General features: G+C 42.4%; 50 protein-coding genes (1 of these 50 running past the window's edge). 29 read left to right on the top strand and 21 right to left on the bottom strand.

What is annotated here, in order from left to right:
• The 3 genes in view from Q0993_RS06040 to Q0993_RS06030 are tightly spaced (at most 47 nt apart) and all read left to right on the top strand, a layout consistent with a single transcriptional unit that may run on beyond the window.
• A protein-coding gene (locus Q0993_RS06040) for a M23 family metallopeptidase (protein ID WP_299530756.1) crosses the window boundary here: on the top strand, nucleotides 1–763 show its 3' end. It extends 929 nt beyond the left edge of the window; only the last 763 of its 1,692 coding nucleotides appear in the window; its start codon lies off the left edge, out of view; it ends in the stop codon at nucleotides 761–763.
• 38 nt (nucleotides 764–801) lie between these two features.
• On the top strand, nucleotides 802–3,237 hold the full coding sequence (locus tag Q0993_RS06035; protein ID WP_299530790.1) for a TonB-dependent receptor: 2,436 nt from the start codon (nucleotides 802–804) through the stop codon (nucleotides 3,235–3,237).
• A gap of 47 nt (nucleotides 3,238–3,284) precedes the next feature.
• The gene (locus tag Q0993_RS06030; protein WP_299530754.1) at nucleotides 3,285–3,944 is read left to right on the top strand and encodes a hypothetical protein; all 660 of its coding nucleotides are present in this window, start codon (nucleotides 3,285–3,287) and stop codon (nucleotides 3,942–3,944) included.
• On the opposite strand, the gene Q0993_RS06025 is transcribed toward Q0993_RS06030, so the two are convergent.
• Nucleotides 3,941–5,089: a cysteine desulfurase family protein gene (locus Q0993_RS06025; RefSeq protein WP_299530752.1), complete on the bottom strand. Its 1,149-nt coding sequence runs from the start codon at nucleotides 5,087–5,089 to the stop codon at nucleotides 3,941–3,943. The two genes, Q0993_RS06030 and Q0993_RS06025, sit on opposite strands and share 4 nt — an antisense overlap.
• 101 nt (nucleotides 5,090–5,190) lie before the next feature.
• Between Q0993_RS06025 and Q0993_RS06020 the strand changes: the two genes are divergently transcribed.
• On the top strand, nucleotides 5,191–5,688 hold the full coding sequence (locus tag Q0993_RS06020) for a hypothetical protein (protein WP_299530749.1): 498 nt from the start codon (nucleotides 5,191–5,193) through the stop codon (nucleotides 5,686–5,688).
• A 14-nt stretch (nucleotides 5,689–5,702) separates the two neighbouring features.
• On the opposite strand, the gene Q0993_RS06015 is transcribed toward Q0993_RS06020, so the two are convergent.
• The gene (locus Q0993_RS06015) at nucleotides 5,703–6,245 is read right to left on the bottom strand and encodes a Smr/MutS family protein (RefSeq protein ID WP_299530746.1); all 543 of its coding nucleotides are present in this window, start codon (nucleotides 6,243–6,245) and stop codon (nucleotides 5,703–5,705) included.
• Between the two features lie 61 nt (nucleotides 6,246–6,306).
• Here Q0993_RS06015 and Q0993_RS06010 point away from each other — a divergent pair, with 61 nt between their 5' ends.
• From Q0993_RS06010 to Q0993_RS06000, 3 genes are read left to right on the top strand one after another with little or no spacing between them, the layout of a single operon-like run.
• The gene (locus Q0993_RS06010) at nucleotides 6,307–6,612 is read left to right on the top strand and encodes a DUF2752 domain-containing protein (protein ID WP_299530744.1); all 306 of its coding nucleotides are present in this window, start codon (nucleotides 6,307–6,309) and stop codon (nucleotides 6,610–6,612) included.
• 16 nt (nucleotides 6,613–6,628) lie between these two features.
• Nucleotides 6,629–6,964 carry a CCC motif membrane protein gene (locus Q0993_RS06005; protein WP_299530741.1) on the top strand — a complete coding sequence of 112 codons (336 nt, stop codon included), beginning with the start codon at nucleotides 6,629–6,631 and terminating at the stop codon, nucleotides 6,962–6,964.
• 1 nt (nucleotide 6,965) lies between these two features.
• Entirely contained in the window at nucleotides 6,966–7,277 is a 312-nt protein-coding gene (locus Q0993_RS06000) for a CCC motif membrane protein (RefSeq protein WP_299530738.1), read from the top strand.
• Between the two features lie 150 nt (nucleotides 7,278–7,427).
• Here the strand turns inward: Q0993_RS06000 and rocD are convergent, their stop codons facing one another.
• From rocD to Q0993_RS05985, 3 genes are all read right to left on the bottom strand, one after another.
• Nucleotides 7,428–8,705 (bottom strand): ornithine--oxo-acid transaminase, encoded by a 1,278-nt coding sequence (gene rocD, locus Q0993_RS05995; protein ID WP_299530735.1) that lies wholly within the window; start codon nucleotides 8,703–8,705, stop codon nucleotides 7,428–7,430.
• Nucleotides 8,706–8,809: 104 nt separating this feature from the next.
• Nucleotides 8,810–9,196, bottom strand: a complete 387-nt coding sequence (locus Q0993_RS05990; RefSeq protein ID WP_299530732.1) for a DUF6768 family protein — start codon at nucleotides 9,194–9,196, stop codon at nucleotides 8,810–8,812.
• Nucleotides 9,197–9,200: 4 nt separating this feature from the next.
• Nucleotides 9,201–9,734, bottom strand: a complete 534-nt coding sequence (locus Q0993_RS05985; RefSeq protein WP_299530730.1) for an RNA polymerase sigma factor — start codon at nucleotides 9,732–9,734, stop codon at nucleotides 9,201–9,203.
• A 123-nt stretch (nucleotides 9,735–9,857) separates the two neighbouring features.
• On the opposite strand from Q0993_RS05985, the gene rlmD reads away from it, so the two are divergent.
• From rlmD to Q0993_RS05970, 3 genes are read left to right on the top strand one after another with little or no spacing between them, the layout of a single operon-like run.
• On the top strand, nucleotides 9,858–11,273 hold the full coding sequence (rlmD, locus tag Q0993_RS05980) for a 23S rRNA (uracil(1939)-C(5))-methyltransferase RlmD (RefSeq protein WP_299530728.1): 1,416 nt from the start codon (nucleotides 9,858–9,860) through the stop codon (nucleotides 11,271–11,273).
• Complete coding sequence (locus tag Q0993_RS05975; protein ID WP_299530726.1) at nucleotides 11,270–11,767, top strand: DUF6452 family protein; 498 nt, start codon at nucleotides 11,270–11,272, stop codon at nucleotides 11,765–11,767. The genes rlmD and Q0993_RS05975 overlap by 4 nt, the downstream gene beginning before the upstream one ends.
• Nucleotides 11,748–12,536, top strand: a complete 789-nt coding sequence (locus tag Q0993_RS05970) for a DUF6048 family protein (protein ID WP_299530723.1) — start codon at nucleotides 11,748–11,750, stop codon at nucleotides 12,534–12,536. Before Q0993_RS05975 ends, Q0993_RS05970 begins: the two co-directional genes overlap by 20 nt.
• Nucleotide 12,537: 1 nt before the next feature.
• Here the strand turns inward: Q0993_RS05970 and Q0993_RS05965 are convergent, their stop codons facing one another.
• Together Q0993_RS05965 and Q0993_RS05960 are read right to left on the bottom strand one after the other, a co-directional pair.
• A complete protein-coding gene (locus Q0993_RS05965; protein ID WP_299530721.1) occupies nucleotides 12,538–12,768 on the bottom strand; it encodes a hypothetical protein in 231 nt (76 codons plus the stop codon).
• A gap of 22 nt (nucleotides 12,769–12,790) precedes the next feature.
• On the bottom strand, nucleotides 12,791–13,951 hold the full coding sequence (locus Q0993_RS05960; RefSeq protein ID WP_299530719.1) for a THUMP domain-containing protein: 1,161 nt from the start codon (nucleotides 13,949–13,951) through the stop codon (nucleotides 12,791–12,793).
• A gap of 94 nt (nucleotides 13,952–14,045) precedes the next feature.
• Between Q0993_RS05960 and Q0993_RS05955 the strand changes: the two genes are divergently transcribed.
• The 5 genes from Q0993_RS05955 to Q0993_RS05935 all read left to right on the top strand — a co-directional run bounded on the left by Q0993_RS05955 (nucleotide 14,046) and on the right by Q0993_RS05935 (nucleotide 19,560).
• A complete protein-coding gene (locus tag Q0993_RS05955; RefSeq protein WP_299530716.1) occupies nucleotides 14,046–14,717 on the top strand; it encodes a ZIP family metal transporter in 672 nt (223 codons plus the stop codon).
• 295 nt (nucleotides 14,718–15,012) lie between these two features.
• Nucleotides 15,013–15,351: a PadR family transcriptional regulator gene (locus Q0993_RS05950; protein WP_299530713.1), complete on the top strand. Its 339-nt coding sequence runs from the start codon at nucleotides 15,013–15,015 to the stop codon at nucleotides 15,349–15,351.
• Between the two features lie 54 nt (nucleotides 15,352–15,405).
• Nucleotides 15,406–18,138 (top strand): ABC transporter permease, encoded by a 2,733-nt coding sequence (locus tag Q0993_RS05945; protein ID WP_299530710.1) that lies wholly within the window; start codon nucleotides 15,406–15,408, stop codon nucleotides 18,136–18,138.
• Between the two features lie 151 nt (nucleotides 18,139–18,289).
• Entirely contained in the window at nucleotides 18,290–18,889 is a 600-nt protein-coding gene (locus Q0993_RS05940) for a TlpA disulfide reductase family protein (RefSeq protein ID WP_299530708.1), read from the top strand.
• Nucleotides 18,890–18,909: 20 nt separating this feature from the next.
• A complete protein-coding gene (locus Q0993_RS05935) occupies nucleotides 18,910–19,560 on the top strand; it encodes a thioredoxin family protein (RefSeq protein WP_299530706.1) in 651 nt (216 codons plus the stop codon).
• A 78-nt stretch (nucleotides 19,561–19,638) separates the two neighbouring features.
• Here the strand turns inward: Q0993_RS05935 and Q0993_RS05930 are convergent, their stop codons facing one another.
• Nucleotides 19,639–21,018, bottom strand: coding sequence for an APC family permease (locus Q0993_RS05930; RefSeq protein WP_299530704.1), 1,380 nt, complete (start codon nucleotides 21,016–21,018; stop codon nucleotides 19,639–19,641).
• A gap of 639 nt (nucleotides 21,019–21,657) precedes the next feature.
• Between Q0993_RS05930 and Q0993_RS05925 the strand changes: the two genes are divergently transcribed.
• The 10 genes from Q0993_RS05925 to Q0993_RS05880 all read left to right on the top strand — a co-directional run bounded on the left by Q0993_RS05925 (nucleotide 21,658) and on the right by Q0993_RS05880 (nucleotide 32,007).
• Complete coding sequence (locus tag Q0993_RS05925) at nucleotides 21,658–22,263, top strand: TetR/AcrR family transcriptional regulator (RefSeq protein ID WP_299530702.1); 606 nt, start codon at nucleotides 21,658–21,660, stop codon at nucleotides 22,261–22,263.
• Between the two features lie 97 nt (nucleotides 22,264–22,360).
• Nucleotides 22,361–23,635 (top strand): TolC family protein, encoded by a 1,275-nt coding sequence (locus tag Q0993_RS05920; RefSeq protein ID WP_299530700.1) that lies wholly within the window; start codon nucleotides 22,361–22,363, stop codon nucleotides 23,633–23,635.
• A 10-nt stretch (nucleotides 23,636–23,645) separates the two neighbouring features.
• Nucleotides 23,646–24,557 (top strand): HlyD family efflux transporter periplasmic adaptor subunit, encoded by a 912-nt coding sequence (locus Q0993_RS05915; RefSeq protein WP_299530698.1) that lies wholly within the window; start codon nucleotides 23,646–23,648, stop codon nucleotides 24,555–24,557.
• On the top strand, nucleotides 24,557–25,480 hold the full coding sequence (locus tag Q0993_RS05910; protein WP_299530696.1) for an ABC transporter ATP-binding protein: 924 nt from the start codon (nucleotides 24,557–24,559) through the stop codon (nucleotides 25,478–25,480). The genes Q0993_RS05915 and Q0993_RS05910 overlap by 1 nt, the downstream gene beginning before the upstream one ends.
• On the top strand, nucleotides 25,473–26,201 hold the full coding sequence (locus Q0993_RS05905; RefSeq protein WP_299530694.1) for an ABC transporter ATP-binding protein: 729 nt from the start codon (nucleotides 25,473–25,475) through the stop codon (nucleotides 26,199–26,201). Before Q0993_RS05910 ends, Q0993_RS05905 begins: the two co-directional genes overlap by 8 nt.
• Nucleotides 26,202–26,212: 11 nt before the next feature.
• Nucleotides 26,213–26,641: a DUF2141 domain-containing protein gene (locus Q0993_RS05900; RefSeq protein WP_299530692.1), complete on the top strand. Its 429-nt coding sequence runs from the start codon at nucleotides 26,213–26,215 to the stop codon at nucleotides 26,639–26,641.
• A 5-nt stretch (nucleotides 26,642–26,646) separates the two neighbouring features.
• A complete protein-coding gene (locus Q0993_RS05895; protein WP_299530690.1) occupies nucleotides 26,647–27,756 on the top strand; it encodes an ABC transporter permease in 1,110 nt (369 codons plus the stop codon).
• Nucleotides 27,757–27,787: 31 nt separating this feature from the next.
• Entirely contained in the window at nucleotides 27,788–28,903 is a 1,116-nt protein-coding gene (locus tag Q0993_RS05890) for an ABC transporter permease (RefSeq protein ID WP_299530688.1), read from the top strand.
• A 15-nt stretch (nucleotides 28,904–28,918) separates the two neighbouring features.
• Nucleotides 28,919–30,001, top strand: coding sequence for an adenylate/guanylate cyclase domain-containing protein (locus tag Q0993_RS05885; protein WP_299530686.1), 1,083 nt, complete (start codon nucleotides 28,919–28,921; stop codon nucleotides 29,999–30,001).
• Between the two features lie 53 nt (nucleotides 30,002–30,054).
• Nucleotides 30,055–32,007 (top strand): glycoside hydrolase family 3 N-terminal domain-containing protein, encoded by a 1,953-nt coding sequence (locus Q0993_RS05880; RefSeq protein WP_299530684.1) that lies wholly within the window; start codon nucleotides 30,055–30,057, stop codon nucleotides 32,005–32,007.
• Nucleotides 32,008–32,028: 21 nt separating this feature from the next.
• Here Q0993_RS05880 and Q0993_RS05875 read toward each other — a convergent pair whose 3' ends face one another.
• The 8 genes from Q0993_RS05875 to Q0993_RS05840 all read right to left on the bottom strand — a co-directional run bounded on the left by Q0993_RS05875 (nucleotide 32,029) and on the right by Q0993_RS05840 (nucleotide 44,136).
• Nucleotides 32,029–33,339, bottom strand: a complete 1,311-nt coding sequence (locus Q0993_RS05875) for a TRAP transporter large permease (protein ID WP_299530682.1) — start codon at nucleotides 33,337–33,339, stop codon at nucleotides 32,029–32,031.
• On the bottom strand, nucleotides 33,329–33,820 hold the full coding sequence (locus Q0993_RS05870) for a TRAP transporter small permease (protein WP_299530680.1): 492 nt from the start codon (nucleotides 33,818–33,820) through the stop codon (nucleotides 33,329–33,331). Before Q0993_RS05870 ends, Q0993_RS05875 begins: the two co-directional genes overlap by 11 nt.
• Nucleotides 33,817–34,809, bottom strand: coding sequence for a TRAP transporter substrate-binding protein (locus Q0993_RS05865; RefSeq protein ID WP_299530678.1), 993 nt, complete (start codon nucleotides 34,807–34,809; stop codon nucleotides 33,817–33,819). Before Q0993_RS05865 ends, Q0993_RS05870 begins: the two co-directional genes overlap by 4 nt.
• A gap of 80 nt (nucleotides 34,810–34,889) precedes the next feature.
• Nucleotides 34,890–36,266 (bottom strand): putative oxidoreductase C-terminal domain-containing protein, encoded by a 1,377-nt coding sequence (locus Q0993_RS05860; protein ID WP_299530676.1) that lies wholly within the window; start codon nucleotides 36,264–36,266, stop codon nucleotides 34,890–34,892.
• A gap of 91 nt (nucleotides 36,267–36,357) precedes the next feature.
• A complete protein-coding gene (locus Q0993_RS05855) occupies nucleotides 36,358–37,734 on the bottom strand; it encodes a Gfo/Idh/MocA family oxidoreductase (protein ID WP_299530674.1) in 1,377 nt (458 codons plus the stop codon).
• Nucleotides 37,735–37,751: 17 nt separating this feature from the next.
• Nucleotides 37,752–38,975 (bottom strand): PmoA family protein, encoded by a 1,224-nt coding sequence (locus Q0993_RS05850; RefSeq protein ID WP_299530672.1) that lies wholly within the window; start codon nucleotides 38,973–38,975, stop codon nucleotides 37,752–37,754.
• Between the two features lie 64 nt (nucleotides 38,976–39,039).
• Nucleotides 39,040–40,899, bottom strand: a complete 1,860-nt coding sequence (locus Q0993_RS05845) for a RagB/SusD family nutrient uptake outer membrane protein (RefSeq protein WP_299530670.1) — start codon at nucleotides 40,897–40,899, stop codon at nucleotides 39,040–39,042.
• A gap of 21 nt (nucleotides 40,900–40,920) precedes the next feature.
• The gene (locus Q0993_RS05840) at nucleotides 40,921–44,136 is read right to left on the bottom strand and encodes a SusC/RagA family TonB-linked outer membrane protein (RefSeq protein WP_299530668.1); all 3,216 of its coding nucleotides are present in this window, start codon (nucleotides 44,134–44,136) and stop codon (nucleotides 40,921–40,923) included.
• A gap of 231 nt (nucleotides 44,137–44,367) precedes the next feature.
• Between Q0993_RS05840 and Q0993_RS05835 the strand changes: the two genes are divergently transcribed.
• Together Q0993_RS05835 and Q0993_RS05830 are read left to right on the top strand one after the other, a co-directional pair.
• The gene (locus tag Q0993_RS05835) at nucleotides 44,368–45,384 is read left to right on the top strand and encodes a LacI family DNA-binding transcriptional regulator (protein WP_299530666.1); all 1,017 of its coding nucleotides are present in this window, start codon (nucleotides 44,368–44,370) and stop codon (nucleotides 45,382–45,384) included.
• A gap of 10 nt (nucleotides 45,385–45,394) precedes the next feature.
• Entirely contained in the window at nucleotides 45,395–46,318 is a 924-nt protein-coding gene (locus tag Q0993_RS05830) for a ThuA domain-containing protein (RefSeq protein WP_299530664.1), read from the top strand.
• A gap of 16 nt (nucleotides 46,319–46,334) precedes the next feature.
• On the opposite strand, the gene Q0993_RS05825 is transcribed toward Q0993_RS05830, so the two are convergent.
• The 3 genes from Q0993_RS05825 to Q0993_RS05815 are packed head-to-tail and all read right to left on the bottom strand — an operon-like array spanning nucleotide 46,335 to nucleotide 52,137.
• Nucleotides 46,335–47,399, bottom strand: coding sequence for a 6-bladed beta-propeller (locus Q0993_RS05825; protein WP_299530661.1), 1,065 nt, complete (start codon nucleotides 47,397–47,399; stop codon nucleotides 46,335–46,337).
• Between the two features lie 11 nt (nucleotides 47,400–47,410).
• Nucleotides 47,411–48,889 (bottom strand): DUF1501 domain-containing protein, encoded by a 1,479-nt coding sequence (locus Q0993_RS05820; RefSeq protein ID WP_299530658.1) that lies wholly within the window; start codon nucleotides 48,887–48,889, stop codon nucleotides 47,411–47,413.
• Nucleotides 48,890–48,900: 11 nt separating this feature from the next.
• The gene (locus tag Q0993_RS05815) at nucleotides 48,901–52,137 is read right to left on the bottom strand and encodes a DUF1553 domain-containing protein (protein ID WP_299530655.1); all 3,237 of its coding nucleotides are present in this window, start codon (nucleotides 52,135–52,137) and stop codon (nucleotides 48,901–48,903) included.
• A gap of 117 nt (nucleotides 52,138–52,254) precedes the next feature.
• On the opposite strand from Q0993_RS05815, the gene Q0993_RS05810 reads away from it, so the two are divergent.
• Both Q0993_RS05810 and Q0993_RS05805 read left to right on the top strand, forming a co-directional pair.
• Nucleotides 52,255–53,463 (top strand): hypothetical protein, encoded by a 1,209-nt coding sequence (locus Q0993_RS05810; RefSeq protein WP_299530653.1) that lies wholly within the window; start codon nucleotides 52,255–52,257, stop codon nucleotides 53,461–53,463.
• Nucleotides 53,464–53,511: 48 nt separating this feature from the next.
• On the top strand, nucleotides 53,512–54,345 hold the full coding sequence (locus tag Q0993_RS05805) for a DUF6503 family protein (RefSeq protein WP_299530650.1): 834 nt from the start codon (nucleotides 53,512–53,514) through the stop codon (nucleotides 54,343–54,345).
• Between the two features lie 29 nt (nucleotides 54,346–54,374).
• Here Q0993_RS05805 and Q0993_RS05800 read toward each other — a convergent pair whose 3' ends face one another.
• Together Q0993_RS05800 and Q0993_RS05795 are read right to left on the bottom strand one after the other, a co-directional pair.
• Nucleotides 54,375–56,633, bottom strand: a complete 2,259-nt coding sequence (locus Q0993_RS05800) for a c-type cytochrome (protein ID WP_299530648.1) — start codon at nucleotides 56,631–56,633, stop codon at nucleotides 54,375–54,377.
• A gap of 32 nt (nucleotides 56,634–56,665) precedes the next feature.
• Nucleotides 56,666–57,298 (bottom strand): hemolysin III family protein, encoded by a 633-nt coding sequence (locus Q0993_RS05795; protein WP_299530646.1) that lies wholly within the window; start codon nucleotides 57,296–57,298, stop codon nucleotides 56,666–56,668.
• Nucleotides 57,299–57,671: the final 373 nt, after the last annotated feature.

The raw sequence follows: 57,671 nt of genomic DNA, 5'->3' as shown, positions 1-57,671 counted from the left end.
TTATAACGATGGGAAAATCGTGGTCCGAGAGGGTTTAAGTTATAACGTTGAGTTGTTGATCAAAGATTTTGAAGGTAACCAGGTTAAGTTACGCATCCCGATTGAGGGCAAGCGGGAGCCGGTCATCAAGGACAGGGAAGAAAAAAAGACCGATTATTTCGTTATCGCCAAAAAACCAAATAACTATGACTTGGGAGCGGCCAAAGTATATTTTCCGGCCAACACTTTTTATGAAGATTTTTACTTGGACTTGCAAAAAGGAAGGGATACGGTAAAAATTCATAGCAATACCGTTCCTGCACACCGCAATTTCACAATAACCTTTGACACTTCAAAGTACCAGGAAGATGAGCGCAAACAGTTATTTATAGCACGTCTGGATAAAAAACTTAGGCCCAATTATACCTCTACTTATAAAAGAGGGAATGTTTTTACCACTAGAACGCGAAATCTTGGCACCTACACGTTGGCCAAGGACACTTTAGCTCCAAAAATCCGTACAAAAAATTTCAAAGAAAAACAGTGGCTCAACAATTATCGTTATCTAAGCGTTTACATTGCAGACGACTTAAGTGGTATTGATTCGTATTCGGCCACTTTGAACGGCGAATGGATTTTAATGGAATATGAGCCTAAAAACCAAACCCTTACATATAACTTTGACGATGTTATTTTGGACAAAAAGCAATGCGAGCTTAAGGTTGTGGTAACTGATAATGTCGGAAATAGTAATACGCTATCCACAATATTTTATAGAAAATAAAAGGTTTGAAGTGCCTACAGGACATTTTCACCGTATTGATGTTTGGCCTGGTCGTTTTCACAAATGCCCAGACCGCGACCATTACGGGTGTAGTTTTGGACGAAAAGAAGGTACCGCTATCCAATGTTAACGTTTCTTCGGGAAAATCAGGTACATTTTCCGATACCAATGGGTTTTATGTGCTACAAATGGTGGCAGACGAAAAAACCACGATTACCTTTTCGCATTTAGGGCACAAAAGCGTTGTTCTTGAGAATTTAATCCTCATCACAAACGAGACCTTCGAATTTAACCCCATTATGAAGACGGATACTATCCAAATTGATGGGATTACCGTAACCCCGACGGGAATGAAAAGTGTTGAGGGCATTGCAATTTTAGCCCCACAGGAATTGCGTAAAATACCAGGAGCCAATGCAGGGGTTGAAAATATATTAAAGCTACTTCCTGGAGTTTCCTCCAATAATGAATTGAGCACGCAATATTCCGTTCGTGGAGGAAATTATGATGAGAATTTGGTGTACATCAACGAGATAGAAGTGTATCGTCCTTTCCTTATTCGATCCGCCCAACAAGAAGGACTAAGTTTCGTAAATAGTGATATGGCAAAAGATGTTAGGTTTTCGCCCGGGGGATTTCAAGCTAAATATGGCGACAAATTGTCTTCCGTATTGGATATCACCTACAAAAACCCGGTCACTTTTGGGGCGCAGTTGGATTTAAGTTTTCTAGGGGCAAGTGCAGTAGTGGAAACTATTTCCAAAGACAAAAATTTTACAAGTATTTCCGGTGTTCGCTATCGGAATAACGGCCTTTTGGTAAATAGCCAACAGACCAATGCCAATTTCAATCCAGTTTTTGTAGATGTGCAAAGCTACATGACCTATAGGTTTTCCAAAAAATTCCAACTGGGTTTCCTAGGGAACATTTCCCGAAACGATTATCAAAATGAACCCTTAAATAGACAGACTAATTTTGGAACCTTGAATGAGCCCAGGGCTTTGATTGTTTTCTATCAGGGTAGGGAAAACAATACGTATAATACGCAATTGGCCGCTTTGAAAGGCGATTACTTTCTGAACGATAAGATCATCTTAAAACTTACCTCATCCATTTATCATACTACCGAGGAAGAATATTCGGATGTAGTTGCACAATATGAATTGGGTGAAGTGGATACTAACCTAGGGAGCGAAACCTTGGGCGAAGTAACCAATTCCAGGGGTCTGGGTTCACAAATCAACAGGGCCCGTAACGACTTGGATGCCCTTATTCTAAATGTTTCGCATAAGGGAAAATACCTGCATAATGCGAAGGCATTGGAATGGGGCGTTACGTACACCCATGAAGATATCCGAGATCAATTAAGGGAGTCCGAGTTTATAGATTCGGCCGGGTTTTCCGTACGTCCTCCTTTTCAGCAGTTCAACAACAATGAACCTCAGGAGCCTTTCACGGCTCCCTTGGTTCCCTTTGAGGGTATCAACGCCAGAAACTTTGTAAAGACCAATCGATTCTCGGGTTTTGTTCAATTTAGCGACCGAAAAACTTGGAACGGCAATGAGATTTACTACAATATTGGAATACGCTCACAGCATTGGACGGTTAGTGGAGCCAACGTGGCCAAGGTGTCGCATACCATTTTTAGTCCAAGAGCGCAATTGGCGATAAAACCTAATTGGGAAAGGGATATGGTTTTTAGAATATCCGGTGGAATATATCAGCAGCCTCCTTTTTATAGGGAGCTAAGGGACAGTTTGGGTATTGTACGTCCGGAGGTCAAGGCGCAGAAATCACTTCATTTTGTTATGGGTAACGAATATAGCTTTGTCCTATGGAACCGGCCTTTTACTCTTGTCGGGGAAGCTTATTACAAAAAACTGGATAATGTAAATCCGTATACCTTGGAGGATGTTCGCATCCGATATAGGGCAAACAACAGCGCAAAGGCATATGTCTATGGTGGAGAACTACGAATGAGCGGTGCTTTTGTGCCGGGAACGGAATCTTGGGTAAGTATCGGCTATCTTAAAACGGAGGAAAACATAAATAATCGGGGCTATATTTCCAGACCTACCGACCAACGGCTAAAATTGGGAGTTCTGTTCCAAGATTACATCCCGGACATCCCTAACTTGAGAATGTATCTAAACTTGGTTTACAACACGGGAGTGCCCGGAGGTTCCCCGAGCTATGCCGATCCCTATATTTTTCAGAATAGATTAAGAGATTACAGAAGGGCAGATCTGGGAATTTCCCATATTTTTGTAAATCGGGACAGAAGGTATCCAAAAGACCATTGGTTACATAGTTTTAAGGAGTTAAGTATGGGGGTTGAGGTATTCAATCTATTTAACAATCAAAATTCTATTACTAATACTTGGGTCAGGGATGTGGATAGCAAACAACAGTTTGCCGTTCCAAATTTTATGACAGCACGGGTCTTGAACCTACGTCTTAGTATGAGCTTTTAAAAGTTCATACGGATAATTATATGATTACGTTACATTTTTTCTGATTCATGAGGAATATCCTTTTTTTTGCACTGCTTCTAACTGTTGGTTTCGTACATGCCCAAAAAAATATTTATGAGAGTGATAAATTCGATGCCCTAAGCGATGAACATCAAATCCTGGCTATTGTACCTTTTATTACCAAATTGGACCTTAAGGAGGAAATCTCCAGGGATGAGTTAAAGAAATTGGAGGAAAAGGAAGGTTATGCGGTGCAAAATGCCTTGGAAACCTATTTTTCCCAAAGAAAGAAAAAGAAAAAATTTTCTGTAGAGTTCCAAGACATAAAAAACACGAATGCCCTTTTGTCCCAAAACAACATCTCCTATGCCAACATTGATGTATATACCACAAAACAATTGAGTGAATTGCTAGGTGTGGATGGAATCATCAATGGGAATTTGGATTTGAACATTTTACTTTCCAAAGGGGTGCCTGAGGAGTTCAGTTTAATAGACTACTTTTTAGGTGACGCCAATTATGGAAGAATAGGCGTAAAGATAAGTGATGGTACAACGGGTAAATTGTTATGGAAATACGAAAAAAAGATTACCAAAAAATCGGGTAAAAATACCAATGACCTTATAGATAGGATGATGAAGCTTGCAGCACGAAAGTTCCCCTATGATCGTGAAAAGAGAAGGGATAGAAAAAAAGACAAAAGCTAATTGGCTATAAACTCCTTCAACACTTGAATGGTGTAATCCAACTCCTTTTCGGTATTGTATTTTGAAAACGAAAAACGGAGGGAAGGCTTTTTCAACTCCTCGTTCGGTAGTATTTCCGAGAGCACATGAGATCCCATATCGCTACCAGATTGGCAGGCACTGCCTTTGGAGCAAGCAATTCCTTTTATATCCAAATGAAATAGGAGAAGCATTGCTTTCTGGGAATCTAAGGGCAAACGCACATTGACCAATGTGTAGGTGCTTTTTTCCAAATCCGCCGAATGCCCGTTGAACTGGACTCCCGGAATTTCCTTCCGTATGTTTTCCACGAAATATTTTTTTAATCCGGTTACGTAAGCCTGTTCCTTTTCCAAGTTATCATACGCCGAAATAAAAGCTTCCTCCAATCCAACGATATTATGAAATGATTCCGTGCCCGCCCTAAATCCGCGTTCCTGGGCACCACCGGAAATCAATTGGCGTAAACCAGAGTTCTTACGGATAAATGCAAAACCGGTTCCCTTTGGGCCATGGAACTTATGTGCCGCAGCAGTAAGGAAATCAACCGGGATTTCCTTTACGTCCCAGGGATAGTGACCAATGGATTGTACCGTATCCGAATGAAAAAACGCGCCATAATCCTTGCATAATTTACAAATCTCGGCAATGGCTATCTTATTCCCAATTTCGTTGTTCACGTGCATAAGGCTTACCAATTTTAGGGAATCGCCCTCTTTCAACAGCTCCTCTAAATGCGACAGTATAGGATTGCCCCATTCATCCAAATGGACAAATCGGAGACTTATCCCTTCCTGCTCTTCCAAATCTTGTGCAGTATGCAGTACGGCATGGTGCTCTATTTTCGTAGTAATTAAGGTCTTAACCCCTAAATCGCGCACCGCACTCCGTAATATCATATTGTCCGCCTCGGTTCCTCCCGAGGTAAAAATGATTTCCGATGGGTGTGCCTTCATGTATTTGGCGATGGTTTTCCGGGCACTTTCTACTATTGTTTTGGCAGACCTTCCAAAACTATGCGTGGAAGAAGGGTTACCGTAAAACTGGGTGAGGGCCTCTTGCATTTTATGGATTACACTACTTCTTACCTGAGTAGTGGCCGCATTGTCCAGATACACCTTTTCCATCAAAATCTATTTGGATTGAACTTGCCAAAATTAACCGATTTAAAGTTAATTTCTAGTCAAAGTGGGATAAACTTATGACATATTTCAGTTACATTTGAGCCATGAAACAAGTCTTACTTTTAAGCATTTTGGCCATACTTTGTTCGTGCGATGATGGTAACTTATTCATAGAGACCATAGATTTTGATAGCGTGGATATTCAGACCTGCGAAAGCACGGTTACTACGGAAAGCACCATTTTTTTCAAGATAAATGATGATGAGGCCCTGATCCTGACCCTACAAAACGGGGTTTTAAGAAACGAGGTTTCCGAAGGTGAAATTGAGAGTACCATACCGGGACAATCGCAATTGGTATACCGAATTTTTTCCGACCAGGTCTCCAACAGTTACTTTTGTGATGCGGTTCCTCCCATAGATCCAATGGTGACAGAAGAAATAGAAGCCGAGAGCGGAAGCATCTTTGTTTCAACGGTTGCCTTGGATGCCGAGAGTTTTGAACATACCATTCGTCTGGACAATGTTTCATTTGTGACCGGTACGGACGAAAGAATTACAGACCTTAGAATCAACGAGTTTGGCACGGTCACCACAAATTAGTTGCTACTAGGCCATCAGTAGTTTTGCAGGATATACACTTCAGTGGCGCCTAAACCATACTTTTGATAATCCGCATCATAATACCTCACGTTTTCGTAGCGCCTAAATAGATAATTGAGCTCTTCCCGTAATACCCCCTCTCCCACCCCGTGAATAAAAACCACTTTTTGGATTCGTTTGCGTATGGCAAATTCCAATTGGCGTTTCGCAGTAGCTATTTGAAGGTTCAACATTTCATGATTGGCCATACCTTTTGAGGATTTCACCAACTGATCGATATGCAGATCCACCTCCATTTTCGGTGCACTCCTTTCCTTGGGCTTCGGGGTTTTCCTTGCCGTTTTGGTATTAGGCCCTTTTTGCGCCTTTACTTGGGCGACTTCATCATTGGTTACTGAAATCCTACCGGAAACCTTTATCAATTCTTTGGGAGCATATTCATAGGAAAAACCGTCTTGGTCCTCAATAGTAATTTCATTTGGGGCTATTCGAACGATAACCCCACGGATGGTATCATCAAGAGCCTCCACAACATCACCAACGGCCAAATCCTCCATGTTTTTATTTTATTATACCCAAAAATAATGGTATTTTTCATGTGAAAAATCAATTTAGAGCATGAATGTTCTATTAGCGAGATTGCCTTTACAAGCTGAAGATTACATGCTTCCCTGTTTTAGTAAGCAGATTTTGGGAGTGGATTGCCCGGGTTGCGGATTGCAGCGTTCCGTGGCTTTATTGTTTCAAGGCGATTTTATTGCCGCTTTCCAGATGTACCCTGCCATTTATACAATTATTCCCTTATTGGGCTTACTATTGGCGGACACCTTTTTTAAGATTCGTTATATCAACAAATGGGTTATTGCACTTATGATACTGAGTGTGGGCCTTATATTGGGTAATTATATCCTAAAATTTATCTAACTAAACCTTTATAATTATGGAACAACAAAAATTACCGAATGTCACCATAGCATTGGTATTGGGAATCGTATCCTTTCTCTGTTGCTTTTGCAGCTCGGGTATAGGTGGAATCATTATGTCCGGAATCGCATTTTTCCTAACCAGGAAAGACGAGAACACCTATAGGGAAAATCCCGGGAATTATTCTAATTTCAGTCAACTCAAAACGGCCAAGACCGTTGCCATTATTGGCTTGGTACTCGGCATTACTACTTTGATATACACTATTTATTCCATCTCCCAAATGGGCGGTATCGATGCCTATATGGAACAGGTAAGGGAAATGATGGAACAATACGGAATTGAGGAATAATATGAATCAAAACCCATTACCTGGAGCAAGCAATGCACTCACCATGGGAATCATATCCTTGGTGGGCGCATTCATATGCTGCGGCCCCTTCGCGATTATTTTCAGTATTATTGGCCTCAGTAGTGCCAAAAAAGCAGAAAAATTGTATATGGCCAATCCTGAGATGTATACCGGTTATGAAAATGTGAAGACGGGAAGGATTCTCTCTTATATTGGAATGGCCGTTGCCTTAATTTATTTAATTTTCATCATTCTGTATTTTGGGGCAATAATCGCTTTTATCGGAACCGATGGATTTGGCTCTGGACTTTAGAAGATGAAAATATTGAAAAACGTTTCTAAAAAGAGTATTAATAGAGGTCGTTCTGAGCTAAGCCAAGGTCTCCAATTTGGATGTTGCTGAGCATTGGGATAGTGTTCCTTGTGAGAGATGGTGCCATCTCTTCACTTTTTAGAAACGTTTTTATTTTTCAAATTCCAGTATGGTCTTGGAAATAATGGCTATACATTCCAGTAATTGTTCTTCGGTCATTACCAGAGGAGGGGCAAATCTAATGATATTTCCATGGGTGGGTTTGGCCAGAAGTCCATTTTCCTTCAAGGCCAAACAAATATTCCAGGCCGTGGAACTATCTTCGGTATCATTGATGACAATAGCGTTCAGAAGCCCCTTTCCCCGAACTAACCTTACAAGATCGGTGCGCTGTATCAGCTTTTCCATTTCTCTCCTGAAGATAGTACCTAAATAATCTGCATTTTCAGCTAAGCCTTCCTCCTTTACCACTTCCAAAGCGGCAATCGCCACGGCACAGGCCAATGGATTTCCCCCAAAGGTAGATCCGTGGTTGCCTGGACGTATTACATCCATGATCTCGGTGTTTGCTAATACGGCGGATACCGGGAATACCCCTCCCGACAATGCCTTGCCTAAAATCAAAATATCCGGTTTAACTTCGGGAGTACCATTGCACAATTTGGTGGAGCAGGAGCAATTACCGCAAGTAGCCAGCAACCTCCCAGTACGTGCGATACCGGTTTGGACTTCATCGGCTATAAAAAGTACATTGTTTTCCTTACATAAAGTGTGGGCCTCTTTAATGTAGGTTTCGTCCGGCACATAGACCCCGGCTTCTCCCTGTATGGGTTCTACCAAAAACCCGGCTACGTCCCCATCTTTCAAAACTTCTTGGAGTGCATTCAGGTCATTGTATCGAATAGAAACGATTCCCGGAGTATAGGGTCCAAAGTTTTCCGTAGCCACCGGATCGTTGGAGGCCGATATGATGGTTATGGTCCTTCCATGAAAATTATTTTGACAAACGATGATTTTTGCCCTATTTGCATGGATCCCTTTTTTTTCATAACCCCATTTACGCGCCAATTTAATGGCCGTTTCAACAGCCTCCGCCCCTGTATTCATGGGGAGCACCTTATCAAACCCAAAATACTCCGTAACATATTTCTCATACCTGCCTAGCATATCATTGTAAAATGCCCGTGAGGTAAGGGTCAAATTTTCGGCCTGCTCCTTTAGAGCATTTATGATTTTGGGATGGCAGTGCCCTTGGTTCACAGCAGAATAGGCAGAAAGGAAATCATAATATTTACGTCCCTCAATGTCCCAAACGTATACACCTTCTCCCCTGCTGAGCACTACGGGCAAGGGATGATAATTTTGTGCTCCATATTTTTGCTCCAATGCAATAGCGTCCTTGGAAGTAATACTGCTTATAACCGACATGATGATAAATACCTTTAAATGAGACTATAGCAATTCCTTCTTTGGGAGAGAAATCATCCTTTGTAGCGGCGTAAAATTAATAAATATTATGGACTATTTTCCAATTATTTGTCCAACCGATGTGATAATGCCGCTATCTGGAGCTCCAACCGCTTTAATTCCCGTAGCATATCGTTTTTATCCATCTGCATCCAAACAAAAAGTTTCAACATACCCATAACAATCATACAAAGGAACCCTCCCGACGACCATTTGATAAGCGAATTGGTATCCGTAGTATTGAAAAATTGGACAACGCAGTAAACGAACAAGGCAAAAACGATGAGGTGCACAATGTTCATAAGAATGGCCAACCACCCCAGTTTACTTTTATAGACCCCACCCATTTTTCCAAAAAGATCTTGCTCTTCCAATTGGTCGTAAAATTTAGCTTCTTCCCTATCTAGGGTTTCCTTGATCAGTTCATCAATTTTTTCCTTTTCTGTTTTCATCCGTCTATTTTTTAAGAATTGTTTTTAATTTTTCCCGGGCATGAAATAATCGTGATTTCACCGTTCCCGTGGATATTTCTAGAATGGCACTTATTTCCTTTAAGGAATATTCCTCGGTATAAAACAATCGCAGTACCACCTGTTGGGTATTTGGCAATTGTTTTATGGCTTTTTCAAGTTGGATCAAATCGGATTCTTTATCCTCCGCCGTATCCAAATCCTGCTGTGTCTTGTGGTAGAACCGTAATTTTTCCCTATCGCTTTTATTTCGGTTGAGAAAATCCAACGATTTCCGAGTAACGATTCGCATGGCCCAACTTCCAAAGGCATTGGGGTCCCTAATATTGGGTAACTTCGTAATGATGACGCTCCAACTATCTTGTACAATGTCCTTAGCCGCATCCAAATCATGGGTATACCAGTAAGAATGCCTACATAACTTACCATGGTATCGCTTTACCAATAGTCCAAGGGCCTTTTTGCTCCCTGATTGGGATTGCAATACCAGCAAAGCATCAAATATCTTGTTCGGGTTCATAGTATACCTTCTATACCATAGACCTAAAAAAGTCAAAAAGGTTCATTATTTTTTAACTTTTTTTAATAGTATTCCTTTTAAAGATACCCCTTATAAATACAATCCGATTAGTACTTTTGTCCAATGCGTAAAAAATCCGCCCGTCGTTTTTTTGAGAACATTGAAGTAATAGATGCAGGTGCCAAGGGCAAAGCCATAGGCAAGGCGCCCGATGGCCGGGTAATTTTTTTAACCAATGCCGTACCCGGGGATATTGTGGATGTACAGACCCTCAAAAAAAGAAAATCATTCTTTGAAGGAGTGGCCATCAATTTTCATTCCCTTTCGGACAAACGAACGGAACCGGTGTGTCAACATTTCGGTGTATGTGGTGGTTGTAAATGGCAGCATATGGATTATGCCCACCAGTTGTACTACAAACAGCGGGAAGTGGAAAACAACCTCAGGCGCATCGGACATTTGGAACTCCCTGAAATATCCCCCATAATAGGTTCGAATAATACGTATTTCTATCGTAACAAAATGGAATTTTCTTTTTCGGATAGCCGTTGGTTGACTTTGGAGGAAATTCAATCCGATGAGGAGATTACCAACAAAAATGCCTTAGGATTTCATATTCCAGGTATGTGGGACAAAATTTTGGACATTGAAACCTGCCACCTGCAGCCCGACCCCTCCAATGCCATTCGCAGGGCGGTCAAGGAATTTGCCGTAACGCATGAGCTCTCCTTCTTTAATCCTCGAGAACAACACGGGCAATTACGGACCTTAATGATACGGACTTCTTCCACAGGCGAGGTTATGGTACTGATTCAGTTTTTTGACGATGATACGGTAAAAAGGAATTTACTTCTCGATTATTTGAGCAAGAGTTTTCCCGAAATTACATCGCTCCTATATGTTATCAATCAAAAGCGGAACGATACCATTTATGATCAAGAAGTGCTCCGTCATTCGGGTCGTGATTATATTTTGGAAGAAATGGAAGGCCTTAGTTTTAAGATAGATGCAAAATCATTTTATCAAACAAATTCCGAACAGGCCTATGAACTGTATAAACTAGTCAGGGATTTTGCAGCCCTCACCGGAGAAGAATTGGTATACGATCTTTATACCGGGACAGGGACCATAGCCCAGTTTGTTGCAAAAAATGCGAAAAAGGTTATTGGCATTGAAGCGGTTCCCGAAGCCATCGACAATGCCAAGGAAAATGCAAAACGCAACGGGATAGACAATGTCAATTTTTTTGTGGGGGATATGAAAGCGGTCTTTGATGAAAAATTCATTGTAGAAAATGGAAATCCAGATGTACTCATAACCGATCCTCCACGTGATGGCATGCATAAGGATGTGGTACGGCAAATTATGGATATCGCTCCAAAAAAAGTAGTATATGTAAGTTGCAATAGCGCTACCCAGGCCAGGGATTTGGAACTGATGAAGGAAAAGTATAAAATAACCCGAATACAACCCGTGGATATGTTTCCACAGACCCACCACGTGGAAAATGTTGTACTTTTGGAGAAGCTGGGCCTATGAAGAAAACCACTGTAGTTTTAGTTTTTCTATTGGGAATTATCTCGTTTTCCGCCTGTGAAAAGGATGATATCTGTGTAGATGGCGATACGCCTCTGCTGATCATTCGTTTCTTTGACTCCCAAGATATCACACAGACCAAGGAAGTACCCGGCCTGCAGGTAAATGGTTTAATTATTGGGACCGATACCTTGGAAATCTTGTCCAATGCCTCCTTGGATTCGATTGCCTTGCCACTACGAGTGGCCGAGAACAACACATCCTTTCTGATTTCCCAACAACTGGGGGAAGATGATCCCACTAATTTCGATGTACTTACATTTTCATATGAAGTACAGGAAGTGTTTGTTTCCAGGGCATGTGGATTTGTGGCCAACTATGACGGACTGGAAGGTTCCGCAAGCTCGGAAGGGGATGCTCCTTGGATAAATGAAATACAAATAATTACTCCCCTAGTGGAAAATTCAACCGCGGCACATGTCAAGATATTTCATTAGCCTGTTTTTTTTGCTAGGCCTTGTGCCAATAAAAGCGCAACAAGAGCCTATTGATCTTCAGCCCAAGGATACGGTGGTCTATGAACAGCCTTACGGCCTTAGGGTAGGTATAGATCTCAGCCGTCCTATAGTGACTTTTTTTCAGGATAATTATACGGGCTTTGAAGTTGTAGGTGATTACCGGTTGGGGCAAAAATTATATTTGGCTGCGGAATTGGGCAACGAGGAGAAGACCAGAATAGAGGAATTGGGGGGTATAGATGTCCCGAACGATGCGGAACTTTATGATTTTACCACTTCGGGTAGTTATCTAAAATTGGGCGTGGATTACAATACCTATGAAAACTGGTATGGAATGAACAATTCCATTTTTGTCGGCGGACGCTTTGCTGTCAGCAGTTTTAGCCAAACCGTAAATAGCTTTCGTTTTTACGAGAGTAATCGATATTGGAGCCGAGATCAATTTGCTCCGGGCTCCACTGAAGTGCAGGAATTTAGTGGTAGAACACAATCCTGGATCGAATTCGTTTTTGGGACCAAAGTAGAGCTTTTCGCCAATATTTATCTCGGGGGGAGTATTCGCTTGGGCTTTTTATTCAGTGATCCGAATGAGGAGCCTTTCCCCAATTTATTTATCCCGGGATTTAACAAGGTTACCGAAGGAAGTAAATTTGGCGTTGGTTACAATTATTCCATTTCCTATCTAATTCCATTGTACAAAAAGGCCAAAAAACCTAAGGAAACAGTGGAAGAAGAAAGCGAGGAATGAATCATAGTTCGCGCATTCCTTTTATAAAAATCCACTTCATTAGCACCTTTTCCCCTTCATCTGTCTGGATGGCTCCAAATTTGGGTGCCAGCACATTCGCAATGATGGCGGAGGTAACTGCCAAAAAAATTCGGTTGATCGGTAAAAAATACCCCAGAATCAATCGGGCCATAAGGAACAAAGTCACAAAAGCGATAAAATTGAATAGAAGGGCCTTGTGTTTTGGTCGCATAACTTGGAACGTTTTTAATAACTTAAGAAGATTGGTATTTTGCCTTTTTGCTTCCTTCGTACATTACATATTTTACAAGACGCGATTCCAAATGACTATTGAAAACCTTGATCTTTCGCGAAGGACGAAGGCCCACATGCTTTAGTGCTTCCAAATTTGAAGTGATGAACCAGGCATCCGTACCGGGATATCCCTGTTTTAAGGTATCTCCAATAGACCCATAGAACTTTTTCATATCCAGATTCAGACGTTCTCCATAAGGTGGATTAAATACCATATGTAATCTCCCTTCGGCAAATTTCTCCGTAGTAAAAAAATTCCTTTGTTCTACAGTTATATATTCGGAAAGGTTTGCATTTTCAATATTATCCAGCGCCTTACGTACGGCCGAAGGGGCCTTGTCATAGCCCACTATTCTAAATGGAAACTCTCGGGCCTTATGTAAACTCGACTCTAAAATCGTGTGGTAAAGTTCCGGATCAAAATCATGCCATTTTTCAAATGCGAAACCTTTTCGATTGATATTGGCCGGAATATTGCACGCAATCATCGCGGCTTCAATCAAAATAGTTCCACTACCGCACATAGGATCCAGAAAATCCGAGCGACCATCCCATCCACTTAAAAGTAACAATCCGGCTGCGAGCACTTCATTTATCGGGGCTATGTTCGTGGCCGTGCGATACCCTCTATGGTGCAGGGAATTCCCCGAACTGTCCAGGGAAACATTGCAATGTTCGTGCTGAATATGGATATTTATGCGTATATCCGGATTCTTGATATCCACATTGGGACGTTTACCATCCAAGGCCCGAAACTTGTCCGCAATGGCATCCTTTGCCTTTTGGGAAACGTAAAGAGAATGTGTAAACTTATCGGAGTGTAAGGTAGTATCTATGGCAAATGTTGTATCCACGGACAGATACTCCGACCAGTCCATGGCATAAATCTTCCGATACAGATCATGGGCATTGCGGATGGAAAAGGAATATACTGGCTTAACAATCTTTATGGCCGTACGAAGACATATATTGGCCTTGTACATAAATCCAGTATCCCCTTCAAAGGAAACGTTTCGTGTACCGATTTTTACATTCCCCGCACCCAATTGGCGTAATTCTTTGGCCAATATCTCCTCAAAACCAAACAAGGTCTTGGCTACCATGGTAAAGTTATCCTTCATTCCCTATCATCAAATTGAATCAAAAATACAGTATTTTTGGGCCTTACGGATTTGTATCGTCACAAATCCTTAAAACAACCTAACCTATTGTCCTTTGAAATATCTTTTGCCCATTCTTGCCGTATTGTTGAGTTTTGGTTTTGTGATTCTTTTCAAACCAAAAAACAAAGCAAATTTTAAGCTTCTCCTGGCCTTTAGCGGGGCATTTTTACTGGCTTTAACCCTATTTGAGCTTTTCCCAAAGGCCTATGCAGACTCCAATGCAAAAATCATCGGGGTCTTCATTATGCTTGGAATCCTTCTCCAAATATTTTTGGAATTTTTTTCACAGGGTGCGGAACATGGCCATATCCATATGAACGGGGAAAAGACGCTGTTTCCATGGCTCTTATTCGCTAGCCTGTCCATACATGCTTTTTTGGAAGGTTTCCCGGTTAAAGAAAATGATACTATTATATATGGTATATTGGTACATAAAGTTCCCATAGCCATTATTTTGAGTATCTTTCTTCTGGGCTCTAAAATACGAATGGCTTATGCGGTGTTGTTCATAAGCCTTTTCGCGTTGATGACCCCCTCGGGCAGTTTTTTTGCGACCAATGTTGATTTGATATCCCCTTATTTAAGCTATATCAATGCTATGGTAATCGGGGTTTTCTTGCATATCTCCACGGTCATACTTTTTGAAAGCTCCGAAGGCCATACCTTCAATATGCGGAAACTATTGGTTATTGTTTTGGGCATAGCAATGGCATATCTCCTGTAATTCCGTTCTTGGGACACTCTGTTTACCGGTCATTTTTCGAGTTTTAAAAATCAAGTGTGGGGCTAGCCTAAAAAATTAACCAAGAGACCGATGAAAACATGCATAGGTATTCCTAATGGCGACTAATAATGCACCAGGAATAGTGCCTTTGGATGGACCATATATCTCAAAAAATCATGCAAATTTTTAATTAATTACCATTTTGTAGAATAAATAAATTATTTACACTATATTTGTTCTACAATTAAGTATTAAATCTTTGAAAAACTAAAGGGAAACAACTTAAAATTAAATCATGAAAGACGCGCGTTTAGGGGAATTCGAAGAGATCATTCTTTTATTGGTGGGGATACTTGAAAAACAAGCGTACGCCCTCCGGATTGCAGAGGAATTTGAGTCCCAGACTGGAAAATCCGTTTCCATTGGAGCGACCCATTCCACACTGGAAAGGCTGTGTAAAAAGGGGTTCTTGTCCTCCGAGTTAGGGCAACCCACCGCGGTGAGAGGTGGACGAAGAAAAAGGATATATACCATCTCCGCATCAGGTCAGCGGGCATTAATCGCGTCCCGAGATCTAAGAACTTCCCTATGGAACCAATACCCTGCTTTTGCCAAACTTTCGCTAAATCTTTGAATATACCTTAAACAAACCAAAATCTGTCCCGGGGCAGGTTATACCAAATTTTAGATGTCCAAAAAAAAGAACATACCACCAAGATTTGCAAAAAGGTTATTAAGCTTTTTCATCAAAGATGAATTTAAGGAAGAAGTCTTGGGAGACTTAAAGGAAAGGTTCCATGAAATGGCTAAGAGAAAATCCACTTTACGGGCAAGATTGGATTACTGGTATCAAATTTTAAACTATTTAAGGCCTTTTGCCCTGAGAAAATCAGAACTGTTCATGACCGTAAATTATGGTATGTACCGTAGCCATTTTAAAGTAGGATGGCGCAACCTTTTTCGCAACAAATGGAACTCACTGTTAAACATTGGTGGTTTGGCCATAGGGATGGGTGTTTGTCTCTTGATATGTCAATACATCCATTTTGAGTCTAGTTATGATCGTTTCCATAAGGATTTCCAAAGCCTATATCGCGTTGTCATTGATAAGACCCATAACGGTATAAATTCAGGTACCGGGCCATATACAACCTTTAAACTGGGGGAAAAGGCAAAAGAGGAGATTCCCGAAGTGGATCAATATGTACGTTTTTATGCATCGGAATATGGCGCCGTAATCAGCTATACGGATACGGAGAGACGTTTTAACGAAGAAGGACATACTATGGCCTTTGTTGACAGTGTTTTTTTAAAAGTCTTCAATTTCCCACTAGTGCAGGGCGATAGAGAATCTGCATTAGATGGAATACACAACATTGTGATTAGTGAAAAAATGGCCCAGAAGTATTTTGGCAGTGAGAACCCCATGGGAAAAACATTGGAGATAGAGGACGGCTCATCATCAGGAACCTGTATCGTTACCGGAGTACTAAAAGAACTTCCGATAAACGGTCATTTGCAATTTGAATTCTTGAGACCCATTGAAAATCTTTGGGAGTTGGGAAATGGGGGATCAGTGAACAGATATGGCGGATGGGCCCGTGAGTGGTTCGGAACCTATCTTAAGATCAAGGAATCGGCCGACTTAAAGGTCGTACGGGCAAAATTGGACAACCTCATAACCGTGAATAAAGCGCAATGGAACGATCCTGAAAAAGTGGTAGAAAAGACTCGCTTACAACCCATTGCCGATATACACTTAAAATCAGACGCCTATACGTATCCGGATTATTCCGATGATAAAGGAAATATAATGAACATCCAAATCTTTGCGATTATAGCATGTTTCATTCTCTTCATCGGCTGGATCAATTATATCAATCTTTCTACGGCCCGTTCCATGACCAGGGCAAAAGAAGTGGGTATTCGTAAATCCATTGGGGCATTGAAAGGGCAATTGGTGAAACAATTCATCATAGAATCAGTACTTGTTAATTCGATTTCTGGGATTCTGGCCATTGGGATTGCTTTTTTGATGCTTCCCGCCTTGGGCGATGTCATCGGAAAGGAATTAAACCTCCTTCTTTTACGGACTATGGATTTTTGGATCTGGTTTTTCACAATAATTTTTGTAGGTTCAATATTGTCCGGCCTATACCCCGCCCTTGTACTTTCCACCTATAGTCCTATCTCTATTTTGAGCACCAAAAGAACTTCCAGAGGCGGTGATATGAATTTACGTAAGGGATTGATCGCCTTTCAATTTCTTACTTCTATTGCGTTGATAGCGGGTACATATCTAGTATACAAACAAATCACGTATATGAGAGCTGGTGAATTGGGAATGGATATCGAAAGGATTTTGGTCGTAAAAGGGCCTAAAATCCTTTTAAATGGTCCGGAAGTAACGGATGGCACGGATATGGTACAAATAAGGGCCGCCAATGCCTATGCAAGGTCCAAATTTCTCGCTTTCCAGGAAGAAGTAGTGGGGCATCCCACCATTACTAGCGTTACCGGCTCCCGTCTGGTGCCCGGTCAGGTTCAGGACGTATCCATCAAAAATTTGAGAATTTGGGGGAAACCGGAAAATGAAGGACACCAAGTTTGGGTCGTCAATACGGGAATGGATTTTATGAAGACCTACAACTTAGAGCTACTAGCAGGAAAATCATTTAACACGGACATGCTGGACGACCGTTTTGTAATACTCAATGAAGAGGCTGTAAAGGCTTTCGGATTCCCGTCTGTGCAAGGCGCAGTACAGCAGCAGATTACCTTTGGTAGTTCTCCAATGCAAATAGTAGGAGTGGTGAAAAATTTTCATTGGCAATCCCTAAGGAGTCCGCATAGTCCTATTGTACTTCGATTTGACGGAGGGGCCAATAACTTCATATCCTTTAAGATAGGTTTGGCAGATATTGGCCAATCCATTGATCATATCCAAAAGGTATACAACGCCATCTATCCCGAGAATGCATTTGATTACTTTTTTTTGAACGAAGATTTCAATAATCAATATAGGTCAGATATTCAATTCGGCAATCTGTTTCTGGTCTTTTCAATTCTAGCTGTTTTTTTAGCGTGTATTGGTTTGTTTGCCCTAGTTTCCTATTCTGCCGTCCTAAGAACAAAAGAGATAGGGATACGGAAGGTTCATGGGGCAAGTACCTTAAAAATTGCCATGTTACTTTCCAAGGAATACTTGTTCCTACTATTGATTGCTATCCTCATGTCGATTCCGGTAATCCTGTATTGGGGCAAGATTTGGCTGGAGAATTATGCATTTAAGATATCATTCGGGTTAGATCATTTTTTAATACCTGTATTCGTGATGCTAAGTATCACGGTATTGACCGTGGGGCAAAAAACTTATACTGCGGCCAAAATGAATCCTGTTGATTCCTTAAAGGCGGACTAAATCAACTTACCTAGAATTAAAGGATTATTGGTTTATAGCATGAAAGGGCCCATTTCTTGATCGATCATTTTATGTTTCATCGTTAACGTTTTCTTGGCTAAAGATTTCATTTAAAATTCTTTACTTGTATAGGGAATCTGAAAAAGAGGTAATGAAACCGACCTATCCAAAATTTTCCAATGTAGAAATACTCTATCTGGTCTTGGTATCGGTCCTTTTTATAGCTTGCAAAAACAACAGTTCAAGAGAAGCGATCAATGGGGCAACAGCATCGAATGACCTATCCGATGTAAAAGATGAAAACTGGCCCGGTCCGGATTTCCAGATTGCGGGAGTTCCCATTTATGAAAAATTCAACCGCTTGGAGCCTCTTTTCCACTTTGATAACGATACCACTTATGTCATCAATTTTTGGGCCACCTGGTGTAAACCCTGTATAAAGGAATTACCTTATTTTGAGGAGCTAAATTCAAGATATCCCCATAAAAAAGTAAAGGTGGTCTTGGTAAGTCTTGATTTTCCAAAACAAGTGGAAAGTAATCTGGTGCCCTTTGTAGAAAAGAAGCAGTTGAAATCCAAAGTTTTGGCGCTCCTAGATGGCAACTATAATGAATGGATAGACAAGGTTTCGCCAGATTGGTCAGGAGCTATTCCCGCCACCTATATCTATAAAGGAAAGCAAAACTATCTGGTAGGCGAACCTTTTGATGATTTTGAGGAATTGGAAAGAATTATGGAACCCTTTTTATAAACCAAATAAAACCCTGCATCATGAAAAAGCTATTTCTGTTTTCAATGTCCTTTGTGCTATTTTCCTTTGGCTTACCGGCACCAAATGCGTTTCTGGTCAACAACGAAATTGTTGATTTAAATGTGGAAGGAATCGGCATAGGGGACGAGGCACCGAATTTTAACCTAAAAAATATTGATGGTAAGGTATATTCCTTTGATAATATCACCGATGCCAATGGAAATAAGCCTAAGGGCTTCATCGTAGTCTTCACCTGCAACACCTGCCCTTACGCCCAAGCCAATGAACAGCGGCTCATTGATCTACATAATGCCTATGCTCCAAAAGGATATCCCTTGGTAGCCATTCAACCCAACGATCCTACCCTTAAGCCTGGTGACAGTTTTGAGGCGATGAAACGGAACGCCAAGAACAAAGGGTTCCCATTTCTCTATCTTCTGGATGACGGACAGGAAATCTTCCCAAAATATGGAGCAACCAAGACCCCTGAGGTATTTCTGGTCGATGCCAACCGCATTGTACGCTACCATGGTGCGATAGACGACAACCCGCGTGATGGTGGCAATGTAAGTGAAAAATTTGTTGAAAAAGCAATTCTGGCCATTGATGAAGGAAAGGATCCGGACGTAAAAGTCACCAAAGCCATCGGTTGTGGAATAAAAAGGGTCTGATTCTCATTTAAACGCTATAATGGAAATTAGGTGGATTTAAGATGTCTTAGCTCAGGGCAGCGTCTTGCTACATTATTCTCAATCTTCGGAACGATTCCCAGAGACCTTGGAATTGGTATGATTTTGTAAATATTGGAAAACCATGAAAATAGGGATGCCTGCCATTAGGGAAAGCAAGGCTATGGACGATTCCTTTGGACGTTCCAAAAAGGCTAAAATCAAAATCGAAAGACTTATAAGGATATAAAAAACCTGTACCCATGGGTAACCGGGCAGTTTTAATACTGAATGACCGGATTTTCTTAATTTGAAAAGCCCGAACACGGTGAGAATCGGGAAAATTCCGAGTGCAAAGCCCATATAGGTCAATATTTGATCAAAAGTCCCCGATAGCACCAGTATTATGGATACCGAAGCCTGGGTAAGAATCGCATTGGAAGGGACCTTGAAGACAGGATGCACCTGAGCAAGACACTTAAAAAAATAGCCATCCCTGGCCATAGCATAATAGACCCTTGGCCCTATAATGATAAAGGCGCTCAAGGAAGAAAAGAGTGCAAAGGAGATCAGTAGGGAAATTATGGTATCCGTAGAGCTGCCGAACAAGTTGTTGACCGCTAACCCACCGATAGCGATAACCCCCTTCATATCGGTCGGAGAAACAGCATAGACAAACAAAATGTTTAAAAGTACGTACAACAGCGTAACGATCAAGGTTCCCAAAATCAGGGATCTGGCCAGGTTCTTTTTGGGATCCTTGATTTCCGAACCAACGTATACCGAGGCATTCCATCCGCTATAGGCAAACATAATCCACATCAACGAGAGACCAGCCGTTTTCCAACTTCCGAAATCCGAGCTTGTCTCCACCTGACTCGTAAAATGGGATAAATCGCCTTTGCCCCATAGAAAGCCAATAACCAGTAGGCCAATAACCAATAGCACCTTAAATAAGGTCAGGTAGTTCTGAACTTTGGCCCCGAACTTAATTCCCCTAAGGTGTACTCCGGAAAATAAGAGTATAACAAAAATGGAAACCAATTTCTTGTTAATGTCCATGGAAAGACCCAAGCTTGAACCTAAATCGGGAAAGGCCCGAAAAAAGTATGCGCTAAAACCAATGGCAGAGGCCGCAATAGGTGCCGAAAATCCTGCAATAAAAGATGCCCATCCACTCAAAAAGCCATGTAGGGGATGAAACAGCTTGGACAGGAAATTGTACTCGCCCCCGGCTTGGGGCATAGCGGCACCCAGCTCGCCATAGCTCAGGGCACCGCAAAGGGCCAAGACACCGCCAATACCCCAAAGGAGGAGCATTAGCCATGGATTACCGACATCGCCCATCAATAAACCTGAAGTTGTAAATATACCGGCCCCGATCATATTGGCGATTACAAGGTTCGTCAACGAAAAAAAGCCTAGGCTCCGGTTAAGTTTGTCTTTTTGTTTTCTGGCCAAGCGAATCTAATTTTTGTAATCTTCCAAGAAAACTTCTACTTTTCTATCAATCTCGGTTTTAGAATAGTCTTCTTGGGATTGTACGTCCAAAACCTTCAAAGAAAGAACCAAAAACATAGAACATATCATGGCCCCCATGTAAATTATATATCCCTTCATTTGTTTGAAGTTTTTGATCATTTCACTGAATATAGTTTTTTGATTAGAAAAATTTACGTTCGTTTCATTTTGTCAATATTAAGAATAATCCGAAGAGAAGTTACTCTTACCTATATGCATCTTTCATCTTCAACCTTTCTTAAATCCCCTATCGAGGGATTCATAAATCGGACTGACGGTAGCTTTGGCAAAAATAATCCGATTATCCAAAACCATGGTCCACGCCCGTTTAGTTTCGATCACCCAGATCATAAAACTGAATTTAAGGAAAAGTTGTGCTCCTTGAAAAGGAGCACATGAATACGATCAAGTCTAAATTTCTACAGGTCTCCATAGACAAGGATAGACCCACTCTAACCCCCTCCAATTCGCAATACACATTTAGAGGTTTACAGTATTTTATCAACTATGTCCATTTCCCTTTAAAATGTACAAAGCCAATAGTTTTGTTAAATTTGATTTTGTTTAAAACGGACAAATATGCAAAACGAGACGGAACAAAAAATTCTTGAAGCGGCCAAGTCCATATTTATCCAAAAGGGATTTGCCGGGGCACGCATGCAGGAAATCGCCGACAAGGCGGAAATCAACAAGGCCATGTTACACTATTATTTCAGGAGCAAACGCAAATTGTTCGAGGGTATCGTCTCCGCCAATATGCAAATTATGGCCCCAAAACTTTCCGCGGTGCTCAATGCCAACGGTACTGTATACCATAAACTTTGCCTGTTAGTCGATACCTATATCGATACTATTATCCAAAATCCGGACATGCCCATGTTCCTTTTACATGAAATGGCCCAGGGGAACAAGGATTCTATTGAGAAAATGAAGCAGATCATAGACGATGGCCATTCCTTACTGAAGTTTATGGACCAAATGCGTGAGGAACAGGAAAAGGGAATTTTAAAGCCCATACCGCCCTCGCACATTATGCTTACCACCATGTCATTGATCGTATTTCCATTTATAGCTCGTCCCATTTTTGAAAGGATGTTGGAAATTCCTTCGGATATCTACATAAAAATGATGAGCGAGCGAAAGCAAATTGTCAAAGAAATCATAAAGTCAAGTTTCATGAATTAAATTTTTTATATTTGCATTAACCAAATGGTTAATACGGTGCAAGCCGTATATTTTTTGATTTGAAATTAACCATTTGGTTAATAACAATTATCTAAAAATGAATCAGTTAAAATTAGCCTTTCCTTTATTTTTATTTTTTTTTGGTATTTCTTTCCTCGGTTTGGGTCAATCCAATTCCGTTCAGCTTTCGGAAGCCTACCAGTGGGCGGAGCAGCACTATCCCCTCGTAAAGGACAGTGATCTCATCACTAAAATAGAGGCTATTAATCTGAAAAATATAAGCAAGACCAAACTACCGAAAATTAGTCTTAACGGCCAAGGACAACTACAGTCGGAGAATATCAATATCCCCCTAGGGGAGAATGCCATAAATGCCCCTTTGGAAACTTACTCGGCCTACCTTGGCGTTGATTATGACCTATATGACGGCGGTATCAAAAAAGCTCAAAAGGCCTCCGAGATCGCGTCGGCCAATGTGGAGCGCAAATCCCTTGAAGTACAATTACGTTCCCTTAAGGACAGGATAAATGTCATTGTCTTTGTCATTGCCCTCTCAAGAAAGCAAAAACAAATCCTACAGACCTCCCGGGAAGATTTGAGAGTCAACATTCAGAGTCTTCAATCGGGTTTTGAGAATGGTACGGTACTGGAAAGTGAAGTCTCTAAACTAAAGGTCCGCCAATTGGAACTTACCTCCGAAATCATACGAACGGAAGGGGATATCAGAACCTACATTTCCCTTTTGGAGCAATTAACTGGCAAGACGTTTCCTGAGGATGTGCAATTTGAACTGCCCTATGTTGTTCCCACCTTTCAATCGGAAACTATCAATAGGCCTGAGGAAGCATTATTTGATAATCAAAAATCCCTGTTTGCCGCCCAGGAAGCGTCCATTGCCGCCAGTACCCGTCCCAAAATATCACTTTTTGCCCAAGGAGGGGTCGGGTATCCCAACCCTCTGAACTTTTCGGATATCAATACCGCTACCTATGCGCTGGGAGGTGTTAAGCTAAAATGGGATTTCCTGGATTGGGGAAAAGGTAAAAAAGAAAGGGAACGCATCAAATTGCAACAGCAACAAATAGAGGTGGACCGAGAACTCTTTCTTTTTGACATAGATTCAGATCGTATGGAATATCGTGAAAAAATAGCGGCCTTACAGGCCCAAATCGCAAACGACGAGGCCATAGTAGTTATTCAAAAGGATATTTTGGCCCAATCACAGGTTCAACTGGATAACGGGGTCATCAATTCCAACGATTATGTGACCCAGGTGAATGCCGCACTTAATGCCGAACAGCAGCTGGAATTCAATAAAATTCAATTACAACAAACCATTACAAATTATTTAACCCTAATCGGTCAACTATAAATTACAACGAATGTACACCAAATCACTACAAGGCCTTTCACTTTTTGGTTTAGTTCTCTTGTGCTCCTGCGGTAACGGAGAAATAGCCGATGCCTATGGAAACTTTGAAGCGACCAGTGTAACCATTAGCGCTATGGGCAATGGGGAACTGGTCTTTCTCAATGTTGAGGAGGGCCAAAAACTAAATGCCGATCAAAAAGTAGGTCTTATAGACACGGCCCAAATACATCTTGAAAAAATACGCCTCATGGCACAACTTCAGGCTTTGGACCTGAAGTTGCAGGAGGCGGCACCGGAAGTGGCCATATTGGTCCGTGACAAAAGCAATCTAATCCGTGAGCGGGACAGGACCGAACGCTTATTGGAAGAAAAGGCTGCTACACAACAGCAACTGGATGACTACAACGGGAAAATCGATTTGGTGGAACAGCGTATCAACTCTACCAAACGTAACATTACCATTGCCAATAGGGGTATCCTTGCGGAACGCAAGCCTTTGGAAGCCCAAATTGCATTGGTTCAAAAACAAATACAGGATCATAAGGTACTAAATCCTATTTCCGGAACGGTACTTACCAAATTTGCCGAAGCCCATGAGCTAGTTGGTACAGGTACTCCATTGTACAAGGTGGCCAATTTGGATGAAATGAAGTTGCGCGCATATACCAGTGCTACGCTTTTACAGGACGTTAGAATACAAGATGAAGTTGTTGTCAGAGTAGACGAAGGAGAGGACGATTTTAAGCAATTGAACGGCATTATTTCTTGGATTGCGAGCGAAGCCGAATTTACACCAAAAACAATACAGACAAAGGAAGAACGGGTAAATCTCGTCTATGCTTTGGACGTAAAGGTCAAAAACGACGGAACCTTGAAAATAGGAATGCCGGGAGAGGTCATCTTTAAAAAGAAGAACGAATAATGGCTGCTGTACTTGTAGAAAATATTGACAAAAGCTACGGCAACGTAACCGCTTTAAAATCCATTGGTTTTCAGATGGACGATGGTGAGATATTTGGATTGATCGGTCCCGATGGGGCAGGAAAATCCACCCTGTTCCGAATCTTGACGACTTTATTGCTGCCAGATGGGGGCCGGGCTTCCGTCGCAGGCCATGATGTGATACAAGAATACAAGCATATTCGTAAAAAAGTAGGCTATATGCCGGGACGCTTTTCCCTTTATCAAGATTTGAGCGTTGAGGAGAATTTGTCCTTTTTTGCCACAATTTTTGGAACCTCCATCCAAGAAAACTATGATTTGGTCAAGGACATTTATCAACAGATCGAGCCATTCAAAAAAAGATTGGCCGGCAAGCTTTCCGGAGGAATGAAGCAAAAATTGGCCCTTTGTTGTGCATTGATCCATAAACCTGAGGTTCTTTTTCTGGATGAACCTACAACAGGAGTAGATGCTGTGAGCAGAAAGGAATTTTGGGAAATGTTACAAAGTCTAAAGAAAAAGAATATTGCCATTTTGGTCAGCACTCCCTATATGGATGAGGCCAGTTTGTGCGATCGTATCGCCCTAATGCAAAATGGGGAAATACTCAAAATAGATAGCCCCGGCCAGATGGTCATAGATTTTCAAAAGCCCTTGTACGCCATTAAAACGGAGCATACCTATACCGCATTAAGCTACTTGCGAAGTGCTTCTTTTACAAGGAGTGCCCTGCCTTTCGGGGAATTTATCCATCTCACCACCAACAAGCCCTATGAGGCCCTTCAAATAAAGGACGATTTGGAGCGGGTGGGTATTCCTATCCAAGAAGTAAAAAGAACTGCTCCAAGCATAGAAGATATTTTTCTTGATCTCTCACAGACCAATGAACCAATCGATGCATAAGCAAAATATCATAGAAGTTGACGGTCTTACCAAAAAGTTTGGCGATTTCACTGCGGTGGATGCCATTTCATTTCAGGTAAAACGAGGTGAGATTTTTGGATTCCTCGGAGCCAACGGCGCCGGAAAAACAACAGCCATAAAGATGTTGATCGGTCTCAGTAGACCTACCGAGGGGAAGGGAAAAGTAGCGGGATTTGATATTGATGAAGAAGCAGAGCAGGTAAAAAAGAACATTGGCTACATGTCCCAAAAATTTAGTCTCTATGACGATTTGACCCCAAAGGAAAACATACGATTTTATGGTGGGGTTTATGGCCTTTCCAGGAATCGTATAAAGGAAAGGACTAGGGACATCCTAAAAGAGTTGCGTCTGGAAGAAGTAGCCGACAAACCGGTGGTCGCCCTTCCATTGGGATGGAAACAACGTTTGGCCTTTGCTATTTCCATGGTACATGATCCCGATATCGTTTTTTTGGACGAACCCACAGGAGGCGTAGATCCCCAGGTGCGACGGCAATTTTGGGAGACCATTTATCAAGTAGCTGAACAAGGGCGTACCATTTTTGTTACCACCCACTATATGGACGAAGCGGAATATTGCGACCGGGTATCCATTATGGTAACCGGTAAGATCGAAGCATTGGATACCCCAGAAAAATTAAAGGAAACTTATAATGCAAACACCATGGACGAAGTCTTTTTGAGGCTTGTCCGATATTAAAAAAGAAAGCTATGAAGAAACAACATCTAATTGCAGTAGTGGCCATTACGCTCATGGGATTTACCAGACCCGATTCCGGAGATATTGTCGTTAACCTAACTGAAATTGAAAGTACAAAAGGAGAAATCGTTTTTATGCTATTCGCGGAGGAAGAGGGTTTTCCCCGGGAGCCTTCCAAAGCCTTTAAAAAAGGGGTGATTACCGACTTCAACACCACGGCCAGCTATACTTTCGCTAATGTCCCTTATGGAGTCTATGCCATTTCCGTGTTTCAGGATAAGGACAGGGATGGCGAAATCAAATCGAACTTTATAGGTATGCCCAAAGAACCGGTCGGGGCCAGTAATATGACCAAAATGGGTAAACCCTCCTTCAAAAAATGTTCATTTCAACATAACAATGGAAAAAAGGAGCTTAATATGAGGTTCATCCTGAATTAATCAGCATGTTCAAAGTTTTCAGGGCATTTGTAAAAAAAGAGTTTTATCACATTTTACGGGATAAGCGGACCTTACTTATTCTGTTTGGAATGCCACTGGCTCAGATACTGATTTTTGGCTATGCCGTGACCAATGAATTCAAGGATGCCCAAATAGATGTTCTGGACTATGCAAAGGACGAAACTAGCATACAACTTATAGACCATCTACAAAGTTCTGGGAATTTTCAGTTGAATAAGGTTTTGTATAGCGAAACCCAGATGGAAGCCGGTATGAAAGCCGGTGATTCCAAATTGGTTGTAGTAATCCCTGAAAATTTTTCAAGAGATTTTTATGCCGGACGGCCCATAAAAATTCAGGTAGTTGCTGATGGCTCCGACCCGAATAATGCCAATACTTTGGGGCAATATGTCACCCAAATGGTAAATAGTTTTCAAATGCAGCGGCGTGCGACCATACCAGACCCATATCGAATAAATGTGGAATCCAGAATGATGTATAACCCCCAATTGGCAAGTGCCTACAATTTTGTACCAGGTACCATTGCCCTGATTTTGCTCATTATCTGTGCCATGTTAACATCATTGACCATCGCCAGGGAAAAGGAATTAGGTACTATGGAGATACTTTTGGTCTCGCCACTTCCTCCGCTACTCATCATTTTGGGAAAAGTTACGCCATATGCCATCCTATCCTTTACCAATGCTATTTTGGTGCTTTTGTTGGGTCATTTTGTTTTTGATGTACCCATTGTGGGTAGTATAGTACTTCTGCTACTTATGTGTTTTTTGTATGTAGTAACGGCCTTGGTCTTGGGTACTTTGATTTCAACTGTTTCAAGGACACAACAGGACGCCATGATGCGGTCCTTAATGGGGTTGATGATGCCCTCAATGATTCTGTCCGGTTTCATCTTTCCATTGACAAGTATGCCTGTGTTGTTGCAATACATCGGCCAGCTCGTTCCTGCAACCTATTTTATAGAAATACTTAAGGCGGTAATGTTAAGGGGTGTGGGCTTTAGTTTTATTCTATTTGAAGTGGGTGTTTTATTGATTATGACATTGGTATTCCTATTGATTACCTGGCGAAAATTCAAAATTCGGTTGGAGTAGATAAGCACTTTAGGAGATAAACAGAAGAATAATGCAGACTTTACGGTACCTCATACAAAAAGAGTTCATCCAAATATTTAGGAACAAGGCCTTGTTGCCCATGATGACCGCCTTGCCCATAATCCAATTGATCGTACTTTCCAATGCGGCATCTAATGATGTAAAAGACGTCCGTTTGGTGATGGTAGATAATGACCAATCCGAAATATCCCGGGCGCTGACCCAAAAGATAGACGCAAATGACCGTTTTACCTTGGTCGAAGTCTCTTTTAGCCATGATACGGCCTTTGAGCTGATGCAACGCAATAAGGCCGATATCATTTTGGAGGTCCCAGCTAACTTTGAAAGGGATTACCATAGAAAGGAGGCCCCGAAAGTACAGATGCTGGTAAATGCCATAAACGGACAACAGGCCACCGTAGGAAGTGGATACCTTAGCAATATCATTGCTTCCCTTAACAAGGAAATTCAACCACAGCTATCCCAGACCATAGGCTCACAAATGGCCGCAGTGGAGGTATCTTCCAATAACTGGTACAATCCTGAATTGAAATACCCACACTTTATGGCCCCGGGAATTCTGGCCGAGTTGGCCGCCTTATTGACCATTGTATTAAGTGCTATGAATGTGGTACGTGAACGTGAGATTGGTACTATAGAGCAAATTAATGTGACGCCAATACAAAAATGGGAGTTCATTTTGGGAAAGTTGGTGCCTTTCCTATGTATTGGATTGGTTTTGGTAACGGTGGGCTTATTGGCCAGTAAATTGATCTTCGATATTCCCGTCCGCGGTAGTCTTTTTCTTGTTTTTGGTTACGCCATCATAAATTTGGTATGTGTGCTAGGTCTTGGATTGCTCATTTCAAACTTTGCGGATACGCAACAACAAGCCATTTTTGTCGCCTTTTTTTTCGTGCTTATTTTCATTTTGATGTGTGGGCTCTTTACGCCTATCGAGAGCATGCCCAAATGGGCGCAATACGCCACAATTCCCAATCCCTTGGCCCATTTTATTTCGGTTACTCGAAAAGTACTCCTAAAGGGAAGTAGTTTTTGGGATATACGCTGGGAATTTATATACACCATCATCCTTGCCGTACTATTCAATGTAGCTGCAGTATGGAGTTATAAAAAACAACAATGATAAATTATTGACCCTATGTCCAAACGTAGTGAAAAACAGACGTTGATCGAGAATACCATCTTGATATTACTTTTTGTATTGGGGGCTAATTTCTTCATTTTCTTAAAAATGACCGGAATCGAAGATTCTGCCATTGCCATCGATTCCCGGATAAGCGGACCTCCCTCCATCCTTCATTTGCGAATAAGTATAGGGGGAGCCATAATAGGGATGCTTATACTATGGTACGAGTCTTATATTCACCCTAAAGTGACCAAACGTTTTACATCCTTGCTACTCAGAAGATTGGTCTGGCAGATAGATGTAGCCTTCATTATCCTTGTCCCTATATTTCTATTGAACGTTTTTTTCGGTGTCATGGAGAATAAGCTTCCCTTAAAATTGGTTATTGGGGAATCCTTGGGCTTTATGACCACTGGGCTCTTTTTCTCTTTTTTTATCTATTTCTATTTTTTAAGTATTCTGGTCAGTTTTTTACGGCGCTTGCACAAGAGTTTTGGACAACATGTTTTTTACAATTACCTTATAGGAAGATATACAGAACCTTTGGAGGAAAATCGGACTTTCCTTTTTTTGGACCTAAACGATTCCACACGTATTGCAGAAGAACTTGGGCATATAAAATACAGTCGGTTTCTTAACCGTTGTTTTGATGATATCATAAATGCGGTAAGGGAGTATGAGTATGACATTTATCAATTCGTTGGAGACGAAGTGGTATTTACTTGGCCTGCATCCCAAAACGATAAAGGTCAGGCCGTTCATATGTATTTGGCCATAAAAAATCAGTTCCGATTTTTTGATAATTTATATCGGACAAAGTTTGGCACCCGACCCTATTTCAAGGCGGCCGTTAGTACGGGCAAGGTTACGGCAACGCTGGTCGGAGGCAAAACGAAGAACATAGCCTACCACGGTGATGTCCTTAATACGACCGCCCGACTTTTAGGTCTGTGTAAAAAATATGGAAGGGACCTCCTTTTCACCCAATTTTATCTAAAATCCTTAACACGGCCTTTTTTTGAACACGAACTCATTGCCACCTTGAAGTTAAGGGGCAAGGCCAATGAGAGTAAAATATATGCAATGAAGCATTAAGTCTTCGTGCAGCGATACTAATTGAATAACACTTAAACTTAAACAACAAACCAATGAAAAAGTTTCTAAAAATTACCGGATTCATCTTAGCAGGATTGATTTTGATCCTATTATTGATCTATCTCGTTTTCACGATTAAATGGCATCGGGAATCGGCCAGCAACATGGAGCTTTTAGGAGAAGAGGCTCCAATCCTAAAGACCAATGGACATGAGTTCCGAGATCTGAACAAAAATGGAAAATTAGATACTTATGAGGACACACGGGCATCCCTGGAAAGTCGGGTAGAAAATTTAATCTCCCTAATGAACTTGGATGAAAAGGCCGGTCTCATGTTCGCTCATTTTCTTAGTATGGAAAAGGATGGTTCATTACTTGAGATTCCGACTTTCTCCGACCCTTTTTCGTTTATGACCGAAAGTACCTCAGGTACCCTATTAAAAAGAAAAATGAACCATGTCCAGAATCTTGGTGGAGCTTCGGCCAAGGTCTTCGCCACCTGGAACAACAACCTACAGAAATTTGCGGAACAAACACGCTTAGGTATTCCTGTGACCCTCATTTCAGATCCGCGACATGGTACTATGGCAATGCCCGGAGCAAGTGGTGAGGCAAAATGGATTTCCGTCTGGCCATCCCAACTAGGGTTTGGTGCCATAGGAGACACCGTTTTGGTCCGGGAATTTGGGGACATTGCGCGGCAAGAATATTTAGCTCTTGGTATCCGCTTGGCCCAACATCCCATGGCGGATATAGCCACGGATCCCCGTTGGGCCCGGATCAATGGTACTTTCGGTGAGGATGCCCACCTCAGCGCGGCACTTACAAAAGCCTACATCCAAGGTTTTCAGGGTGATACTCTCGGTCCACAAAGTGTAGCCTGTCAAACCAAACATTTCGCTGGTGGTGGACCACAGGAAGATGGATGGGATGCCCATTTTAAAAGTGGTAAGGGCCAGGTATATCCGGGGGATAATTTTGATTATCACCTAATACCATTTACAGAAGGTGCCTTCTCCGCAAATACGGCCCAAATAATGCCATATTATGGCATTCCAAAAGGTCAGGTAAAGGAAGAAGTAGGTTTTTCCTTTAGTAGGGAAATGATTCAGGAATTGCTGCGCGATTCCCTAAAGTTTGACGGAGTGGTGGCTACGGATTGGGGCATAATTTCCGATATGGCGGTGAAGGATGCCTCGGCCTGGGGCGTGGAGCATCTATCCGAAAAGGAACGTGTTAAAAAAGTCCTGGATGCCGGATGCGATGTATTCGGAGGGGAATATGTTACCGAACATATCATTGAACTCGTTGAAAGCGGTGAGGTACCGGAAGAAAGAATCGATATCTCGGCACGACGCATTCTAAGAGATAAATTTAGATTGGGACTGTTTGACAATCCTTACGTGGATCTGGACGGAGTAGACATCGTTGGAAATTCCAATTTTGTCAAAAAAGGAAGGGACGCCCAAAGAAAGTCACTGGTCTTGTTGAAAAATGAGGAGAGAATACTCCCCCTTTCCGCTAACACTAAAATTTATCTTGAAGGCATGGAAAAAAATGGGCTTAATGAGAAGTTTCCACAAATCGTAGAGGACATGGATGAGGCGGATATCATCATTCAAAAATTAGAAACCCCTTCCTCACCACCAGAAGGAGGTAGCCTTTTGGAGAGGCTCATCCCACAAGGACGACTTGATTTTCCAGAGGAGGAAAAGGAGGAGATTCTGGAACGTACCCGTTCCAAACCTACCATTACTGTGTTAACTATCCAAAGGCCCCCGGTAATCCCGGAAATAAATGCGGCCAGCAAAGCCGTGATTGCGGATTTTGAATGTCAGGACGATATTATCCTGGAATTAGTCTTTGGGAAGTTTAAGCCAAGCGGAAAACTACCCATTGAAATTCCCTCTTCCACAGAAGCCGTTGAAAAACAGCTGGAAGATGTTCCTTATGATTCCGAAAACCCTTTGTATCCTTATGGACATGGATTGTCCTATCCGAACTAAAACAAAACTGAAGGATTTTACCTATTCTATTAAACCAAAAAAGCGGGGCAACCAAAGAGAGATTTCGCCAAAATATGTGATAATCAATAAAATCAGCACCATGGCGCCCAATAAGGGCAGCAATGGTGCTATGACCTTGGTCACCGGTACTTTGGCCACGCCGCTCCCCACAAAGAGCAAAGTTCCCACGGGTGGGGTGCAAACGCCTATACAAAGGTTAAGTACAATTACCATCCCAAATTGTACGGGATGCATGCCCAAAGCCATGGCCACAGGCAGAAAAATTGGCGTAAAAATGAGCACGGCAGGGGTCATATCCATAAAGGTACCTACGATCAACAAAGTAATATTGATCAATAGTAATACTAAAAAGGGATTGTTTACCGATTCCACCAAAAGTGATGTCAACATTTGGGGAATGCCTTCAAACGAAAAAAGCCATGACATAGCCATCGAAGTAGCGATCAAGAACATAACTACGGCCGTGGTTTTGGCACTTTGTAGCAAAATTGGCCTAAAATCCGCGAACTTTAGTTCCCGATTTAAAAACCCTAATAATACCGCATAGACCACTGCAATGGCAGCTGCTTCCGTTGCGGTAAATATTCCGGCTACGATGCCGCCAACTACAATAACCAAAAGGGTTAGGCTCAAGAATGCATTCTTAAAATCGATAAAAAGTTGCTTAAAACCAACGCGTGGAGCTTTGGGTAATTTTTTTCTTTTAGCATAGAGGAATACCATAAACATCAATGCCAATCCTACTAAGATACCTGGGGCATAACCGGCAATAAACAAGGCCGCTACCGAGGCGGTACCGCCACTTGCCAACGCATATACGATAAGTACATTACTCGGGGGAATCAATAGACCTGTGGTAGAAGAACTGATATTCACCGAAGCACTGAATTCCCTTGGGTAACCTTCCTTTTCCATCTTATCGGTCAAGGTACTTCCAATAGCCGATGCCGCCGCAATGGCAGATCCTGAAATTGCGCCGAACAGCATGGCCGCTATAATATTAACGTATGCCAAACCACCGGGAAGGCTCCCAATAAGTGATTTGGCAAAATCTATCAATCGTTTTGCAATCCCCCCCCGGTTCATAAGCTCCCCGGCCAAAATAAAAAATGGAATGGCCAATAGGGCAAAATTATCGATTCCCGTGGTCATTCGTTGCGCCGCGGTGGTGGTGGCGGGCATAAAAACAATGTTCAAAAGCAACGTAAGGGTGGTAGAAATGCCAATGGAATAGGCCACAGGAACTCCATAGGCCAAAAGACCGATAAAACTAATGAACAGGACTAGGATACTTATGGTTTCAATGCTCATGGGCCTTTGGACTAAAAGTTATGCTTATATGGTACACACAAAAGAAAATTATGATGAGTCCACTAATGGGTACAATGGAATATACAAACCCGAGCGGAACGTTCAAGGCAGGGGAAATCTGGCCTAATTTCGAAGTGGTATACACTAAATTCCCTCCACCAACGACCATGACTACCAAAGCAAAAAGAGCCATTAACCATTGTATTTTCTTTTGTCGCTTCCTTTTTTTCTCGGGAGAAAGTTTGGAAACCAGAAAATCCATGGAAAGATGCCCTTCTTTCATCCCATTGATATAGGTAGCTCCTAAAAGCGTAAGCCAAATCAATGCAAAACGCGCAAATTCCTCTGTGAACGAGCTGGATTGCCCAATGATATATCTAGAGACCACCTGCCATACCACATCCACGACAAGAAGCGCAAAAATGAGCACTAAAAAGGCCTCAATAATTGTATTCAATGTCCGGTACAAACGCCTCATCATTGCGATTTAATTTTTTCGATGTACTCCTTCATTTTTGGATCCTGCATCAATCGTTCCATCACCGGGCTCGATTTGGATGCAAAAAGTTCCTTTTCCGGGTAGTTGAATTTCACCTTGGCCTTTTTAAGTACTTCCATATTTTCCTTTACCGTTTCCTGCCAATAGTGTTTCTGTTTTTCCACGCTTTCGGAAGCCGCTGATTGTAGCCATTCCTTTTCCTGTTCGGACAGGGTATCCCAGAACTTTGTCCCTATCACCACTACATCCGGGACCATACTATGTTGGTCAAAGGAATAGTATTTGCACACTTCGTAATGATTGGAGGTCACGAAAGAAGGGATATTGTTTTCGGCACCATCCACAACATTCTGTTGCAATGCAGTGTAGAGTTCACCATAGGCCATTGGTGTGGCAGAAGCACCTAAGGTATTGACCATATCAACGGACATTTGATCGTTCATCACCCGAATCTTTAATCCTTTTAAATCATCCGGTGTTTGTACAGGTTTCCTTTTGGTATAAAAACTTCTGCTGCCGGCATCATAAAAGCAAAGCCCACGTAAAAGATATTCCGTTCCCCCTTCCAATAATTTCTGTCCCACTTCGCCCTCCAAAACCGAGAATAGGTGCTTACTGTCCCTAAAGAGGTAGGGTACTCCCATTACCTTGTATTCCGGGGCAAAATTGGACATGGATGCGGCACTTACCTTGGTCATGGCAATACTGCCGATCTGCAATAGTTCCAATACTTCACGTTCAGTGCCCAATTGACCGTCCGGAAAAATCTTTATCTGAAGCTTGCCACCGGACTTCTCGGCAACAAACTTTTGCATATCCAAAATACCTTTGTGTACAGGATGCGTAATAGGCAGGGAATGCGCAAAATAAAGTATTTTTTGATCTCCGATTTCGGAGCAGGAAACTTGAAAAAGGGTGAATATGGCAATGGATGTGAGGGTCAAAAAAAAGGGTCGAAATCTATTGCGCATATTCTATATAATGAAGTCGGATGGTACGGGATTTTCACTTTACCGTTTATAAATATAGGAAAGAAAGTGGTTCTTGCAATTTATTTTTGCTGTGCCATTTTTAAAGCTTCGATTGTAGTATAATACTTTGAAATCATATTGGGAACCTCCCATTCGGGAAGTTTTCCGGCCTCCAAATATTTCAAATAATTATCCGTGACTTGACCAAAATGGGCCTCATGGCCAATTTTGAATCTATCCGGAATAGAGATCCGATACCTCCCATCAGAAAGCTTTTCCATAGTGGTACCCGGAAATTCCGCATTGATTTTGGTGTTGATAGCATTGGTTAGATTTGTTTCAAAACCCTCTTTTTGTTTGGGCCGAACATACAATATAGGCTTGTAGTTCTCCTCGGGGCCTTGCTTAATGATCAAATCACATTTGGTACCGCGCATAATACTGTAATGGGTATCGCCCGTTCCCTCGGGAGCCTGATAGTTCCAAATAACGGAAACCTTGGCAAGTTTTCCATTAATCTTATAGCGCATTTCCCCATTGCAGAAGACATGAAGCTTTTCGTCTTTAACATCCTTTTGCAAATAGTCAGGATAGCTATCAAGACCGGTGACCTTTTGAAATTCATCCCTGTTCAAAATGGTGGGCCAACGTTTGGCACTGAGCATTTCAACATTCGTAGAATCGATAATCTGGCCCGGAAAGGCTTCCCATTGCACCAAGTCCACCAAATGCGTGGTTACATCGACGATGCCCTCACCCTCTTCATTTACATCGAAAAACCAAGGGGGACGAACCAAAGGTTGCCCAGAGACATATTTAAAAAAATGATGGACACTTTCCTTACTAATGGCCGGTTCCTCAAGAGAACCCTCCATCAATTCGCCGAACACGGAAGGCATTGTGGAAAAAAGCTTCTGCATAACTGTTGTCGATTCAAAACGCTCGGTCATGATATCGTAAATCAGGAGATTTTTTTCCTTGGCAATCTGAAAGGCCTCCTTTAGTTTCTCAAATCCTTCCAGATCGATAACCAATGGCTTATCTGCGTACACATTTATGCCAGCCTTGACCGCCTCGAGTATATAATCGATTTTTTTTGAATTTTTCCCGGCCACGATCATCACATTTCCCGGTTTTTTCGAAATCATTTTTTCCAAATAATCGGACCCAAGGTAATTTTGGATACTCCAATCCGTTGGTAATTCTTCCCGGGAATTGTATGATTCAATTTTGGCTAAAAAGTCCTGTACTTCCGGCCCTTCCGGAGCAAAAAGATAAATAGTGGAATCCACTTGGGGGTACATGGTCTTGTGTACCAGGGCCGCATGAAAATGGCCCGGGTCCAAAGTCATCAATTTCACCTTTTCCACGGTTTCTTCCCGGTCCATTTTTTCTTTAGTTTTTTTCTCTGCACAGGCAAAACAGAGTATCGATAAGAACAAGGCCTTAAATTTCATTTCTTTTGGTTTCATTACTTGATAGGAAAGTTATGATTTTCCGAAGACTTTACATTTGCGCTTTGTATTTTCTGTAAGGATACCTTTGGCCTTAAACCTTTACATAATCTGTTCCATAGGGTCGCCGTTGTTCGCGTGTCAACATGGCATTGGCCTCGTAGTCATTAACGAAAGTTTCCGTTTCATTATCCCATTCCAATTTTCTATCGAATTGCATGGCGATATCACTGATCAAACAAATGGCACAGGCCTTGTGTCCTTTTTCAATGGACGAAATGGGTTGTTTCCGGGTTTTGATACATTCCAGCCAATTACCATGCTGGTCTTCAATTTTTTCAAGATGCATTTCGTTATCGCCGATGACAGACTCCAATATTTTGGGATCGGAAGCATTCAAGGCCTTTGCACTTTTTTCCTTGTCCACGGGGTCTGAAGCGGATGCTTGATAGGCCCCGCGGGAAACAAAAATCCATCCATCCGTACCCTCATACCGTATTCCGTTGGTATAACCTCCACTGGTATAAACGGTCATCCCATTGTCGTATTCGTGCTTCACAAAGAAATCACCATGTACGTTCCATAGACCTGACTTTGGAAATTCTGCCAACGCCTCTACCGAAATAGGTCCTGTTAACTCCGTATCCATTCCCCAGGCGGCCGAATCATAATGGTGTTGGCCCCATCCGGTTATCATACCCGCCCCATAACTTCGTAACCTCAACCAACCTGGCCTGCTGTACCCTTCCCTCGGATGTACCCCAATTTCCGTATAAGGCACTTTAGGGGTAGAACCTAGCCACATATCAAAGTCTAGATTGGAAGGCACTGGCATTTCTGGTGCTTCGGGACCTGAGGGATCTCCGGGCAGTCCGATCTTTACGGTATGGATCTTCCCTATCCGCCCATTTCTAACAAGTTCGGCAGCTACGCGAAATTGGGGCATGGCCCTTTGTTGTGTACCCACTTGAAGAATTACACCTGTTTTCTTGATGACATCGCGCAATTGTTGGCCCTCCTTTAGGGTCAGGGACGTCGGTTTTTGCAAATAGATATCCTTCCCCGCCAAGGCCGCCTCCATGGCGGGTTGCGAATGCCAGTGATCCGGTGTGCTTATCACCACCGCATCAATATCCTTGTCCAAGAGCATTTCCCGATAATCCCCGTAGGTTTTGGTATCCATGTATTTCGCCTTCCCCGTCTTTTCCCTGTAAAAGCCATCGACCAAATTCTTCGCATCTACGGCCCTTTTGGAATCCACATCACAAACGGCAACAAACCGGGCCTCCTCAAAACGTATGGTATCATGAATGTCATGGGAGCGGGCAATACGCCCACAACCGATTTGACCAATATTGATTTTGTTGCTTGGGGCTTCCTTGCCCAAGACATGGGAGGGTACTATACTGGGGAAACCTACCATTGCTGCGGTTCCCATTGCTGTTTTTTCCATAAAATTTCTTCGCTTCACAATACTTTGTTTTTACTTTATTCTTTTCTAATCTGTACTTGTGGTGGCTCTGCAAATGCCTGCCAATAAGCTTCAGCCTCCTTGGCGGTGAGTTCGCCGTCGAACACCACCATTCTATAATTCAACTCATATGTTTTATCAGGCTCAATTTTCCATTCTTCATGCCGAATCGGACAAAACTCAAAGAACATATCGCCCCTCCCCCCATTGGCATCCACGGGCCAAATGCGCATAGGTTCAGGGTGCATCCGGTTTTTTGGATGGCTCAGAAATACAATACCATGGGTTCCCTGTCCATCCAAAGATGTACCGCTAACAATGCACCAACGGGCATTGCTGCCGTCAGCCGTCAATCGATCTTTGCCCTCAGAGGTCAGTACGGAGCAGTTGTCCTTGTGCCAACGTTCATTGAACCGCAGACCAATACCACCTCCATAGCGATAGGCTTCAAAAAGCATTCCTGATTCCAAAGGAGACGTAAAGCTGGTGGTATAATCCAGCATGTATCGATCGGGGCGGTCCAAATTCCAAAGTTGCACCTTCAAATTCTCGTTCAATGCTACCTGAGGTGCATTAACCGTCTTTAGGTCGATATGTTCCTGGGTCGCTGTAAAGGATGTAAGGACATTGCCGGAACTTGTTTCCTTAAACTCTTTGAACAGTACGGTTCCCATACCCTCTCCAAGATTCCAAAAATCTACCCGTTCGCCGTCAACCTGTGTATGGGTCCAAGGTCCCCATAGTCCGTAGTGATGATAATGGTCCGGAGGTTGGATACGTGTCAAAGTATCTCCTTTTGGTGTTCGTAGGGGATGTATGAAACCGGATTTTTTGTAGAGGGAATCAATACCTTCGGGAGGATACATCATTTCATATCTATACTGTACTAAAGGATTACCTTCCATGGACAATTGAAGACTTCTTTTAGCCTTGGAAGCCAATAAATTTGGACCAGGAATGCGTTTCTTCTCAACCTTTTCCAGACTGTAGGAAGACTTTGTATCTGGGTGATGAAGAAACCAGATTTTTTTCCCTTCCCCATCCCATTGGGAAGAAATTGGTTCTCCATGGTCGAAAATCATATATTCTCCTTCCAAGCCATTTTTGAAGTCATAAAGCTCCAGTGCCACTGGAAAGGCATTTAAAATACCGTCGCCCTCCTTCACCTCAAATCGATATATCTCTTTTTCCTTGCACGACCCTAAGGCGATGACGAGGCAAAAAAGAAAAATCTGTTTCATAGACAAAGGTTTAGGCGACGGAATTTAAGAAAAAACTAACAAACTCAAACTCGCTCAACTCATATCATTCACCGGGTTCCGGTATGTTTGTAAGTGGCGGAATATTGTTTTCCGCCCCCGGATATCCTTCATTTTGGTTTATGGTCCCCTGCGTATTTGCGTTTATCGCCGGTGCGGGTACAGGCCACAATACGTGATAGGGACTCATTGTAAATGCAACCCCGAATATGGTTCGAAGCCCGGGAACATTATAAAAATCAGTTACGTCCATTATGCGGTCAAACCAAAAATTGGACTGTGAAAAATTATCTAAACTATAGGAAGTTCCCAGATATGAGGTTCTTCCGGTTCTTGCAAAAATGTAGGCAATGCGGGTCAATTCCGTATTTCTAGGTTCTTCATAATAGAGTTCCCTGGCCCGTTCGTCCAAAATCGTAGCAATATTGACATCACTGGCGTCTATCAAATCTGCCTCAGCTCTTTGACGAACTGCATTGACATCGGCAGCGGCCATAGCATTGTTATTATTCCAAAAATAAGCCTCTGCCCTTAAGAGATAGGTTTCAGCCAAACGATAGATATACCAATCCCCATGTCCTCCTGATGGTCTGGTGGCGGTAGGATCCTCAACGAACAATTTATACTGGGGAAAACCGTACCAATTACGTATGGTATCCGAACAAAGCGGTGTACCATCCGGTAGGTATAGCTGTAGATTTTGGCCATAGAATGAATTGCCATCTGCCAACAGCTGAGGTTCGTTATAGACCAAATCCTCCATATCAATCCAATTCCCATTGTTCCGATTATGTCGTTGGTCATTGTTGGCATCCTCCCAAACATCTATGGTGCTATAACGCGTACCGCGGTTTCTACCGATGCCCCGTCCCACTTCCAAAACCAATGGGATGTCCGCTAAGGGGTCGTCTGACATACCGTCCTGGCCATCCGGGGTATTGATAAACCGCCACCATAGCGGAACAGCCTGCCGCATAATACTGGTACCGCTACCGAAAGCACCCCTATCTCTAAACTCAAGTCTATCTATGGCCACTAAAATCCCTTCTGTGTTGCCCGGTAAACTCTTGTTTTCTACTTGATGTAAATCCCAGGTAACATCTTTGTCGGTAATGGATTCATCAACTCCGAACCTATTTCTCATAAGATCATAGTTGCCTCCATCGATAACTTGGGACGCTGACGCAATTGCCTCATCAAAATCACCCAAAGCCAGATTTACTTTGGTCAATAAATGTAAGACGGCACCTCTAGTAACTTCCCCACCTGCAGCGGTTTCATTGACCATGGGTACAGCCATATTAAGATCTTCCTGAATTTTCCTTAGGATAACATCCCTTTCTGTGGATACAAAATCCAATCGAGGTCCCGAAATCTCCTCAAGGATAAAGGGAATATCCCCAAATTGATGGGTCAGGCGATAATAGCGATATGCCCTATGGAACAAAGCTCTGCCCAAAATATCGTTTCGCTGGGCCTCGCTTTCGAAATCGGCATCGTCCAACCGATTTATTACGGTGTTGGCGAATTTAATCCCTTCATAAAATTCCTCCCAAAACCACCCAATCCTATTGAAGTTGGAACTGTTGAGATTGGCATCCGGAAGGATCTGTGCATTCAAATCCTGAGCGGGGCCGGCCTTGTCCGTCGTACCTTCTATGGCCACCTCGGAAAAAATGTTTTCAGTAATCATAGGTGCCCCATCCCCATAAAATTCCGCCCTGATACCCGTTAGGGCTTGGGACAGCACGGCATTCAGTCCTTCAGGGGTGTTTAAGGCATTCTCGGGCGTAAAAAAGGATTTCGGTTCCTGTGTTAAGAACTCCTTGGTACACGAAAGTGGGATGCACGCCAAAACAAACAGTAGCACTACACTGTATCTGTATTTCTTACTTATATTTTTCATAGTTCTATCTATTTCTTTTTATTATAAACTTATATCAAGACCCAATGTAAAGAACCTTGGCACGGGTTCTCTACCATTCGCTACCAGTTCACCATCATTATTTCTGCTTGCTCCATTAATATTGGAACCTTGGGGATCGTAGAAGTCCCAGTCCGGTGCCCAGACCGCAACGTTACGGATGTTGCCATAAATGCGGACACTATTTATCCTAAGCTTTGACAATAAAGCTTTTGGGAGTCTGTATGCCAAGGTAATATTGCTCAATCGAATAAAGGAACTGTTTCGGTAAATATTGAAGGCAGCACTACCATCATTGGAAAATAGACGAGCATAGTCATTTAAGGGGTTTTCCGGAGTCCAGTATGGGGTTACCGGAGAATTTACCCGATCCACAAAACCGTTTCTATTCTTAGCCTCATTAAAAACTCGTTTTTGGCCTAGATTGGAATACAATTCGAAGGCAAAATCAATATTCTTGAAAAACGTGAATCTATTCGTCATACCCCAAATGTACTGGGGAGCACGGTTCCCCACGAAAACCTTATCATCATCGTTCAAAATTCCGTTATTATCCACATCCCGGAGTTTAAAGTCACCGGGTTCTACACCAAAAGCGGCCGCTTCATCGGCTTCATCCAATTGCCATACCCCTAGTTCCTCAAAATCCCAAATAATATCCACCGGCTGACCAATAAATCTTCTATTGACAATATCATCTAATTCATTGCCATTTTCGTCCAGATCTCCATAAAGTGCGTTGATCTTGTTTCTGTTCATGGAAAAGTTAAAGTTGGTGTTCCATGTAAAGTTCTCCCTATTAAAGTTTTGGGTGGATATCACAAATTCCAGTCCTTGGTTCTGCACTTCCCCCAAATTGGTGAACACATTTTGAAATCCGGTAACATTGGGCAATTCGCGTTCAACGATTAAATCCGTGGTAATATTTCGGTAGGCATCGATAGATCCCTCAACAACACCTCCTGCAAAACTAAAATCCAATCCTAAATTAACCGCCTTGGTTCTTTCCCAGCGTAGATCAGGATTTTGTAGGGTGGTATTATCAAGGGTGGCTACGGGTATTACCCCGGAATCGCCTACATTGAGATAATTGCCGGCCGCCAATTGGGATAGCTGGGCATATGCGCCTAATCCACGTTCGGCCTCAAAGGACCTAAAACCACCAGGATTAGGGCTTGTATTGATTCGTCTTCCGCTACCAAAACCCCGGTTCCCGTTTTCACCATAGGAGGCCCTTAGTTTTAAAAAGGTGATAAGCTCAGACTTGAAGAAATCTTCTTCAGAAATGGTCCATGCCCCCGCAATAGAGGGGAAAAATCCCCGTTGATTGGCAGCGCCAAAGGCCGAATAACCATCCCTACGCATGGTTAAACTCAAATTGTACTTGGCATCATAATTATAGTTGAGACGGGTCATAATTGCATCGCCCGTGGTCTCCTCATCATCCGAGAATACGCCCTGAATAAGCCCCGCTTGTAAGGCACCAAAACCAAGGGCGTCATTGGGCTCAAAGGTGTTGGAATTGGCTATGGTAGTAAAAGTTTGGTATTTTTCCGCATAGAAAAGGGCGGTGAGACCGAAGATGTGTTTCCCTAGGGTCTTATCCCAACGGATAATATTATCCAATTGGTACTCGGTTTGTTTGCGATTCCACCGTTGAGAGCGGCCCACCTGATTGTTAGGATTCAATGATGAGGCATGCACGAAGTATTCCTCTATATCCAAACGATTGGTATAGCCCAGTTCGTAGGAGAATCCCAAGGGCAATTGTACCTTGGCATATATCCGCGAATTGAAGGAATGTTCCAAATCTACCCAATCATCATAAGTAGGTCTTAAAAATGCACTTTGGGCACCTGCCCCGGGGTCATCCTGTGGGCTAATCCTCAAAAACTCCCCGGAATCGTCGAACTCGGAGCCCCAAGGGGAGGAAGCAAAAACCTGGTTTTGGTCTGCTGGCAAAAAACCTTCGTCCCTCTTGGCAAATTGGGTATTCATCCCTACGGTTAACCAGTCGTTGATTTTAGCATCCAGGTTTAAACGGGACCGCAAGGTCTCAAACTTTTCACCGGCAATAATACCCTCATTAGACATACGACCTATGGACCAATAATAGTTCAATCCTCCATTACTTCCGGAAATACTTACGTTTTGCTCGTTTCTAAAACCAGTTTGCATAATCCTATCATACCAGTTGATACTGTTCCCGGCCAAGTAATTATTGACCTCTACGTTTTGAAAGCCTATTCTTGTCAGCCAAACTGTTGTCGGATCGCCTTGTGCACCCGTATAACCTAACCATTGATCTAATGTGACCCCGGCCGGCAAGTTATTGGGGTTATCAAATATTCCGGGATTATCTGAGGCTAACTGGCCACGGCTACTTTTAAAGACGTCCACCCTCCAATTGGCATAGCCTTCGGGACTATATGGCCTAACGGGATTTGCCTCTCGGGTTATCCCCACACTGGTGTTAATATTAATTACCGGCTTATCGCTAGTTCCCCTTTTGGTGGTTACCAGTATAACACCGCTCGCTCCTCGTGCCCCATAAACCGCAGCGGAACTGGCATCCTTTAATACATCCAATTTGTCAATATCGGCCGGGTTGATATCGGAAAGATCTCCTGTATATAAAATACCATCTACAACGATCAGAGGACTACTCCCGGCAGCCAAACTGTTGTTACCCCGTATTTGGATTTCACTATTTCCCTTTGGATCGGCGGAAAATCCTATGTTTAGGCCCGCAACGTTACCGCGTAAGATATCGGTTACCGTATTGACAGATTGATTGGCAACTTGGGTAGCATCCAGCTGCGCTACCGCACCTGTCAAATCTTTCTTCCTTACGGCTCCATACCCGACCACAACAACTTCGTCCAAGGTGGAGGCCGTGGCTACCATGGCAACATTAATTGTTGAGCTGCCACCTACAGGTATCTCCTGGGCTTCAAAACCAATGTAAGTAAATACCAAGGTAACATTGGCGTTGGAGACCTCTATGGAATAATTTCCATCAAAATCCGCCGACACACCATTAGTAGTACCTTTTTCAACCACTGCCGCACCGGGCAAAGGGATTCCCGCATCATCCACTACTGTTCCAGTAACCGTAAAAACGTCCTGACTATAGGAAAATATAGTGAACATCCCGGCAAAAAGGCATAGGACCCATACCTTTTTTGAAACTTTTGCTTTTTCAAATAAGTGTTTCATAAAATCGGTCATTTAAGTTTAGATTGTTGAATTGTTAAACAAATCTAAACAAAAATCGGAGTAATGCAATCGATTGCGTAAAAATTTATGAAACAAATGGTTATTTTAACGCAACAAATATTAATACAACATTTATAACTGCTCAAAAAGGGATTAAAAACAAGTTTTTATCGGCTTTTTTTCTAGATTCCATATTTGTTGCGTATTATTGTTGCAGAAAGTATTGCCATTATGGGTAAAAAAATTACGATTTACGACTTGGCAAAAAAGCTCAACGTCTCTCCTGCAACGGTGAGTAGAAGTTTGAACGATCATCCTTCCATAAGCAAAAAAACAAAGGACAGAATTATTGCTACGGCCAAATCCTTGGGTTATCGTACCAACAAATTCGCCGCGAACCTAAGCCAACAAAAATCCAACACTATTGGCGTGATTGTACCAAAATTAAATTCCAATTTCATGTCTACGGTTTTAGCGGGTATCGAAAAAGTGGCAAACGATGTAGGCTATAACTTGATAATTAGTCAATCCCTGGAATCGGCCGAAAAAGAAGTGCTGAATGCCAAAACCTTATATGACAGTGGGGTAGATGCCCTCATGATTTCTTTGGCTTACGGAACGGAAAACTTTGATCATCTTACTACATTTATAGACCGAAAAATACCTTTGTTGTTTTTTGATAGGGTGTTTGATTTGCCGAATTGCCCTACCATTTTGATAGATAACGAAGCTGCGGGCTACGAGGCCACGGAACATTTAATACATCAAGGTTGCACCAATATCCTACATATTGCAGGGGGTTTAAAGAGAAATGTATATCGCGAGAGATTTAGGGGCTATAAAAGGGCTTTGGAGAGGCACGGCATCATCTTTAAAGAGGACAATCTAGTGGAAGTGGACTTGGATTTGAACAAAGTACCGGAAGTGATAACCCATATTAAGGAATCCCTTCCAAAAATTGATGGGCTCTTCGTAGCCAATGATAAATTTGCGGTTCACTGTATCAAAGAACTCAAAAAAGAAGGGTATCGTGTTCCCGAGGATATAAAAGTCATGGGATTTAATAATGATCCGGTGTCCGAGGTCATTAGTCCCAATCTTAGCACCATAGACTATCCCGGCTATAAAATGGGTGTTTTGGCCGGGCAAAGTGTCATTGGGCACCTAAATGGCGCCATAAACCTACAATCCGCGAACCAAATTACACTGAGACATACCTTAATCATTCGGGAATCTACCCAAAACTAATCGGCTTATTATGAAAAAAGTAACATCAATTATTCTTCTATCCATTTTTTGTTGGATTGCCAACGCACAAGACATTAAAGAGTTTGAACCTAATGAGGAATGGTTGGCCCAAATAGAAAAAATTGCACCGATCGCGCCCACGGTAAAAAATGTAGATAAGAAGAAAATCCTTGTCTTCTCTAAAGCCACTGGGTTCTACCACTGGACCATTCCGCATAATGTTGAAATGTTAAAAATTCTTGCCAAAAAAAGCAAAGTATTTGAGATCCATGTAGGTTACGATATTCAAAAATTTGAAAAGGAAAGTCTCAAGAACTATGATGCCGTCATTTTTAACAATTGCAACCCTAGCGGTCCGGATAGAGATCTTTTTGCCGATCTGCTCCGTCAAAACAGCTCATTGTCAGATGCCGAGATCAAGAACAAGGCCCCTGAATATGAAACAAATATGATGGACTATGTCAAAAAGGGCGGTGGACTAATGATACTTCATGGTGCCATTACCGTACAAAACAATTCAGCTGAATTTAGCAAAATGACGGGAGGTAGTTTTGATTACCATCCCAAACAACAGGAAATGCACTTGAAGGAGGTAGATGCAAACCATCCTTTGGTCCAGGCATTCAAGGGTAAGGGGTTTACCCATATAGACGAACCTTATTTTTTTAAGAATGCTTATTTCGACTATAATTTTAGACCATTGCTGTATATCGAAGTGGATCAATTGGAAGGTTTAAAAAAAGTGGTAAGCCACGATGTCAATTATGTTTCCTGGATCAAAAGATATGGTAAGGGGCGGGTATTCTATACTTCTCCCTCCCATAATGCACAGAGTTTGGAAAATCCGGAATTGTTGCAATACCTTTTGGACGGTCTCCAGTATGTTGTGGGGGATTTGAAGTGTGATGATTCCCCAATGGCAAAACCAAATTGAAAATTAACGTCAATACCTATACCCGATGTAATTTATACGGATACACCCCACCTGCATTCCATTGGCACACATACAGATTTTTATCCCGGTCTACACAGACATCATGACAATGCTTAAAGACAGGTTGATCTTGAAGCATCAATTGTAACTTGCCGTTTTCATAGATAGGTTCTGTACCGCCTGGATTGGAGACTACCCTATTCTCCTTATCCAAAATTGTAACGAATCCCTTATTCATTTGCATATTGTAGTTGCCTTTCTCCATCCCGAAACAAACGCCGGAATAAATATTCTCGCCATCCAGAACCGGACGGCTTACGAAAAGGCCCGGCATATAAAACGTCTCCAGGTATTCCCCTTCCAGGGAAAAACGTTTAAAGGAATTCTTTATCCTGGCGGAACAAATTAAGGTAGGATTGGCGGAGTCCCTAGTGTCCAACGCCACACCATGGGCCTGTTTGAACTTGGATTCCTGTAAAAAACTATCACCCCCGAATTTTCGAATAAACCTACCCTTCACATCATATTGCAAGATGAATTGCGAGCCATAGCCATCGGCTATATAAATATCACCATCAGGACCTATGGCCGTTTCCGTAGGCCTAAAAGCCAATTGCTCATCATACGCTCCAACCTTTGAAGGATGGTCCAGTTCCATGGTAATTTTTCCATCGAGCGAACTTTTGATGACCCTACCCAATCCAGGATCTGTAATATATAGGAACTCTTCTCCCCCTTGGTCATGTAGGGTAAGACCATGTGCTCCGGGCAAACCTAATGTCCAATGGTCCAAAAGTCTTCCCGAGGTGTCGTATACCAAAATGTTGTTCTTGGGATGGTCCGTGAGCATAAAAAGCCTTCCCTTACGATCCATTACCATTTCATGGCAATTATTCACAGGATATTTTTCGGGATTTAAATCCCCCCATTCCCTTTCCAAGCGATAGGTAAAATCTCCATGGCCAAGTACCGTCTTTTCTAGTTTAGCCCTGGCGGGCATAATGTAGAAAGGAACCGATGAAGCGGCCAAGGTAGCACCACTGGCGCTTAGTGTTTTTCCCAAAAACTTTCTTCTCTCCAAAAATCTCTTTATTATGCCAAAATATCCTTGACCACGTGCCCGTGAACATCGGTTAAGCGATATCTTCTTCCTTGATGTTTAAAGGTAAGCCTTTCATGATCTATACCCAAGAGATGCATCAAGGTAGCCTGAAAATCATGAACATGCACCCCGTTCTGTACCACGTTGTAGCTAAACTCGTCCGTTTGTCCGTAAACCATGCCCGGTTTTACCCCAGCACCGGCCATCCACATCGTAAAACAACCTGGATGGTGATCTCTACCATAGTTGTCTGCCGTTAATCTTCCCTGAGAAAAACTGGTCCGGCCAAATTCGCCTCCCCAAATCACTAGGGTGTCTTCCAAAAGTCCTCTTTGCTTTAAATCGGTAATGAGTCCCGCGGTGGCCTGGTCCGTGCTTAAAGCCTGTCTTTTGATTCCCCTTGGGAGTCCGCCATGTTGGTCCCAACCCATATGGTACAATTGGATGAATTTAACGTCCTTTTCGGCCAAGCGCCTTGCCTGAAGACAATTGGCCGCATAGGTACCCGGTATCTTTGCATCCTCGCCATACAATTCATAAATGTGGTCCGGTTCCTTGGAAGTATCCACGGCATCCGGGACCGAACTTTGCATACGGTAGGCCATTTCGTATTGATTGATCTTTGATTGAATTTCGGGATCTTTCCAAATATCGTACTGATGGTTGTTCAATTCGGAAATATAATCGAGCGCCCTTCTACGGTCATGGTCATGAACTCCATGTGGATTGTTCAAATATAGAACTGGATTCTTGCCCGATCGAAACTGCACCCCTTGGTGATGCGATGGAAGAAAACCATTACCCCAAGCTGCAGAGCTCAAAGGTTGGGCACCTCCACCCTTTGAGAGCATCACCACAAAATTGGGTAAGTCCTTGTTGTCACTTCCCAACCCGTAGCTCAACCAAGAGCCAATAGAGGGCCTACCGCTCAATTGTGATCCTGTCTGTACGAACATCACGGCAGGCTCATGATTAATGGCTTCCGTATACATGGACTTAATAACACAAAGGTCATCTACAACTTTCGCGGTATACGGAAACAGTTCACTGACCCAGGTACCGGATTGCCCATATTGCTTAAAGTCATAAATTGACTGTACCAAGGGAAATGTGGACTGGGATGTTACCATTCCGGAGTTTCGTTGAGTACCCCGAACAGAATCTGGAATTTCCTGTCCATGCCATTTGGCCAATCCCGGTTTGTAGTCAAAGGTTTCGATTTGAGAGGGTCCTCCACTCTGAAACAAATAAATAATCCGTTTAGCCTTGGCAGGGAAATGGGTCCCATTCAATGCCCCACCAATACCGGTCAATGTAGCAGCTTTTTTAGCATCCAATAAATTATTGGCAAACGCGTTTGTAGGCCCCAACAAACTGGAAAGTGCTATGGAACCAAAACCTAATGAGGCCTTTTTCAGGAAACCTCTTCGGGTATCCTCAAATTTTTGCTTTTCCTGAAACTCGTTCATAACTACACGATTTATCTTAAAGTATACCCTTCCGAAGTATTCATGATTCCATTGATGACCGTGGCCAAGGCCGCCACTTGAATTGGGTCAGAAGTACTTTTTATTTTTGTTTCGCCTATACCCAAGTAGGCTGCGGCATCTTCCTTCTTGACCAGAAAACGTTCCAGTTCATCATTGTAAAACTTCTTTAATAGATTTATCTCCACTGATTCCGGAGTTCGTCCGGTACTAAGTTGAAAGGCTTGCTTTAGTTGTTCTTCGATATTATTCCTGGTTTGCTCAATGATGTTTTCAGCCAATACATAGGAGGCTTCAACAAACTGGGGGTCGTTCAACAACACCAATGCCTGCAAGGGAGTGCTTGTCTGCCTCCTGCTCACGGTACATACACTGCGGTCCCCCACATCAAAAATCTGCATGGAAGGTGGGGCCGATGTGCGCTTCCAAATGGTATAAAGGCTTCTTCGATAGAGCCCTTCCCCGGGTTCTTGTTTGTATCGGTAACGCCAAGGTTTATTACTGATTTCGTCCCATAAGCCCTCCGGCTGATAGGGATATACACTAGGTCCCCCTACTTTTGGGGAAAGCAATCCACTTATGGCCAAGGCATTATCCCGAACCATTTCAGCGGTCATTCGCCGGCTAGGGCCACGGGCCAACAAAACATTGTCGGTATCTATTTCCAGTAGTTCTGGTCTTACTTCGGAGCTTTGTTGATAGGCAGCCGACATAACCATTAATTTGTGCATCCTTTTGATGTCCCAACCGGATTCCATAAACTCAACGGCCAACCAATCCAACAGTTGGGGATGCGAAGGAAGGTTTCCTTGATTTCCAAAATCATCGGCTGTGGCTACCAGACCATGACCAAAATGCATCTGCCATAATCGATTTACAAAAACTCTTGAGGTCAGGGGATTATTTTTGTCGAACAACCACTGGGAAAGCCCCAACCTATTCCTTGGCAAATTCTCGTTAAAGGGCATAATGATTTCGGGTACGTCGGGGACTACCTCTTCCGTGGGTGCATCGTACATACCACGGTCAAGCACATAAGTGGGGCGAGGTTCCGCAAGGTCACCAAGGACCATAATCTCCCTAATGGGTTCCAACTCTTGGATCCTTTCCTTTCGTAACGTCTGCAACCTCAAACGTTTCTTTTCGGTTTTTTGGTCTATACTGGTATAAAAGAAGTCCTTTAGTAAGTTTTTATCCTTGTCCCTGTCCACCATTTTTAGGGCTTCAACCGGATCAAAATCATACATAACCTCCAAGGGCGATAATTCCCTATCATAGATTTTAAGGTTGTCAATCCCGCCGTCCTTAAAGGTTTTAAACTTATCACGAATGCCCATTGTAAAACCATAAAAAGGATAATTATGGACATTTTTTCGAAATAAGATGGATTTATAGAGGTTATCGATTTCAACTGCAAGAGGAGTTTTTTGGCCATTCACATAGATATGTACACCGTTCGCCCTGGCCAACCCATCATAGGAAACCGTGATGTGGCTCCATTCCTTTTCGGGAATAGGATTCTTGGTCTTTACTTGTATGGCATTGCTGGGCCATGATCGAGCAATGATGAATTTTAGGTGATTGTCCTCCAAATGCATGGAATACCCTTTTAATCCCAATCGGGTTTCCTCGCAGTGGGTAAAGAGAGAGGCTTCCTCATAAAGTGTATCCGGAAAAGCGCTAATAGATACCGTAAAGGGATCGGATTGATCAAACCAACCTATTTTCTCGGGCAGGGTAATGGCGGTATAATCGTTAAAAAACACTGCTTTTCCACTTACTCCCTTTTTAAGTTCGGGCTCCTTAACAGAGGCCATCTTCCCATTGCTATTTCCGCTCTTCGTAGACAATGTTTTTGCATCCTTTGGAAAAAAATTATCGAAATTCAGTTTGGCCACTAGACCTTTTCTGAGTCCTTTTTGCAAGTTATCCTTAAGATTTTTCCTAAGATTGGCGATCTGTGTTTCCTTCAGCTTTTCACGCTGTACGGAGACCAGGTCCTTTTTAGCCACATTTATATGGGTATCAATATATTCCAATACCTTTTCCTGCTCCTTATTGGTCAACAAAAGGGATGGCCCCGGAACCTGACCTGGGCCATAGACCGCGGTACCCAACTCGTTAGTGCTATTAAAAAATGCAAATAGCTCATAATGCTCCTTCTGACTGATAGGGTCGTATTTATGATCGTGACAACGGGCGCATTCTACGCTCAGGCCTAAAAATGCCTTGCCCACGGTTAGGGTCCGATCGGCCACATATTCTACCCGATACTCTTCGAAAACAATACCGGCCTCAGAGTTTCTTTTATGCAATCTATTAAAGGCCGTAGCCAGTTTACTTTCTTGGGTCGGATTTTCAATAAGGTCTCCTGCCAGTTGCCAAGTGGTAAACTGTTCGTAGGACATGTTCTCGTTAAAAGCCTTGATGACCCAATCGCGATACGGGCTAAAGTCCCGATGCTTATCATCCAAATATCCATCACTATCCGCATACCTGGCCACATCCATCCATTCCGTGGCCATACGTTCCCCATAAGCCGGAGAGGCTAAAAGACGATCTACCACCTTTTCATAAGCTTGGTCCGTAGTATCGTTTACAAAATCCTGTATCTGTTGTAAAGTTGGTGGAAGGCCGATTAGATCAAAATTCAGTCTCCGAATCAGACTTTCCTTGGTCGCTTTTTCCGATGGTCTCAGCTTTTCCCTTTCCAATCTGTTCCCAATGAAAAAATCAATCTCATTATTGGCCCAATCCTTTTTTGAAATCATAGGCAATTCCCCTTTTTTGGGAACAATGAAGGACCAATGGGGCTTATACTCTGCACCTTGTTCTATCCATTTGACCAAAGTCGCAATTTCTTCCTCACTCAATTCTACCTTAAATTCCGGGGGTGGCATCTTTACCTCGGGGTCTTCGGAAAGCATGCGCCTTACAATCTCACTCTTCCCTGGTCTACCGCGCACCACAGGATGTTTACCCGAACCCTTTAATGCCTCATAGGCATTTTCAGCCAGGTCTAGCCGAAGTCCGGCTTTTTGATTGGCCATATCAGGGCCATGGCAAGCAAAGCATTTGTCGGAAAGTATGGGTTTTACGTGATAGTTAAAATCAATTTGGTCCGGGAGTTCCTCATAAGCCAGTTCAATTTGATCAGGAGGGCTCCAAGTACAATTGGAAAAAATCATCACTGATAAAAACCCTAGTATTAGTTGTCTGTATGCTATCATTATGAATTGCCAGTCAATCAAATATAATTATAAAGCTATGCGAGGGTCAGGTATAAAAACAGTTTTATTAACTGTTAATAATAAATTCATACCTTTAGTAAAACGTAGGTTTGAAACATGGTAAAGGAGGAATTTAACGGTATTGTTGAAAAAATCATAGCCAGTAAATCCTTTGGTAGATCCGGTACTTACGCCAATCTTTTAAGGTATTTGGTAACCTGTTCCCTAAACAAAAATGTACCCAAGGAAACTACTATCGCTTCTGAAATTTTTGGGAAAACCGATTTCGATCCCTCTCAAAGCACTTTGATTCGGGTATATGTGTATAATCTACGGAAAAAACTCAAGGCGTACTATCAAAATGAAGGTGATTCCGACGAAAAACGGTTGACCATACCCAAGGGAAGCTATGCCATTGAAGTTATTGAAAGAAAGGAGGGCATTTCAAAACCGCCCCTATCCCATCTTAAAAAATGGGTTATTCCGTTGGCTACGGCCCTACTCTTATCACTTGCATTAAATCTCTATCAGGGTACTGCGGGCAATGAAAAAACCATAATCAATGAAGACGGACTTTGGGCAGATTTAATAGGGAGTAAGCTTCCCACCATGTTGGTTATGGGCGATCTTTTCGTTTATAATGAAAGGGATACGATACTGCAGTTGACAAGAACCATACGCGATCCCGGCATAAACTCCCTACAGGAATTCGAAGTGTTCAAGTCGATCAATACAAAGACGGATACGGAAATTGAACCGTTGACGTACACCCACCTTATATTAGGTAGTGCCCAATGGATAAAAAAGCTTTCAGAGGTTTTTTACGCAATTGACAAAGATTTTATCATCCGCACCATGTCTAGATTTAATCCAAAACAACTGCAGGACTATGATCTTATTGTTGTTGGTATGCAAAAAACCTTGGGCGTCTTTAAGTCCTTTTACAAAGATTCCGCTTTTGACTATGATGTCGAAAGTGACGCATTCTTATATACTTCCAATGAAAATGACAAAATCCTTACTTACAAACCAAAAGGGAACGCGGATTCCTACCATACGGATTACAGCCTCTTGACCAAAGTTCCGGGACCAAATGGCAATACCATTTATCTTTTTTCAGGAATTTGGGATACGGGTGCCACACAGAGCCTCAAAAATTTTACCGAAGCAAAATTATTGCAAGGATTGGAAGCCGCACTTCAATCCAAATTTGGTTATTTGCCCGAGTACTATGAAGTCTTTTTTGAGGTCAATGGAATAGATAGAATGGAACTTAGTAGTAAAATACTGTATATGCACAAGTTAAATTACGCATCCGAACCTTAACGATTTCAAGAATAAAACGTAATATTGATTTTCTAAATCTGTAATGTTTTGAGAGTTATAAAAATAGTATTCTGTTGTATAGTGCTAGTGCTTGTATTTGCTTGTAAAACCGAAAAAAAAGCGGAGACAAGCGTATCCGAAGAGACGTCGAAAAGTAAACCGATTGTTGTTCCAAGCCCTGAAGAAAAACAGGGAATGGAGCTTCTTGAGAAGTGTCTTAAAGCCCATGGAGGAATCGATACCTGGAAATCCTTCGTAGGACTGGAGTACAACCTCAATGATAATGGAAAAGAAGTCTATCAACTTACCCATTTGAAGGACAGAAGGGCCTATCTTAAGTCAAAGAAATATGAGGTCGGTTTTGATGGAAAAGTCGCCTGGGCGGTGCCTGATGCAAGCGAGGTATCCGGAAAATCGGCCGCTTTTTATTATAATCTGGATTTTTATTTCATAGGCCTACCTTTTCTTTTAAAAGATCCTGGGGTAAACATCAGTTATGCTGGAAAAACGGTAATAAATGACAGGACATTCGAATCCCTAAAAGTCACATTTGGTTCTGAAGTGGGTCTTACCCCAGAGGATGTATACTATCTCTATATTGATCCTGAAACCAATCTCATGGAAATCCTTACGTATTCCGTTTCCTATTTTGATAAGGAGAATTCCAAAGTAAGCAGTGCTAAGGTCTATTCCGATTATAGAAGGATACAAGGACTGATGATGCCGCACAAAATGGAAAATTTTGAATGGAATGAGGGTGCAATAGGAAAAAGCAAGAACCACTTGCGGATTTTTAGTGCTATTCAATTTTTAAAGGGAATTCCAAATGAAGGTGTTTTTGAGGTACCGCAAAATGCAGTGATCGAAAAACTGGAAAACTGAGCTTTGTAACTTCAAGTTGTTACATCCCCTTATTTTCCAGAGTACTCCAAGAGTTCTTGCATTGTATATTCCGAACCATTCCTTGATTTTGTACTCCGAAGCTCCTTTACTTTTTCTTCCGTGAGTACCTTGGGATTGTCGGAAAAAGCGTTGGTAACATAGGAAATGATATCGGCGATATCCTTATCGGTTATGTTTTCGTTCCGGATGAGCCCAGGCATAGCCAGATTAAAATCGTAATGCTCCCCGTTTACTTCTATTGGTCCTTCCAATCCATGAAGAATAATCAGTCCTAACCTTTCGGCATTCTCAATATGTTCGGAATTCATAAGAGGAGGCGCTAAACCTTGTATGCCTTGCCCATTGATTCCATGGCAAGAGGCACAAATCTCGAAGAACATCTTGGCTCCACTCGTTCTATTATCTTCGGCCAAGGTGATTCTGGAGAAAATGGGATTCATGGTGCCTTTCGTCCGTTGCGCGATACTTTGTGCCAATAGTGATAGAAATGGTGAATGAACAAAATCAGGCGATGTATCCAAAGATTTCTTTACAAACAGTTCTTTCTCCGATAATCCGCTCAAAATGGCCTCATGAAAAATAGGTTTGTTGGGATATCTATCCAGCAAAGTCACCATTTGAGGAAAAAATCGCTCTCTGTCAACAGCCATCCAAGTACCCAATGTACTACCTATATAAAGGTCGATACCGTTATTCCCACGCTTCATCAAGTCTTTAAAAAGTGATTCCGCCTTTTTACCATTTTCCTTGGATGCAAATGCTTCCATCAAAACAATGGCATGCATGGCAACATCCGCCAAACTATTTTTGGCCACACTCACCAAAAAATCAACGGAAAGGGCATCCAATCCTTCCAAAGTGTACAATGCATGGATTTTGGTCCATGGATTTTCTTGCCCCAACGTCAAATTTTTCAAGGGCTCTATTGCTCCTGTTTCTTCTTTGAAGATCAAGTAGTGTTGGGCCCTATTACGTATCCATCCGTTGGGGTTTTGTAATAGAAATACTAGTTCTTCGGTATTTAGAGTTTCGAAATTCGGAAAGGGTTTGGCCTTGCTTGTTTCATTCTGTACCCTTAGGATACGGCCAAAATTAATAAGGGTATCCAGTTGGTTCCCTTTTACTTTCTTTTTCAAATAAGGGCTCAAATAAGCATGATGTCCTATCATACCGCGATGCATATCCACAACGTACATACTGCCGTCCGGACCGTTGTTCAAATTTACGGGGCGAAAACCTTCATCTGTCGAGGCCAAAAACTCCCGATGCTCCCAAGCTTGCGCCGCAATAGTGGAATCCCCGGTAAATTTTAAAATATTCCGTTTTATCAAGTTGCCTTCAGGAATGCAAACGAATACATTCTGTTCATACGCCTTCGGGAATGTTCCCCCTCTGTACACCAAGGGTCCGCAAGCGGCCGTGGCATGAACCAGGATACTATCATTGTTCAGAACACCTTGGGCATATCCCCTATTTACAGTGGTGGCATGAAGTGGGTAAACGCGCTGATCTTTGGTAAGCATTTGATCTACGGACACTTTGGGTGTAAAGTAAGGATTGCGTACCACACGATTCGGCAAGACATAATCTCCTAATAATTGTCTTGAATTATCATTGTAGTATAATCTTCCAAAATTATCATGACTGATTCCCCATTGCCCCCGAAAGGTAGTCGGTTCTTTCTCCCATATGCCATTTCTTCTTCGGTACCGAAAATTAGATTTGGCATTATAAATCCAGTTATCGATATTCAACAGCAGTCCATTGGGTTGGTGTTCAGGGTTTCCTTTGGAAGCATAAATCGAATCGACAAGTACCCTGTGAACGGGTTTATCATCCTCTATCTCAACAAACCATAGTTTGGGAGGTTCTGCATACAGTAGGCCGCCATAAACGTGGGCCAAGGCACGGGGCATAACCAGACTATCCAGAAATACTTTGGAATGGTCCACGACACCATCTTCATCCAAGTCCTCCAAAATCTTGATATTTCCTACCGGTTTAGTCTCATCACTGCCTTGCATATCATTCATATAACCCGGCATTTGCGCGACCCAAATCCTACCTTGGGCATCAAAATCAATGGCGACAGGGGCCTTTAGGTGTGGTTCCGAAGCGACTACCTCCAAACGAAAACCATCCTCCAGTTGGTATTCTTCCAAAAGAATTTTAGGTTCCTCGTAGGAAGTCTTACATCCAAATACCAAAAGCGTCAAAAAAAGTCGGCTTTTGATTCTCAACTCCCTTATTCTATATAATACCGTCATATCGTAAAATCATTTCACTTTTTTGGCACCGTTCATATCACCCCTTTATAGATAAAAAACCAATGGCCAATAGCCCCGCCCAAAACGAACAGGTGCCAAATAAAGTGGTTGTAGGGTATTCTTTCCCAAGCATAGAATAAAATTCCCAATGTATAAAAGGCACCCCCAATGAATAAGAGCCAAATTCCCAGTGATGTTGTGCTTTCCATAAGATTTTCAAAATCTATTACGATAAGCCAACCCATGGCCAAATAAAGCAATAATGAAACCACTTCGTACTTGCCTGTATAAAAAAGTTTAAGGACGGTTCCTAAGGCGGCAATACCCCAAACCGTACAAAAAATATACCACCCATTGCCACTTTCCAAGGTGATAATGGTCAATGGCGTGTATGTACCCGCAATAAGAAAATAAATGGCAATATGGTCCAGAATCCGTAATCGGCGTTTAAGTTTGGAATTTTGTACGGCATGGTAAAGGGAGGATACCATGAACATCGAAATTAGGGTAAGACTATAGAGAACAATTCCAAAGGTTGCATAAATCGTTTTGTTCGTGTTGCTTTTGAGAAGAAGAAAGAGCCCAAAAAGAGCCAAAATCGCGCCAAGGCCATGGGAAATGGCATTACCCCGCTCTTCCCATTTGTTAAATTTTTCTCTTGGCATTCTAAAAAAAACTTTAAAGCCTATTGGATTCCATGAACTAAATTGTAATAGTTGACCGATTCCGGAATATCCAATTTTTCTGGAACAATTATGACTTGGGAACTATAGAATATATTTTATCCCAAATCGCTGCAAGTATACAAAAAAGTGTGCTTTGCAAGTCGGATTTATTTCCCCATTAAAATATAGGGTACGACATGAGGCCCTAGTTCCCTTCTATAAAATCCATCTTCGGAAAGAAATAGTCATAAAAAAGGGCGCCCCCTCCGCATGATGCGGAGGGGGCGCCCGAGGAAGGCGGCTCCCTACTCTCCCGCCCTTTTGGGGCAGTACCATCGGCGCTGGCGGGCTTAACTTCCCTGTTCGGAATGGA

This window comes from Ulvibacterium sp. (genome assembly GCF_028285715.1).
GTDB lineage: Bacteria > Bacteroidota > Bacteroidia > Flavobacteriales > Flavobacteriaceae > Ulvibacterium.
The sequence above is the reverse complement of the archived record's forward strand: the minus strand, read 5'-3'. Positions and strand labels throughout refer to the sequence as shown.

Excerpts from the sequence above, each read along its gene's own strand:
- Q0993_RS06035 (WP_299530790.1), top strand. The coding sequence starts at position 802 with ATGTTTGGCCTGGTCGTTTTCACAAATGCCCAGACCGCGACCATTACG.
- Q0993_RS06030 (WP_299530754.1), top strand. The coding sequence starts at position 3,285 with ATGAGGAATATCCTTTTTTTTGCACTGCTTCTAACTGTTGGTTTCGTA.
- Q0993_RS06025 (WP_299530752.1), bottom strand. The coding sequence starts at position 5,089 with ATGGAAAAGGTGTATCTGGACAATGCGGCCACTACTCAGGTAAGAAGT.
- Q0993_RS06020 (WP_299530749.1), top strand. The coding sequence starts at position 5,191 with ATGAAACAAGTCTTACTTTTAAGCATTTTGGCCATACTTTGTTCGTGC.
- Q0993_RS06015 (WP_299530746.1), bottom strand. The coding sequence starts at position 6,245 with ATGGAGGATTTGGCCGTTGGTGATGTTGTGGAGGCTCTTGATGATACC.
- Q0993_RS06010 (WP_299530744.1), top strand. The coding sequence starts at position 6,307 with ATGAATGTTCTATTAGCGAGATTGCCTTTACAAGCTGAAGATTACATG.
- Q0993_RS06005 (WP_299530741.1), top strand. The coding sequence starts at position 6,629 with ATGGAACAACAAAAATTACCGAATGTCACCATAGCATTGGTATTGGGA.
- Q0993_RS06000 (WP_299530738.1), top strand. The coding sequence starts at position 6,966 with ATGAATCAAAACCCATTACCTGGAGCAAGCAATGCACTCACCATGGGA.
- rocD (WP_299530735.1), bottom strand. The coding sequence starts at position 8,705 with ATGTCGGTTATAAGCAGTATTACTTCCAAGGACGCTATTGCATTGGAG.
- Q0993_RS05990 (WP_299530732.1), bottom strand. The coding sequence starts at position 9,196 with ATGAAAACAGAAAAGGAAAAAATTGATGAACTGATCAAGGAAACCCTA.
- Q0993_RS05985 (WP_299530730.1), bottom strand. The coding sequence starts at position 9,734 with ATGAACCCGAACAAGATATTTGATGCTTTGCTGGTATTGCAATCCCAA.
- rlmD (WP_299530728.1), top strand. The coding sequence starts at position 9,858 with ATGCGTAAAAAATCCGCCCGTCGTTTTTTTGAGAACATTGAAGTAATA.
- Q0993_RS05975 (WP_299530726.1), top strand. The coding sequence starts at position 11,270 with ATGAAGAAAACCACTGTAGTTTTAGTTTTTCTATTGGGAATTATCTCG.
- Q0993_RS05970 (WP_299530723.1), top strand. The coding sequence starts at position 11,748 with ATGTCAAGATATTTCATTAGCCTGTTTTTTTTGCTAGGCCTTGTGCCA.
- Q0993_RS05965 (WP_299530721.1), bottom strand. The coding sequence starts at position 12,768 with ATGCGACCAAAACACAAGGCCCTTCTATTCAATTTTATCGCTTTTGTG.
- Q0993_RS05960 (WP_299530719.1), bottom strand. The coding sequence starts at position 13,951 with ATGAAGGATAACTTTACCATGGTAGCCAAGACCTTGTTTGGTTTTGAG.
- Q0993_RS05950 (WP_299530713.1), top strand. The coding sequence starts at position 15,013 with ATGAAAGACGCGCGTTTAGGGGAATTCGAAGAGATCATTCTTTTATTG.
- Q0993_RS05945 (WP_299530710.1), top strand. The coding sequence starts at position 15,406 with ATGTCCAAAAAAAAGAACATACCACCAAGATTTGCAAAAAGGTTATTA.
- Q0993_RS05940 (WP_299530708.1), top strand. The coding sequence starts at position 18,290 with ATGAAACCGACCTATCCAAAATTTTCCAATGTAGAAATACTCTATCTG.
- Q0993_RS05935 (WP_299530706.1), top strand. The coding sequence starts at position 18,910 with ATGAAAAAGCTATTTCTGTTTTCAATGTCCTTTGTGCTATTTTCCTTT.
- Q0993_RS05925 (WP_299530702.1), top strand. The coding sequence starts at position 21,658 with ATGCAAAACGAGACGGAACAAAAAATTCTTGAAGCGGCCAAGTCCATA.
- Q0993_RS05920 (WP_299530700.1), top strand. The coding sequence starts at position 22,361 with ATGAATCAGTTAAAATTAGCCTTTCCTTTATTTTTATTTTTTTTTGGT.
- Q0993_RS05915 (WP_299530698.1), top strand. The coding sequence starts at position 23,646 with ATGTACACCAAATCACTACAAGGCCTTTCACTTTTTGGTTTAGTTCTC.
- Q0993_RS05910 (WP_299530696.1), top strand. The coding sequence starts at position 24,557 with ATGGCTGCTGTACTTGTAGAAAATATTGACAAAAGCTACGGCAACGTA.
- Q0993_RS05905 (WP_299530694.1), top strand. The coding sequence starts at position 25,473 with ATGCATAAGCAAAATATCATAGAAGTTGACGGTCTTACCAAAAAGTTT.
- Q0993_RS05900 (WP_299530692.1), top strand. The coding sequence starts at position 26,213 with ATGAAGAAACAACATCTAATTGCAGTAGTGGCCATTACGCTCATGGGA.
- Q0993_RS05895 (WP_299530690.1), top strand. The coding sequence starts at position 26,647 with ATGTTCAAAGTTTTCAGGGCATTTGTAAAAAAAGAGTTTTATCACATT.
- Q0993_RS05890 (WP_299530688.1), top strand. The coding sequence starts at position 27,788 with ATGCAGACTTTACGGTACCTCATACAAAAAGAGTTCATCCAAATATTT.
- Q0993_RS05885 (WP_299530686.1), top strand. The coding sequence starts at position 28,919 with ATGTCCAAACGTAGTGAAAAACAGACGTTGATCGAGAATACCATCTTG.
- Q0993_RS05880 (WP_299530684.1), top strand. The coding sequence starts at position 30,055 with ATGAAAAAGTTTCTAAAAATTACCGGATTCATCTTAGCAGGATTGATT.
- Q0993_RS05875 (WP_299530682.1), bottom strand. The coding sequence starts at position 33,339 with ATGAGCATTGAAACCATAAGTATCCTAGTCCTGTTCATTAGTTTTATC.
- Q0993_RS05870 (WP_299530680.1), bottom strand. The coding sequence starts at position 33,820 with ATGATGAGGCGTTTGTACCGGACATTGAATACAATTATTGAGGCCTTT.
- Q0993_RS05865 (WP_299530678.1), bottom strand. The coding sequence starts at position 34,809 with ATGCGCAATAGATTTCGACCCTTTTTTTTGACCCTCACATCCATTGCC.
- Q0993_RS05860 (WP_299530676.1), bottom strand. The coding sequence starts at position 36,266 with ATGAAATTTAAGGCCTTGTTCTTATCGATACTCTGTTTTGCCTGTGCA.
- Q0993_RS05850 (WP_299530672.1), bottom strand. The coding sequence starts at position 38,975 with ATGAAACAGATTTTTCTTTTTTGCCTCGTCATCGCCTTAGGGTCGTGC.
- Q0993_RS05845 (WP_299530670.1), bottom strand. The coding sequence starts at position 40,899 with ATGAAAAATATAAGTAAGAAATACAGATACAGTGTAGTGCTACTGTTT.
- Q0993_RS05840 (WP_299530668.1), bottom strand. The coding sequence starts at position 44,136 with ATGAAACACTTATTTGAAAAAGCAAAAGTTTCAAAAAAGGTATGGGTC.
- Q0993_RS05835 (WP_299530666.1), top strand. The coding sequence starts at position 44,368 with ATGGGTAAAAAAATTACGATTTACGACTTGGCAAAAAAGCTCAACGTC.
- Q0993_RS05830 (WP_299530664.1), top strand. The coding sequence starts at position 45,395 with ATGAAAAAAGTAACATCAATTATTCTTCTATCCATTTTTTGTTGGATT.
- Q0993_RS05820 (WP_299530658.1), bottom strand. The coding sequence starts at position 48,889 with ATGAACGAGTTTCAGGAAAAGCAAAAATTTGAGGATACCCGAAGAGGT.
- Q0993_RS05815 (WP_299530655.1), bottom strand. The coding sequence starts at position 52,137 with ATGATAGCATACAGACAACTAATACTAGGGTTTTTATCAGTGATGATT.
- Q0993_RS05810 (WP_299530653.1), top strand. The coding sequence starts at position 52,255 with ATGGTAAAGGAGGAATTTAACGGTATTGTTGAAAAAATCATAGCCAGT.
- Q0993_RS05800 (WP_299530648.1), bottom strand. The coding sequence starts at position 56,633 with ATGACGGTATTATATAGAATAAGGGAGTTGAGAATCAAAAGCCGACTT.
- Q0993_RS05795 (WP_299530646.1), bottom strand. The coding sequence starts at position 57,298 with ATGCCAAGAGAAAAATTTAACAAATGGGAAGAGCGGGGTAATGCCATT.